This is a genomic window from Hymenobacter pini (assembly GCF_020421205.1).
Lineage (GTDB): Bacteria > Bacteroidota > Bacteroidia > Cytophagales > Hymenobacteraceae > Hymenobacter > Hymenobacter pini.
In genome coordinates this window covers 57,672-113,711 of record NZ_JAIZZH010000006.1, presented here as the reverse complement: position 1 = coordinate 113,711, position 56,040 = coordinate 57,672, and the positions used below count along the sequence as shown (strand labels likewise).

The window sequence follows — 56,040 nt, the reverse complement described above, 5'->3', positions numbered from 1 at the left end:
CCAGCATCTCCTGGGAAAGGCCCTTGCTTTTGCGAATAGTAGTGATGCGGGCCGTAGAAAACATAGGGTAGTGGATAACAGGCGGCTAGGTTCCTCCCAAGATAAGTGCTCCGCCGCACATTCGGCTTTGATCCGGTCATTCATCCATTTACCCATTCAATCATTCACCTCTACCCCCACACCTTGGTGCCCTCGGTGCAGTTGCGGCACATCTCAATCTGGTCGCGGCCTTTGAGCAGGGCGCTGCGGAAATTGCGGTATTTGGTGCCGTGCCAGAGCTGGCGGAAGGTCTGGGTTTGCAAGTCGCCGAGGCGGTACTCCGCGTCCTTATCGAAGCAGCAGGGCACCACCAAGCCGTCCCAGGTAATCACGCACGAGTGCCACATCTTCCAGCAGTGGTTGAGCAGGCGGTTTTTGATGATCCAGGTACCGTCCAGGTTGTTCTCGTAGCGGGAGTAATAGTCGATGGTGGGGATGAGGGGGCTGCCGTTGTGGTAGTCGTAAATCTGGGCGGTTTTAAACCACACGTCATCCACGCCCAGCTCCCGGGCCAGCTGCTTGGCCTCGTCAATCTGGTGCTCGTTGGGGCGCACCACTAAAAACTGGAACACCACCCGGGGCGTCTGGCTTTTCAATTCCCGCCGCCACTTTATCAGGTTTTTGGTGCCCTCCAGCACCTTGTCCAGCTTGCCGCCCACCCGGTACTGCTGGTACACGTCCTGGGTAGTGCCGTCCAGGGAAATAATCAGCCGGTCGAGGCCCGACTCCACGGTGCGCCGGGCGTTTTTGTCGTTGAGGTAGTGGGCGTTGGTGCTGGTGGCCGTGTAAATACCCTTTTGGCTGGCGTACTGCACCAGGTCCAGGAAGTTGGGGTGCAGGTACGGCTCGCCCTGGAAGTAGAAAATCAGGTACCAGAGCCGGGAGGCCACCTCATCAATCGTCTTTTTGAACAGCGCGTCGGGCAGCATGCCAGTGGGCCGCGTGAAGCTACGCAGGCCGCTGGGGCACTCCGGACAGCGCAGGTTGCAGCTGGTAGTGGGCTCGAAGCTCAGGGCCACCGGTAGGCCCCAGTGGCGCGCCTTGCCTGTGAGCTTGCTTAGGGCATAGCCGCCCACCACCTGCGCCCCGTTCCAGAGGCGGCCGGGCGTAGCTTTCGACAGGAAGTTGAGCGCGTCAGTGAGGAGGGAGGCCATGTAGAAGGTAAAGGTACGGCACCATTGGGGCTATAGCAGAAGCAGACAATAGAAACCCGTAAAACCAGATTAATATGTTCGGACTCTGGTTGCAACAAATGAAAAGGCCTTTCGCCGCTTGACGAAAGGCCTTCAACAAATAAAGTTTCAGAATTTTATCTTCCCGGCAGCGTGCTGCTATACGTGTTAGCCTTACCAAACGACTCCTTTATTTCGTCGTAGGCGGCGCGGCTGCTCAGGCGTTTGGGCTTGGTGTTGAGGAAGGTACCGTCCTCAGCCAGCAAGAAGTAGCTGGGCACATCTTGCACGGCGTAAGCACGGGCCACGGCTGAGCGCATGCCGCCAGCGGTGCGCACGTGTACGCCGGGTAGCTTCTTGCTGATAACCAGCTGCTTCCACGCTCCCTCATTCTCATCCAGGGCAATGTTCAGGAACACGATGTTTTTGCCCTCAAATTTTTTGGCCAGCTCCGTTTCGTACGGTAGGTCGCGCAGGGCCAGGCCGCTGGTGGTACGCCAGAAGTTGAGGTACACCAGCTTGCCCGCAAAATCCTTGAGGCTTACGGTATCGCCCTTCGAGGAAACTAACCGGAAGTCGGGCGCGGGCGAGCCAATGGCAAAAGCCTTGTGCGTATCGAAATCCTGCTTCAGCACCGGATAGTACTGATTTTTGCCATCCACGGAGCGGAAATCCTCCAGCATGGCCGCTGATTGTTTCACGTGCCCAAACCGGAATGACTCTTTCAGCACCCGGCCCATTACAATGGGCTTAGCCGGGCCATCTAACTGCTTCTTAGCCAAGTCGTAGCACACCTGGTAAAAGTCGGGGTCTGAACGCTGCTTGCCGCTGGTAAGAGCCAGATAGTGAATGTAATTGAGCAGAAACTCCTGGTACATCTCGCTCTGCACTGCCGAGGCGTTGTTAATCAGGGTTTTATCGTCTAGGAAGCCGTAGTAGCTCGGCGTCATTTTCAGCCGGGTTTCCGTGGCTACCACCTGCTCACGCAAGTCTTGGAACGTAAGCCGGTCGTTAGCGTAGCTGTAGTCTATTTCAGCCTTCACGTAATTGCGGAAAGCCGGGCTGAGGCTTTCCTCGCCGTCCTGCAGAAACTTATTTTCCTCTTTGCGGCGGTAATCCAAAAACGACAGAAAGGGCGCTTCGTACAGCATGATGTTATCAGGAAGCACCTGAAAACCATCATTCTCCACGAATTTATCATCCATCTCAGCCAGGAAAGTATTTGCTTCGGCACCCTTGCCTTTGTAGCGCACGGAGGTAGACAGGTCAGACCCCTTAAAGCGCACGTCCAACTGGTCGCCGGGCTCCAGGAACATGTCGGCCACATCGTCGCCGTACACCAAATCGGCACGGGTGGGGCCGTTTACCGTGAGGGCCAGCCGGAACTCGCCTTTGTTGTCGAGGCGGGCGTAGGTAATCTGCTCCTTCACATCCAGCGGATTCTCGCGCACAGATACCGCTACCGTGTCGGAAGTACGGCCGCTTACCTTGCCGGTAAGGATGACGGTGCCCTGGGCCTGCCCCAGCAGTGGGGCGGCCAGCAATCCGGCCCAGACCAGGGCAGCAGTGAGAGTAGATCTATAGGCCATTGGATGGTTGCGGTTGCGGAGTGAGGAACTGGAGCTGTATATACCTGTTTGCTCGGCTTTTGGCTATCTGAATTCAGGCAATTCGCGGTAAAAGCCAATTCCTAATTCGAAGATACGCGAGAAGTACGTACAAAGTCCAATCCGGAACATTACTTTTTTCGTAACCCAACAACCAATCCCAAAGTTTTGAACACAGCGTATTAGTACGCGGTATTTCAACTACAAAAAACAGGATTAAAGTGGTAACGGCGCGTGAATGGCCAGCTAGCCATTCACGCGCCGTTACCAGCTAATTTACCCGAATAATCCCGCCAGCACCTCATCCAAACGGCCGGAGGGGTGCACCCGGATGCCGTAGCGGGCTAGGTCGAGGCCTTTAGCGTTGAACTGCGAAATGTACATTTCCGCAAAGCCCAGCTTTTCGGCCTCACTCAGACGCTGATCCAGCCGGCTTACTGCCCGGATTTCCCCGCTTAGCCCCACTTCCGCCGCCAGGCACACTTCGTTGCGGATGGGAATATCATTGAGGGAGCTGACCACGGCGGCGCACACAGCCAAATCCAACGCGGGGTCCTCGAGGCGCAGGCCGCCGGCAATGTTCAGAAACACGTCGTGCTGGCCCAGGCGCAGGCCGCTGCGTTTCTCCAGCACGGCCAGCAGCATTTGCAGGCGCTTGCTATCGAAGCCGGTAGCGCTGCGCTGGGGCGTGCCGTAGGTGGAGGGCGTTACGAGAGCCTGCACTTCTACCAGCAGCGGGCGGTTGCCTTCCAGTGTAGCGCCAATGGCCATGCCGCTCAGGGTTTCGGTGCGCTGGCTGAGCAGAATTTCCGAGGGGTTGCTCACCTGCCTCAAGCCCGCGCCCTGCATCTCGTAAATACCCAGCTCCGAAGTAGAGCCGAAGCGGTTTTTGATGGTGCGCAGGATGCGGTAGGTCAGGTGCCGGTCGCCCTCAAACTGCAGCACAGTATCCACCATATGCTCCAGAATTTTGGGGCCGGCAATGGAGCCGTCTTTGGTGATGTGGCCGATAAGCAGCACCGGCACCCCGGTATCCTTGGCGTACTTAAGCAGCTCGGTGGTACACTCGCGCACCTGGCTCACGGAGCCAGCCCCGGCCTCCACCAGCTGGGAGTGCAGCGTTTGGATAGAGTCGACCACCACCACATTGGGCTGGAGCTGATCAATCTGCCGGAAGATGTTCTGGGTATTGGTTTCGGTGAGGATATACAGGCCCGGGTGCTGCCGGCCCAGCCGCTCGGCCCGCATCTTGATTTGCTGCTCACTCTCCTCCCCGCTCACGTACAGAATACGCAACCCGTTGAGCTGCATAGCAATCTGCAGCATCAGCGTGCTTTTGCCAATGCCCGGTTCGCCGCCGATAAGCACCAGGGAGCCGGGTACCAGCCCACCGCCCAGCACCCGGTTCAGCTCCCCGTCGTGGGTGTTCAGGCGGGACTCTTCTTCGTAGAGAATATCGCCTAGGGGCTTGGGCTTGGCGGCCTTGTTGGCGGTGCTGCCTACCGAGGTAGAAGCCTTCCAGGCGTTGGCGGCCGTGGCGGTATCGGGCTTTTCCACCACTTCCTCCACGTACGTGTTCCACTCGCCGCAGCTGGGGCAGCGGCCAATCCATTTCACAGACTGAGCGCCGCAGTTCTGGCAGAAATAAAGGGTTTTGACTTTCGCCATTCCGGTTGTTGAATCAGAGCAAAGGAGAAAACTAAAGAATGCAGCACGCGGCCAAAAAGTTTGGCAAGAAACATCTTTTATGGGCAGTTGGTACTACTCCCAGTGCCGGCCACCCAGCACCCTGCCAAACCCGCTGAGTAACGGCCGATTGGCCGGGACCTGTCCGGCAATTTTTATCTTGGCGCTTCATCCGCTGCGTATGCCTGCTCCCGACTTCACCCGCATTGCCACCTTTGCCGGCCTGCCCCCGGAAACCCTGGACTGGCTGCTCACCCACGGCGAGCAGCGCTGCTACAATCCCGGCGAGGTGGTGTCTAGGCCCGGCGACGAAGCCGAGTACATGATGGCCGTACTGGCAGGCGGCCTGCAGTTTTACGTGGTGCAGAACGGGCAGCGGGAGCCCGCCTTTCGCATCGAAACCGGCCAGGTAAGCGGCGTGCTGCCCTACTCGCGGCTGCGCATTATCCGGGGCGAAAGCGTAGCCGTGGGTGAAACCTGGCTGTACCTACTGCACCGGAGCAAGTTTCCGGAGCTGGAGCAGGTGAGCCCCGAGCTGGTGCAGCGCCTGGTGAGCCTGATGAGCGACCGGGCCCGACAGGAGGCCCGCGCCCAGGAACGCGACGACAAGCTACGGGCCCTGGGTAAGCTCTCGGCCGGGCTGGCCCACGAGCTCAACAACCCCGCCGCCGCCATTATGCGCGCCGCCGAGCGGCTGGCCACCAACCTGCAGGCCCGCCCCGAGCAGCTGCGGGAGCTGGTGCAGCACTGTCCCAGCCCCGAAGCCCTTACCGCCCTCATTGGCCTGACCACGACGCTGACAACGCCCACTTTCACCTCGGCCCTGGCCCGCACGGATGCGGAAGATGAGCTGGCTGAGTTTCTGGAAGAGCAAGGCGTGCCCGACGGCTACCAACTGGCGGCCGGCCTGCTGGATGCGGGCCTGACGCTGGACAGCATAACCCATGCCCTCACCGGCTGGCAACCGGCCGCGCGCCCGGCGGCCTTGGCGTGGCTGGAAGGTCAGCTTACGGCGTTGCACCTGCTGCGCGACGTACAGGAAGCAGGTTCCCGCATTACCACGCTGGTCAGTAACGTGAAGACGTACAGTCACATGGATCGGGGCCACGATTTTGCCCCGCTGGATGTACACACCGGCTTGGAAAGCACCCTGAACATCCTGAGCTACCCATTGCGGGACAAGAACATCCGGCTGGTGCGCGACTACGCCACCGATTTGCCCCGGGTGCTGGGCCAGGTCAGCAGCCTCAACCAGGTGTGGACCAACCTGCTGGATAATGCCATTGATGCCGTGCCGGCTGGCGGCGAAATTACGGTACGTACCCGTCTGGAGGACGAATTTATACGGGTGTTCGTCATCGATAATGGCTCCGGCATTCCGCCCGAGGTGCTGCCGCGTATTCTGGAGCCCTTTTTCACCACCAAGCCCGCCGGCGAAGGCTCGGGACTGGGCCTGGATATTGCGTTGCGCATTGTGGAGCAGCACGGCGGCCGGCTGGAAGTGCAGTCGGAGCCCGGCCACACCGAGTTTGGGGTGTGGCTGCCCGTTATGAAATAAGGGGCGGCAGAGGGGCAGCAGTTACCGGATCCTACCGCTGAACCCTCGCATTCCGTCCCTTCGCACCGCTTACATTTGACCTTGTTACCTCCTTTCTTCTCCATATTGCCTCCTGTAGCATGAAAAAGCCGGTTTTACTCTGCGTCGACGATGACCCCCAGGTACTCAGCGCCATCGACCGGGACTTGCGCCAGGAATTTCGGCGCGACTACCGGGTGGTGCGGGCGGGCTCGGGTACGGAGGCGCTCAGCATTGTGCAGGAACTGCACGAGCGGGAAGAACCGCTGGCGCTGGTGCTAGCCGACCAGCGCATGCCCGACCTGGAAGGGGTGGAGGTGCTTACGCGCACCCGGGAGCTGTTTCCGGATGCCAAGCGGGTGCTGCTCACGGCCTACGCCGATACGGAAGCGGCCATCCGGGCTATCAACTCGGCCCGCCTCGACCATTACCTGATGAAGCCCTGGGACCCGCCCCAGCAACTGCTCTACCCCACCCTGCACGATTTGCTGGCGGCCTGGGATGCGGCCTACAAGCCGCCTTACCGCGGCGTGCGGCTTATTGGGTTTCAATGGTCGCCCCGCTCCCACGAGTTGAAAGACTTTCTAGCCGGCTATATGATTGGCTACCAGTGGCTTGATTTCGAAACCGACGCCGAAGCGCAGGAGCTGCTGGCCAAGAAGAAGCTCACGGCCCACCAGTTGCCCGTGGTCATCTTGGAAGACGGTACTGCCCTGCCCGACCCCACGCCCACGGAAGTAGCCACCCGCATCGGCCTCACGGTGCAGGCCTCGCAGGAGCTGTATGATGTGGTGGTAATTGGGGGTGGGCCGGCCGGGCTGGCGGCCGGGGTGTACGGGGCTTCGGAAGGCCTGAAAACTCTGGTGATTGAGCGCCAAACGCCCGGTGGTCAGGCTGGCACCAGCTCCCGCATCGAGAACTACCTGGGCTTCCCGACGGGCCTGAGCGGCAGCGAACTAGCTCACCGCGCCTGGACCCAGGCCGTACGCCTGGGTGCCGAAATTCTGGCCCCGCAGGAGGTTACTAACATGTGCGTGCAGGATGGCTATAAGGTTCTCACCCTCAGCGACAACAGTGAGGTAAAAACCCGGGCCGTCATCCTGACCACCGGCGTGAGCTACCGCACCCTGGAAGTACCCGGCATGGACCGCCTCAGCGGGGCCGGCGTGTATTACGGGGCCGCCCGCACCGAGGCCCGCTCCTGCCAGCAGCAGGATGTGTACATCGTGGGTGGGGGCAACTCGGCGGGGCAGGCGGCTATGTACCTGGCGGCTTATGCCCGGCGCGTGTACATCCTTATCCGGGGCGAAAGCCTGGCGGCCTCTATGTCGGCGTACCTGATTGAGCAGATTGGCGAAACGGCGAATATTGAGCTGATGCCCTTCACGGAAGTAGCCGAAGTGTGCGGCCAGGACCACCTGGAGGAAGTGGTGCTGAAGCGCCAGGGCCAGCTGGACCGGCGGCCGGCGCGGGCGCTCTTCGTGTTCATCGGGGCCCGGCCCAGCACCGAATGGGTGTGCGATACGATAGTGTGCGACCACAAAGGCTTCGTGCTGACGGGCCGCGACTTGGTGACGGACCCGCGCTACGCTACCTCCTGGAAGCATCCGCGCCGGGAGCCTTACCTGCTGGAAACCTGCGTGCCCGGCGTGTTTGCTGCCGGCGACAGTCGCGCCGGCGCTATGGCCCGGGTAGCCTCGGCCGTGGGGGAGGGTAGCATGGCCATCAAATTCGTGCACCAGTACCTCGACGAATAGGCGCAGCGGCTTTTCACCTAGACAGTAGGCGCAAGAATTTCATCGGAAACGCCTGCTTTTTCCAGCTCGCCAATTCTGAAGACTTTCTGGGCTGACAGGCTGCAAAACGGGCTGTCATTGGAAACCCAACGGGTTACAGGAGTTCTGCACGGGGCTCTTGGGCCTTTTCTTGGCAAACTATCCACCCACCTCCGCAGTATATAGCGCCAGCCCTATCCCGCCGGATAGGGCGGTTGTAGTACTCTGTGCCGAGGCATATGCGCCCATTTTTCCAAACCTTTCCTCTGCGGGCCTTGCTGCCTGTAGCGGCTTCCCTATTGCTCAGCAGCTGCGACCTGCTGGAATTCAGCCCCAACGACCACCGCGCCCCAGAATCGGAACGTAACCTGACGGCCAAGAACCTAGCCCAGCTGGCCCAACGCCCGCTGCCAGCCGGCGACACCTTGCGCTTCGTATTTACCGGCGACTCCCAGCGCTTCTACGATGACGCCGAGGACCTGGTAAAAAGCGTGAATCAGCAGTCGGGTATCCAGTTTATGCTGGTGGCCGGGGACATTTCTGACTTCGGCTTCGCCCGCGAAATGCGCTGGATTAACGACGACTTGCGCAAGCTGAAAGTGCCTTACCTGACGGTAGTGGGCAACCACGACCTGGTAGGCAACGGTCGCAAGGCCTACGAGGCCATTTTCGGGCCGCGCAATTACACCTTCACCTACGGCGACACGAAATTCATCTTCGTGGACACCAACGGCCGCGAGTATAACTTCGACGGGACGGCGCCCGATATGGCCTTTGTGAAGCGGGAACTGGCCGATAACTCAGTGCGCCGCCACATTATTATCAGCCACGTGCCCCCGCAGGATGAGGACTTTGACCCCGCTTTGCCGGAGCAGTACACCAAGGCCCTGCGCGAGGACCCACGGCTGGTATTTGAGCTGAACGGGCACCGCCACGCCTTTAGCATCGGGGAGCCCTTCGGTGATGGGGTGACGTATATCAACTCGTCCTCATTTGAGTCGCGGCAGTATGTGGTACTCACCGTGTGGGGCGACAAAGAATTTCGTTTGAAACGCGTAACCTTCTAAACCCGATGCTACACCGCCTGATTTTGGCTGCCTTGGTGGCAGCCCCGCTGGCCGCGTCGGCTTCCTCTTCTGTTTCCACGCCTGATACTGCCGGCTTTGCCGCTCCGGTGCCCGGCGTACGCACCACCGCCGCCTTGCCGCCACGCAAATGGTACCAGCCCGCACACGTAGTACTACAAACCGGCGGCGGCCTGGGCATGGTAGCCGGGGGCGTGGGCTTCAGCCTGAAAGACTGCCTCGACTTAGATATTCTGGTCGGCTACGTACCCGAGAAATATGCTGGCTCCGCACTATCCCTGGCCTCGGCCAAGATTCTGTATTCTCCCTGGACGCTGTCCGTGGGGCAGCGGTTTTCGGTGAAACCCTTGTCGGTGGGCGGGTACTTCAGTTACACCCATGGTACCATTAACGACGAGGAGCCCGACCAGTACAGTCCCGGTTACTATTGGTTCTCGACGGATACCCGGGTAGGGCCGCTGCTGGGTAGCCGCGTGAGCTACGCGTTGCCTCCTACGGCGGCCGGCCGCAGCCGCAACCTCTCGGCGTACTATGAGCTGGGCACCAACGACTTGTACATCGTGAGTTACGTGCAGAACACCAAAGGCCTCTCACCGGCCGATATTCTGGTGCTGAGTCTGGGCCTGAAACTGGATATCTAACACCACAGCTACAGTATAGGCAGTGCCAGTAGTGGTGCGTATCTATTGGGAATGCCCGATGGATACGCACCACTACTGGCACTACTTATTTTGCCAGGTACGTGGCCCGGGCTTCCCGTAACAGCTTAATCAACTCGGTGCGCTGGCGAAGCAGGGCTTCCAGGCGCTGGGGCTGCTGCCGGAACAGGCGCAACACCCGCAAGCGGCGCAGGCGGCTGCGCAGGTTGCCGGCGTAACTCAGGGCGTAAAACCCACTAATAGGCAGGCTAATAAAGTACAGCAGCGCCCACAGCCAGCTACCGGTAAGATGGTGCACCAGCGCCGTTTGGCCCAGATAAAACGCTGTGAAGGTTATCATACCCACCACCAACATGATAGGAGCCACAAACTCCACATCGTTGGTAGCACGACGAGCTACCAACGATGGTATTTTGTAGGGCAGGTAGTTGTTGATGAGCCCATACAGATACAGCGGCGCCCCCAATACCAGCCGTACCCCCGCCGATACGGCCCGGCTCAGCCGGTTGCCAGCCGGCCCACGGGTTTCCAGGGCATCATCCGTCAGGCGCAGTTGCTGCAGCTCCTGGTGGTAGGCGTGCAGTTTCTCGCGGGCGTCACCGAGGCGGCCGGCATCGTGCTGCTCAAAGTAGCGCACGGCCTTCAGCAAGGTGCGACTGAGTTGAAAATTGTCGTAGAGGGTTTCTTCGTCGTCCTGGATAAGGTGCTGGCCGAAAGTGCGCTCCACCTGCGTTACCAACTCGTCTTCCTCGTCGGTGCGGGTAATTACCAGCCGTTGCTCCATGCAGCGGCGAATTTCCTCGGTCAGAGCATCGGCGGCGGCTTCGGGGTCCTGGCGGTACTGGTCGGCGTATTCGGCCACGGCAATGGGCTCGGCCACATCCACAAACACATCGGAGCGGAACCGACTGGGGTCGAAGTAGTTGATGCCCATGGGCAGGATGCGCAGGCCCAGCCGGAAATCGTGGCGGGCCTCGGCGCCCAGCGCAATACGGGCCGCCCCGGTTTTGAGGGGCCGCAGCCGCCGCTCCTGCACGCTGGTGCCCTCGGGGAAAATCATGATGGTGCCGCCTTTGTCGAAGTAATCATAGCAGCGCCCGAAAATCTTCTCGTTCATAGCTTCCAGCTGGGCCGGCGTCAGCTTTTCGGCTCCGGAGTCCACATCCTGGCGGCGGTAAATAGGAATGGAGTTGCCCGACTCCATGATGGCCCGCAGAATCGGGTTCTGGAAGAAGGTGCTCTTGGCCAGGAAGGCAATGGGCTGGCGGCGGTTTACGGCCGCCACCAAGGGGTCCATGAGCGTGTTGGGGTGGTTGCTGCAGATGAGTAGCGGCCCGGGTTGCTGCAGGCGCTCGGGGTGGCGCACTTCCAGCTGCCGGAAAAAAACGCGCAACGCCACCTGCACCAGGGGCTTCATAACGGTGTAAAAAAGCATACCCGTGGGAAAGGGTGAGAGGAGAGTTGGTTATACTCAACAGTGGCCCCCAAGTTGCGGGAGCGAGTTGGGGTAGCAACCTGCATAATTTTCGGCGGAAGCGTCCAACCACAACCCGCCGAATTCAGACTTTTCAGCCGTGGGTCAGCCCGCCAAAAACCTGCATCTTTGGCCCCAATGGCTCGCCTGTTCTTTTTGCCCCTCCTCTTTTACATCAGCCGGGTAATGTTACCCCCGCCAGCCCAGGCACAAACCACGGCGGCTACCACCACGGCGGCCGAGGCTACGGCCTTGCGCCAGGCCCGGCAACTGGTGTTGGAACGCCGCTACGAAAGCGCCTGGCAGCTGCTGGAGCTAACGGACCCGGCCAATGCGGTGCCGGCCGTGGTGCTGGAAAAAACGGATGTGGCCCTGAACTACTACGCCAATACCGAGGACCTTAGTCGCTTCGCCTTCCGCAACCTTAAACTACTGGACCCCAGTCTCGACAGCATCCGCCAACTGGGTACCGACTCGTTACGCTACCGTTTTCCGGTACGCAAGGTACTGGAACGCCTGCAAACCCGCTTCCCGGATAACTACAAGCTGGCCCGCGCCCTCGGCGACTACTATTTCACCGTGCAGCAATGCGACTGTGCCGAGGCCGAGTTGGGTGAAGACGAGGTGTTCCGGCGTACCATTAAGCAGTACCAGGAAGCCCACGTCCACGGTCAGGGAGACTACCTATCGTATTTCGCGCTGGGCTACGCCTACCAGCGGCTGGGCCAGTTCCAGGAGAGCCTGGCCCCGTTTGAGCGCAGCCTGCAGCTCCGGCCCACGTACGCCACCGCCCACCTCAACCTGGCCTTTGTACTGCTGGAGCTCAAGCAGTTCAACGCTGCCCAGCAGCACGCCCGCCGGGCCGTAGAGCTATTCCCCGACGACGCCCACAAGGAAGATGCCGCCTTCCTGCTCAGCCAGATTGAGGAAAGGATGAAGTGAATGGGAGGATGGCTGAATGGTTGAATGGATGAATTGCGGAACCGTCATTGTGAGCAGCGCGAAGCAGTCTTTCCTTTCAAAATGCTCCAAGCTTTGAAACGCAGAAAGCCCCTGACGTCTGGTTCTCACGTCAGGGGCTTTTGCGTGGGTCAGGGTGTTGAGTCTGGAGAAGGACGGATTGCTTCGGCCTCTGGCCTCACAATGACAGGTCAATCACCTAACCACCCAACCACCTATTTCTGGTTCATCACGCGGTTTTGGCGGTTGATGGACTCCAGGTGCACCGCATCGAAGTACTTCATAATGAAGTCTTCGGTGAGGCCCAGCTTGTGGCCTTTCTGGATACCGCGCTCCAGGATTTCGTTCCAGCGGCTGGCCTGCAGAATGGTGATGTTATTTTCCTTTTTGTAGGTACCGATGTTCTCGGCTACCTGCATACGGCGGCCCAGCAGGTGCAGAATCTCGTCGTCGAGCTGGTTGATTTGCTCGCGCATCTGGGCCAGCTTGTTCAGGAACTCCTGCTGGTCGGTGGTTTCGTGACGCCAGATCAGGCCGTCGAGCAGTTCGGCCAAGCGCTGGGGTGTTACCTGCTGCTTGGCGTCGCTCCAGGCGTTATCGGGGTCGATGTGCGACTCCAGCATCAGCCCGTCAAAGTCCAGGTCGATGCTTTTCTGGGCCACGGCGGCCAAGCCGGTACGGTTGCCGCAGATGTGGCTTGGGTCGCAGATGATGGGCAGCTCGGGCAGGCGGCGCTTCATTTCAATGGGCAGGTGCCACATCGGCGCGTTGCGGAACTCGGTGTTGCCGTAGCTGGCGAAACCCCGGTGAATCAGGCCCAGGTCCTTCACGCCCACTTTCGCTAGGCGCTCCACGGCCCCCAGCCACAATTCCAGGTCGGGGTGCACGGGGTTTTTGATGAGCACCGGAATATCCACGCCCCGCAGCGCATCGGCCAGGGCCTGCACCGAGAAGGGGTTGACGGTGGTGCGCGCCCCAATCCAGAGCACATCCACATCGAAGGCCAGGGCATCTTCCACGTGCTTGGGCGTGGCCACCTCCACGGTGGTAGGCAGGCCGGTGAGCTGCTTGGCCTTCTGCAGCCAGGGCAGGCCCTTGGTGCCGATGCCCTCGAACATGCCCGGCTTGGTGCGGGGCTTCCAGATGCCGGCCCGCAGCATATCCACTTTGCCGGTAGCGGCCAGCTGGGTACAGGTGGCAATGAGCTGCTCCTCGGTTTCGGCGGAGCAGGGCCCGGAAATGATGAGCGGTTTTTTCTTCAGCAACGAGGTGGCAACGGGTTGCTCGGCGGTAAGCGACTGACTCATGGTATGGTTAGGTTGTATGTTTTGCGAGGAGCGGCTGTGTAACAACAGCTTACTTCAGAATTTTCTTGATGAGGTTGGCCTGCTGGATCTGTTGATAAACAGCCGGGTAGTCTTCCTGATTCAACAGCTGGCGCAGGTGCTGAAGCTGGTGAATATGCTCATCCAGCACATCGAGCACGTTTTCCCGGTTCTGGCGGAAGATGGGCACCCACATATCGGGCGAGCTTTTGGCCAGGCGCACCGTTGATTCGAAACCGCCGCTGGCCAGGGCAAAAATCTGCTCGTCTTCCTTTTCCTTTTCCAGCACCGTGAGGGCCAGGGCAAAGGAGGTGATGTGCGAAATGTGCGAAATGTAGGCCGTGTGCAGGTCGTGAGCGGTACCGTCCATGTACACCAGCCGCATGGCCAGCCGCCCGAACACGGCCTCCACCCGGGCCACGGCATCCGGGGCGCTACGGGGCGCGTCGCAGATTACCAGCGTCTTATCCCGGAACAGCCCCGGCAGCGCCGCCGAAGGACCCGAGTACTCGGTGCCGGCCATGGGGTGCACCGCCACGAAGCGGCTCCGCTGGGGGTGATTCTCTACCGCGCCCAGCAGCAGGGCTTTGGTGGAGCCTACGTCGATAACCGTTTGCCGCTCGGTGGCCGCATCCAGCACCTGGGGGAGCACCGTGAGCATGGCATCCATGGGCACGGCCACCACTACCAGGTCGGCGCGGCGCACGGCCTCGGCCAGGTCCTGGGTGGGCTCGTCGATGAGGCCGATGGCCACAGCTTCGCGCAGGTGCTCGGGGCTCCGGTCTACGCCGATGATGTGGTGGGCCAGGGCGGTTTCCTTGAGGCTCAGGGCCAGAGAGCCGCCAATCAGGCCAATTCCGATGATGGTAACTACCATGACGATGAGATTATTTGCCTAACGCCGCCCGCACCCGCGCCAGCGCCTGCTGCAGCACCTCGGTGGGCTGGCACAGACTGATGCGAATGAAGCCGTTGCCGTTGCTGCCGAAGATGCCGCCCGGCGTCAGGAACACCCGGGCTCTTTGCAGAATTTCGTCGCTGAGGGTGTAGCCGTCAGCATACCGGGCCGGCACCTGCGCCCACACGAACAGGCCTACCTGGTTGGCATCGAAGGTGCAGCCCAGTAGGTGCAGCAGCTCGAACACCAACTCCCGCCGGGCCCGGTAGTGGGCGTTCAGCTCCTCGTACCAGCTGTTGTCTAGGTTCAGCGCTTCCACGGCGGCCAGCTGCACCGGCAGGAACATCCCGGAGTCGAGGTTGCTCTTGAAGCGGAGCACTTCCTGCAGCACATCGGCCCGGCCGGCCAGCAGCCCCACGCGCCAGCCCGCCATGTTGTGCGACTTGCTCAGGGAGTTGAGCTCCAGAGCCACTTCCCGCGCCCCCGGCACCGCTAGTAGGCTTTGAGGTTGGGCTTGGTTGAGGATGAAGCTGTAGGGATTATCATGCACCAGCAGAATGTTGTGGGCCTGGGCAAACGCCACCAGCTGCTCGAAGAACTCGGGGCTGGGGGCCGTGCCGGTGGGCATGTGGGGGTAGTTTACCCACATCAGCTTCACCCGGCTCAGGTCGCGCTGGGCCAGGGCCTCTATGTCGGGCAGCCAGTTGTTCTCTGCCTTCAGGTCGTAGTCGATGGGGGTGGCCCCGCTGAGGTGGGCGGCGGCGCGGTAGGCCGGGTAGCCGGGGTTCGGAATCAGCACCTCGTCGCCAGCTTCCAGCAGCGTCATGCTGATGTGAATGATGCCTTCCTTGGAGCCCAGCAGCGGCAGCAGTTCCGTGTCGGGGTTGAGGGCCACGCCGTACTGCCGCTGGTACCAGTCGGCCATGGCCTGGCGTAGCGCGGGCACGCCCTTGTAGCCCTGGTAGGCGTGGGTGTTGGGCTGCTCGGCGGCGCGGGTGAGGGCGGCAATAACCCGGGGGTGCGGGGGCATATCGGGGCTGCCGATGCCGAGGTTAATCACCTGCGCACCGGCTTTGTTCATGCCGTCAATTTCCCGCAGCTTCTGGGAGAAGTAGTATTCCTGAATGTGCTGAAGGCGGCTGGCAACTTGCATGAGGGTAAGCTGATGGTTAGTTGATAGTAGTTGATTGAGGACCTTGTTGTGACAAACAGCCGGTTGTTTAATTAGGCAAGCGTGAGCAGCTTCTTCGCCGGCTCCGAATGCAGGTTTTTGCTGTCATCCAGTCCTTTAGCGTAAGCTCCCAGCAGCTGCAGATTTTCAGTAAGGGGAGCCAGGGCAGCCAGGGTTTCGTCCAGCTGAGCCAGAGCATCAAACTCCAAATCGGCGTGGAAGAAGTAGTGCCAGGTGCGGCCCGGCTGGGGGCACGACTGCAGCTTGCTCAGGTTCACGCCCCGCTCGGCCACGGCCGTCAGGATGCGGGCCAGGCTGCCGGTGGTATGGGGTGCTTCGAAATAGAGCGAGGCCTTGGTAGGCAGCTCGGTCATTGGGGCGTTTTCCGGGAGGGCCACCACCAGAAACCGGGTGTAGTTGTTCTTCTCCGACTGAATATCGGCGGCCAGCACGTTCAGGTCGAACAGCTCGGCGGCCAGGTGCCCGGCCACGGCGGCCACCCCCGTGCGCAGCCCTTCCCGGATGCGCTGGGCACTCAGGGCCGTATCCTCGGTTTCTACCAGCTTCCAGTGCGGAAATTGATTCAGGTAATCCGCGCATTGTAGCAGGGCCATGGGGTGCGAGTGTACCTCCCGGATATCCTCCAGTTGCTGCCCGGGCAGCGCCAGCAGCTGCTGGCCGATGTGCAGGTACACCTCGCCTACCACCCGCAGGCCGGCTTTGCGCAGCAGCGTGTAGTTGGGTAGAATGCTGCCGGCAATGGAGTTTTCGATGGCCATAACGGCGGCGCGGGCCCGGCCCTGGGCCACGGCCTGCACCAGCTCGGTAAAGGTGGCGCAGGGCAGTACCGCCACGTCCGCGCCGAAGTGCTGGCGGGCGGCTATCTGGTGGAAACTTCCGGCGAAACCTTGAATGGCAATCATTTTTTAGAAGTGAGAAGTGAGTAGTTAGACTGAGCAACAAAAAAGGGCCTCCGGTGTGGGGCCCTGGGTTGCAGTGGCGTGAAGCGTGGTGCTTCACAACTGGCAAGCGGGCCCCGGCGGCTTCCGGTAAAAGAAGCCGTAGCTAAAGCCGTAATAGAAGAATGCCTGCGGTGCCATGGGGCGGAAAAATGAGCGTAAAAAAAGCACCTCCCGAGCTGGTCGAGAGGCGCTGAAGAGTTCGGGTTAGGAAGGCTACAGGGAGGCCGCTCGACTACGCGTTGGCGTAGTAGAAATAATAGCTAAAAAAGAAGCGGGCCGTGGGCTGAGCCATGAGTGTCAGGGGGTTTACTGGCAGCAAGGTGGGACCGGCCGGCGGCAATTCCAAATGCAACATGCAAAAAAAGCCCGAACAACTGTTCGTTTGTCTCCGAAATCAGCGGAAAAACGGCAACTTTCAGCTACCGTAGTGTCCGGCCTGCCCGTCTCGGAAACAACACAGATAACTCGTTGATTAATGCGTTTTTATAGCATAGCTACCGTGCTGGGGTTAACCGTTCAGGTGGCCTTGGCCCAAACTCCCGCGGCAACTGCCCTGACCCGCGCGGCCCAGCTCACAAAAGAGAAAAAATACGAATCGGCGTTTGAGGTGCTGGACAAAGCCGACCCCAAAAACCTGCAGCCGGAACTACTGCTGGCCAAGGAAAAGCTAGTGCTGGAGAACTACCTCATCAGCATGAACCACCAGGCATTCGGGCTGCGCGACCTGGCTCCCGGCGAAACCGTGGAGAAGCTGCGCGGCCGGGAAGGTGACTACTCCATGCACATGCTGAATCTGCCGCTGGAGCTCAACCGCCTGCAGCGCAAGTACCCCACCAACTACGCCCTCAGCAAAGGACTCGGCGACTATTGGTACGCCGTGCTTATGTGCGGGTGCGGGGAGCAGGATAAGCCCGAGCAGCAGAAGCAAGACCTGGTGCTGCGCTACTACAACGCGGCTCACGCCCACGGCCTCGGCGACTATACCTCCTACTTCGGCGTGGGCTACGTGCAGCTGCTGCGCGACCAGATTGCGCCCGCCACGGCAGCCTTCGAGAAGTCGGTAGCCCTGAAGGCCGACTACCCGAACTCGCACTATAACCTCTCCTACGCCCTGTGGCTGCAGAAAAAGCCAGCCGAGGGTATTCCGCACGCCAAAGCCGCCTACGACCTGTACGCAGACGAGCCGCGTCGCCGCGCCGATGCCGCCCGCATGCTGGGTATGCTGCAGGAGCAGCAGCAGAAACCGGCCGAAGCCAAAGCCGCCTATCAGCAAAGCCTGGCCCTGAACCCGCAGGATGCGCCCTCTATGCGCGGAATGCTGCGGCTGGCAGTGGCAGCCCACTCACCGGAGGCGCCCACCTGGGCGGCTAAGCTCTACCAGCTCAACCCCGCCGATGACCAGATGTTCAGCGACATTCTGGACGTGTACCAGGAACACAACCAATGGGCGGAGGCTGAAGCCTTTTTCCGGAGCCAGCTGCCCACAGCTCCTAAGGAACCTACCGCGCAAGGCCTGCTGCATTTTTACCTGGGCACCCTGAATATGCAGCTGAAGCAGCCCCAAGCCGCTCGCCCGCACTTTCAAGAAGCCAAGAAGCAGTTGGCAACGGTGGTGAAGCCCGACCACCCAATAATGCAGGTTATTGAGAAAGGCCTGGCCGAGTCGAAGCTGTAACGGAGCAGCTTAGCACTGTTTTTGCCCGGCAGGCTTCCTACGCCTTTCTTCCTATTCCTATGCTGATTTCTACCCTGCTCGTATTGCTAAGCGGCCCGGCTCAGGCTCCCGACACCACTGGTACGGCTCCCGGCTACGGCGGCCACACCTACGCCTGGGGCACACTGGTGCCTCGGCGCGGCCCCGTGGTGCGGGCCTATCTGCCCACCACCGATGCTGGTTTTGAGATGCTGGTGCCCTACTACTCCAGCCTGCCCGCCGCTGCTACCCTCAAACCCAAGATGATAGCGGCCGCCAACGTCCGCTGGGTGCGGGTAGGCGGGCGTTACTCGGCGCTGATGCAGCCCGACAAGAACGAGTTGGGGGAGCTGGCGGCCCTGCGGGTGTCGGGGCCGGTAGAAGTGTACCGGGTGAAGACAGTGCCACTGCCGGTGGCTAGCTTTATGGGCTCGGCCCCGGTGTTGAGCGCGCCGGCCTCGGGTAGCGTAACCACCGGTGCCCGGTGGTACCTGCGCCGCGCCGATGGCACCATCCTGCGCATCGACCCCGAGAAATTTGCTACCCAGGTAGCCGGCTTCCTGGCTTCTGACAAAGAGCTGGCCCAGCGTGTGGCAACCCGGCAGCCCGGCTACGGCCTGGCTGAGCTGGAAACCGTGGTGCGCCAGTACAACCAGCGGGCAGCCAGCCGTTGAGCAAGTTGTCCAACAGAACATCATTCCGAGCGAAGCTGAGGAACCTCGCGTACTGACGTTGCCAAACCAGCCGTCATGCTGAGCTTGTCGAAGCATCTCTACCGCTTCGTTAGATTACCATCACAACATCAGCACGCGAGATTTCTCGGCTGCGCTCTGCATGACGTTTCAATGAGGTGGCTGTAGCGCTACAACAACCCGTGCTCCACAGCCAGCCGGATGAGGGCGGCGGTGTTGTTCACTTCGAATTTTGCGAGAATGTTGCGGCGGTGAGTTTCGACGGTGAGGGCGCTCAGGAACAGCTGGTCGGCAATGGCCTGGCTGGTTAGGCCCTGGGCAATGAGGGGCAGGATTTCCTTTTCGCGGCGGGTGAGCGGTGGTAGTGTGGGCGCGGGCGGCGAGGGTTGCAACAGTAGCTCCTGCACTTCGTCGCTGAAGTACTTGCGGCCCGCGTGCACCCGGCTGATGGCTTCGGCCAGCTCCTCGGGGGAGGCATTTTTGAGGACGTAGCCGGCGGCTCCGTCCTGCATTAGTCGCTGCACCATGCTTTTCTCGTTGAGGGTGGTGAGCACCAGCACCTTTACGCTTGGGTAGGTGCTGGCAAGCTGGCGGCACACGGCGCTGCCGGGCTGGTCGGGCAGGTTTAGGTCCAGCAGCACTACATCGGGCACTTCGGCGGCCACGGCGGCCAGTGCTTCGGCGGCACTGGCGCAGGTGCCCACCACCTGAATGTGGGGCAGAGGCTGCAGCAGAAGCCGCAGGCCTTCCAGCACCATCCGGTGGTCATCAACGAGCAATACACGAATAGCAGCCATACAGGAAAGTAGTCGGAAAGATATCAGGCAGAAAGCGGCGCGGCCCCGGTGGTGGGTACCGGCAGAGTAAGGGTAGCCGTAGTGCCCTGGTCGGTTTCAGATTCAAAGGTAAGCTGCCCGCCCAGCTGTTCAGCCCGGGCCTGCAGGCTGCGCAGGCCCACCCCCGTACTGGCCAGCGTTGGGTCGAAGCCCCGGCCATCATCCTCTATTACCACGTGCAGCAGGGCATCGTGGCGCATGAGCTGTACCAGCACGTGCCGGGCCTGGGCGTGCTTCACCACGTTGTTCAGCAGCTCCTGCGCAATGCGGTACACGCCCGTTTCGAGGGCGGGGGGCAGCCGCTCACTGAGGCCGTGCAGGTGCAGCTCCACCTGCAGCTGGCCGGTGCGGCGCAGGGCATCGCAGAAATCCTGCACGGCCTGGGCCAGCCCCAGCGCCAGCAGAGCCTCGGGCATCAGGTTGCGGGCCACGCGCCGCAGCTCACTAATGGAGCTATCCAGGTGCTCTACCGACTGCCCCAGCAACTCAGTAGCCGGCTCCGGCAGCGGGTGGCGGGTGCGCAGGGTGCCCAGGTACAGCTTCACGGTGGAGAGCATGCCGCCCAGGCCGTCGTGCAGGTCGCGGGCTACGCGGCGGCGCTCTTCCTCCTGGCCCTGCAACACCGATTGGGCAGCGCGTAATTCCTGCTCCTGCTCCAGCTGCCTAATCCGCTGCTGCTGCAGCTCCTGCTGCTGCCGGGCCAGCCGCCGCCGGTGCCGCAGCAGCCCCAGCGCCAGTAGCACGGCCGCGCCCAACACTCCGGCCAATAGCAGGTATAGCGTGTTGAGGCGCTGCTGCTGGCGTAACGCCAACTGTTGGGCCTGTTGTTGCTGCCGGAGCTGTTGCAGCTGTTGGGCCTGCTGCCGGGTACGGTATCGGGTTTCCAGCTGATTTACCTGCTGGCGCACGGTGGCCGCCGCCAGGGAGTCGCGCAGGTGCTGGCTATGGCGGTAGTAGCGCAGGGCCGTTTGGTATTGTCCGGTGCTTTCAGCTATGCGGCCCAGCGCCGTCAGCACGGCGGCCTCCTGGTCGGTATCATGCAAAGGATGAAGCAACTGCAGACTGTTGCGCAGCAGCTCCAGAGCCCGGCCGGTGTTGCCCAGTTGCGCCTCCAACTGCCCCAGGTTGAAGAGCAAGCGGGCTTGGTAAGCAGGGTCGCCTTTGCGGGCGGCATAGGTAGCCGCCCGTTGCAGCGCCGGGTACGCCCGCTCGGGCTGCTGCCGAAACAGGTAATACTGACCCAGTGTGCCGTAATACTCGCCCGCGTACAGGCTGGTGGCGGGCTGCAGTGGGCCAGCCAATTGCAGGAAGGAATACGCGCTGTCGGGCTGCTGTTGCTGGAGGTGCCAGGCGGCCAGCTGCAGGTAAGCGGGCAGCAGCTCGGGCCGGGGGCTGGGGCCGCCGGTTACTACCGCCCGCCGCCAGTAGCGGGTAGCCTGCTCAGGCTGGCGCAGTAGCTGAAAGGTGCGGCCCAGGTTGGCATACACCGTCAGCAGCACGGCCGTTTCGGAAGTATTTTCCAGATAACCCGCCGCCTGCAGATAGTAGCGCGTAGCCGCAGCCAGCTGCCCCTGCTGGTCGGCGGCGCTGCCGAGGTTGTTGGCAATACTGGCCAGCAGCCGCCGTAGCCGTACACTGCCAGGCTGCTGACGCAGCAGCGGCTCGGCTAGTTGCCAGGCCCGCTCTGCGGCCTGCCGGGCCAAGTTGTAACGATGACCAACAAGATGCAGCGCGCTGAGCTGCAGCCAGCTATGGGCCTGACCGTAAGTGTAGCCCAGGCGTTGGCTTTGGCGCAAAGCCTGGGCGGCTGCTTGCCGGGCCTGGGCGGTGTCGGTGGCGGTCAGCGCGGCTGAGAGTCGTAGCGCCGTTTTTACCTGCTCAGTATCGGCGGGGGTAGTACGCAGGGCGCGTTGCAGGCTGTCGATGCCGCGTTGGGCATGGGCCGACTGAGGCAGCAGCAACATGAGCAGCGCCCATACCACTACTACCTGCACCCCCCGAAAACCAGACGACAGCAACAGCATAACGGTTGCAAACATGCTCGGCTTTTTCAGAAAAGCGGGTGGCTCAGAAAAAAATACTGGTTTTCTGGTAGTCCAGATTACCACTTTCTGGTGAAGCCATGAGGGGCCCGTGTAGCCCACCTTTGCAACAGTTCCTCCGCCTTCACTGCCCCACGTTTTTCTGCGCTATGAAAATGCTACTTCTGCTCTTGGTTGTCAGTCTGCAATTGTTGCTGCGCCCGGTGCAATGGCTGACTACAGGCAGCTGGCCGGAGCCGGGCCAAGCCACCACCGATTTGCGGGCCGGCTTGGCGGTAGCCCCCGATGCTACTCTTAAAGGTTGTTACCAAGTGCGGCTACCCACCCGGCACGGGGCCTTACAGGTAAGCGTACTAGACGCGCAAAACCGCCCGATGCAGCCCGCCCAACTAGTAGCCCCCGCCACTGCCTACCTCACCCTCGATGCCCGCCAGTGGCCCGCCGGCCATTATCAAATTCAGCTTCGCTCAGCATCCGGACTCATCAGTACCAGCTTACACGTGCACTAACTCACATCTTGTGTCATTTCTACCCGCTACTTCTATGAAAATGCTTCGTATCCTCCTCGTATTCCTGACTGGCCTGTTGGGCCTGATGAGCTGCCAGCACGACGCCGAGCCCGAGGTGCCGGTCACGCAACTGGAAAAGCACCTCGCCGACGATCCGCAGTACAGCACCTTTTATGCCGGGCTGCGCAAAACCGGGCTCCTGCAGGAGCTCAAGCCTGGCGAATCCTTTACCGTACTGGCTCCTACTAATGATGCCTTTGCCCAACTGAGCACCTCGTACGACGACTTCTCCACGGCTGACCGCATCAATGCCCTCACGGATGCCAGTAAGCTGCAGCTACTGCGCGAGGTATTGCAATACCACCTGCTTCCCAATCAGCAGTTGAGCAGCTTGAGCACGTTTAGCCGGGCCCAGTTTACCACGCTGCTGGCCGCTCCCAGCGCCGCCCGCCGCGAGCTGCAGGTAGCCCGCCACAACGATTTCGTTAGCATCAACGGCATTTTGGGTGGAGTTACGTCCGCCGTTGGCACCCCGCTGGCCGAAGGTACCGTGCACCCATTGCGGCGCGTGCTGCTGCCCGGTACCCAGTCGCTGGCTGCACTTATTCAGGGTTACTCCCAACAGACCGATAGCCAGCACACCCTGTTATGGCAGGCTCTGCAGCGCCCGGCGGCGGCAAGCCTGCTGGCCGAGCTAACCTCTCCCCAAACCGACTACACCTTATTACTGCCCTCCGATGCCGGCCTGCTGGCCCGCTGGCAGAGCCAAAATGCCGCCTGGACCAGCCTGAGCGCCGTGCCCGATGAAGATTTGCTTATCACTCTGCGCCTGCACATCATTCCCCAACACCTAACGTCCAATGTCCTTCTGGGCATGGAGAAATCTCCCACCACCCTATCTTCTGACCTACTCAGGTTCACCGGCAGCCATGATTTGCCGGATACCAGCCTCACACCACGCTACAGCTTCCAAGTGTGCACTATGTTTTACGCCGGGGTAGAGGCCCAGCAAATACCGCTTCTGCAGATTGACCGCCAGGCTTCCAACGGAGTCATGCACCTACTGAACGGAGCTATCAAGTCGTAGTCACCACTTTGCAACTTATTATTTGTGAGTTTATTATGTGAAAATGCAATTAGGTGTTAATCTGTTTGCCGCCGGTGTTCCACGTGCGGCAAACTACGTTTATGGTCCGGGCAAGTTGAGGCTGATGGAAAAGTTGGCACGGTTTTGAAATACTACTCGTCAGCTGGCTGCCCACCCTGCGCACACGCGGCGGCCGGTTCTTCCTTCCAACACCTTTCCTGCCATGAATACGAAGCGACTTTTCGGCCGCCTGGCCGCTGCTACTCTATTGTTTTCGGTTTTTACGTCGGCTGCTGAGGCCCAGGTGGTAACGCACCGCGTACCCAAATACACCGGTCCGGCTCAGGCCCGCTCGGTGCGTTCTACCCCTTCTTACTCTTCCTCCACGGCCACTGACGGAGTGAAATTTGGAGTGCGGGCCGGCGTCAACGTCTCCGACTTCTCGGGGGATGCCGTGAACAGCGTGATGGACCTGGCCGAGTACACCAACGGTGCCGTAACCAAGCAAATGAAGCCCGGTTTCTATGCCGGTCTGTACGTTACGTTGCCCCTGGGCCCGCGCTTTGCTATTGAGCCCGGCATCGGCTACTCTGAGAAGGGTACCATTCTCACGGGCCGTATTCCGCTGGAGCAGTTTGATTTCCTGAATGCTAAAATAACGGCCACCGGCCGCCTGGCTTACTTGGATATTCCGCTGCTGGCCAAGGCGTACCTGACGGATGGTTTCTACATCTACGCGGGTCCACAGGCGTCGGTGCTGCTGTCGGGTAAGGCCCGCGTGCAGGCCGGGGCGCTTGGGTTCAACGCCATCAACACCAACTTCGACATCAAAAATCAGTTCCGCCAGGTTGATTTCGGGGTAGTGGGCGGCCTGGGCTACCAGTTCCAGAATGGCCTGGGCCTGAGCGCCGGCTATGACTACGGTCTGTCGTCGCTGGACAAAAACAACAACTTCAACGCCTACAACCGCGTGATTAAAGCCTCGGTGAACTACTCGTTCTAGAGGGGTTGTTGTTGACCGTCATTCCGAGCAAAGTCGAGGAATGACGGTCTGTTTCTCCCGGAAACGATAAACGGCCCCGCTGCTAGCCAGCGAGGCCGTTTTGCTACACATAGGATGCAGAAGTGGGAGGATATGACACCCAAATCAGGATAATAAAACCGAAGGCGGCCCGGCGGCGTGGGCCGGCGGCAGAGTCTGCAACCCCTGCCGCCCGCCGCCTTGTGAGTGAAGGTGGACCGCCTTCGGTACATGTGAAATCGAAGCCGAAACGCCCGGAACTATCGGCTAGTGTGGGGAGCGGGCGAAGTCAGGAGTACTGAATGCCCTGTTGTAGTTGCATCGTTTTGAAAATCTGACAGTTATTTTTTCAACTATTTATTTTCTATCTCGCTCCGTACGCCTCGGGGCGTAGTCCTTCGGCCAGTTTCACCAGCCGCACCAGCTCGGCCCGGTAGCCGTCGGGGTCGAAGCGGCGGGCCCCGTCGGCCAGGCGGGTGGTAGTTTCGTAGGTAGCCGTGCCGCGGTAATCGCTCTGACGGAGCAGCATGCCAAACTGAGTCACCGCCGCCGCAAAGCGCAGGTTCTCGCTGGCTTCCTGAATGGGCCGGGCGGCGCCGGTGAGCGGTACTTCCAGCTTGCGGCTCGTGAGGCCCTGGGGTTCTTTGTAGCGCAGCTTCACGGTGAGCAGCTCGGCTGAGGCTGGGGCCGGCGTAGCAGGCTGGTTGGTTTGGTACTTGAGCGGGTCCACTGCACCGGGGGCACCCACAGGCACTACCTCGTAGAGGGCCGTAACGGTGTGCCCGGAGCCCAGTTCGCCGGCGTCTTTCCGGTCGTTGTTGAAGTCCTCGGCGGCCAGCAGGCGGTTTTCGTAGCCTACCAAGCGGTACTCGCGCACCCGGCTGGGGTTGAACTCCACCTGCAGCTTCACATCCTTGGCCAGGGTGAACAGGGTGCCGCCGAACTGCTGCACCAGCACCCGCCGGGCCTCGTCGAGGTTGTCGAGGTAGGCGTAGTTGCCATTGCCCTTATCGGCCAGCAGCTCCATCTTCTTGTCCTGGTAATTGCCTTGGCCCACGCCCAGCACCGTCAGAAACACGCCGCTTTCCCGCTCCTGCTCAATGAGGTGCTCCATAGCGTCGTCGCTCTGCTCGCCCACGTTGAAGTCGCCATCAGTGCAGAGTAGCACGCGGTTGTTGCCTTCCTTGTTGAAGTGCTGCCGGGCCACCTGATAGGCCAGGCGCAGGCCCGCGCCCCCGGCCGTGGAGCCGCCCGCCGCCAGGTTGTCAATGGCCTGCAGAATGGTGGCCCGCTCGGTACCGGCCGTGGGGGGCAGTACCGTGCCGGCGGCCCCGGCGTACACCACCAGCGCCACCCGGTCCTGGGGCCGCAGCTGCTTAGTGAGCAGGCGCAGGCTTTGCTGCACCAGTCCCAGCCGGTCCTCACCCTGCATCGAGCCCGACACATCCACCAGAAACACAAGGTTGGCGGGCGGCAGTTTGTCGGTGGCTACCTGGCGGGCCTGCAGGGCTACCTGCACCAGTTGGTGCTCGGGGTTCCAGGGGCACTGGGCCTGCTCGGTGATGATGCGGAAGGGCTCGGGGGCCGTGGCGGCGGGCTGGGGGTAGTCGTACTGGAAGTAGTTGAGCATTTCCTCCACCCGCACGGCATCAGCGGGCGGCAGCTGGCCCTGCTGCAGGAAGCGGCGCACGTTGCTGTAGCTGGCCGCGTCCACGTCAATACTGAAGGTGCTGAGTGGCTCTTTGGCAACTCGCTGAAACCCGCTTTCCTGCACGTGGGCGTAGGTTTCGCCGGCAGCCGGAGCAGGATTGTTCTGATAGTAAGGAGCAGTGGATACCCCCGATAAATAGCCAGCGCTGGAAGGTGCGGCTCTTTCATTCCGACGCTTTCCTCGCACGCTTATACCAGACACTTTCCCTGCCAGCCCCCCCGTCACTACTACTTCGCTCAACGCTCTTTGGTCGGTAGCCAAGGCTACGTTGACAACCGTTTGGCCGGTGAGTTTCACCTCCTGTGTAACATAGCCGACGGAGCTGAAAACAAGCGTGGTAGATCCGGCGGGTAACGTGAGGGTGTAGGCACCATCGGGTTCCGTACTTACGCCCACGCGGGTACCCTTCACCAGTACCGTAACGCCGGGGATTCCTTTGCCCGTGCTTCTGTCGGTTACGCGGCCCGTAACGGTGTTTTTGGTCTGGGCCGGGTCCGCTACCTGGTAGAGGGCGTTGGCTTGTTGCGCCCGAGCGGCCGGGGCTGCCAGCCAAGCGGCTGCCAGCGTGCAATACAGGAGGGTTTTCATCAGCAGAAAGAATAGCGGTGTAAGGATGGGAACCGGCCGGGTTCTACAGGGTAGATGCGGGGCTATTCCGGATTCCACACGGCTCCAAAAAAATATTTTACCCCGCCAGCCCCCGCACAATGAGCAGCCGTACAACGTGCCCGGCCGCAGCCAGCGCCGGCCTGTCCCTACACCTGCTACCAGCCGGTTTCTAATAGCTCCACGTAGGCCAGGGGGCACAGCAGGAGCGTCACCCGTTGCAGGTTAGGCACTAACCACCGTCGGTGAAGCTAGGCCATATCACAGAAGGGTGTAGCGTCCCATCCTCCGGAAAAGAGGATGGGACGCTTTTTTTGCCGCTGATGCCGTAGCTTGCACAAGCCATGCTGTTCCGCCGTTCCAGTCGCCTTACGCCCGCCGCCGAGCTGTCCGATGAGGAATTGCTCCGGCGCTACCGTGCCCAGGGCGACGTGGCCGATGTGGGCGTGCTCTACGAGCGGCACATGAGCGGGGTACTGGCCATTTGCCGGCGCTACCTCCGCAGCGAGGAAGATGCTCAGGATGCCGTGATGCAGCTGTTTGAGCAATTGGTGCCCAAGTTGCGCCAGCACGAGGTGGAAAATTTCCCGCCCTGGCTGCACGCCACCGCCCGCAACCACTGCCTGATGGTGCTGCGCGCCCGGCAGCGGGCGGGCCCGGCCGTGGTGCATTTTTCTGATGAGGCCGGTATGGAATCGGTGGCGGCCCGGCATCTAACGGCCGACGACCCCGCCGAAGCCGAGTTGCACGAGCAGCATCTGCAGCAGTTGGAGCATACCCTCGCCGAATTGCCCCCCGGTCAGCGCCAGTGTCTGGAGCTGTTTTATTTGGAAAAGAAAAGCTACCGCGAAGTAGCGGCCCTCACGGGTTTTGACCTAAACGCCGTAAAAAGTCACCTGCAAAACGGGAAGCGCAACCTGCGCCGCCTGCTACAAGCCTCTGCCTCCGATGCCTCGCCCTAACCTGACCTCCGCACCCTCTGCCACGGCCGGCGCCCACCTGCCGGTGGAGCTGCTGCGCCGGTACGTGGCCGGAGAATTGCCGCCCGCCGAGGAGCACGCCGTGGAGGCCCACACCCTGGATTGTGCCGTGTGCGCCGATATCCTGGAAGGCTTGGAAATGCAGCCCGCCGCCGCCCACGATGCTAGCATGCAGGAGTTGCGCCAACGCCTAAACGCCCGCGTGAGGGAGTTGACTACTGAGGCGGCCCCCGAGCCCAGAGTAATTCCGTTGTGGGCGTGGCGGCCCCTGGCGGCAGCGGCGGTGCTGCTGCTGTTGTTGGGTGTGGTGGGTTGGCTGACTATAAGCCGATTGAATAATGCACCGGAAGTTGCCAGTCGGCCAGTGCCGGAAGCGTCACGCCGAGCGGAGCCTGCTACTGTGCGTCCGGCCGAACCAGTTGCGGCAGTGGACGCCCCGGAAGTGGCTACTGTGACGCCGGCGGCTCCCGCATCACCAATTAGGCGGTCGGTGCTGGCTGCCCGATACCGCCGCCCGGTGGCAGTGCCACGTGGGGTGCCCTCGCAGGACCCTCCGGCGGATTTGGCAGGGCTGGAAGCTGCCGGTAATGGTTCAGTTGCTGCGGCAGATGTAGCAACACCCGCGACGGAACCGGCGGCAGTGTCTATGTCGGCACCAGCGGAAACCGCCGAAAATTACAAGGAAGCTGCCGCTGCTCCGGTTCCGAAGCCCGCGGCGGCCAAAACCAAAATGGCCCGGGTGGCCAGTGCACCGGCTGCGGCTTCAGCGCCTGCTTCCAACCCGCTGCGCACCGTTCAGGGCCGGGTGACGGACACGGCCGGGCAACCGTTGCCGGGTGCCACCGTGACGGTGCCGGGTACTCAGCAAGGCGCAGTAACGGGTTCCGATGGAAGTTTTGCTATAACTGTTCCGGCTGCTACCGAGCAGCTTACAGTCAATTTCATCGGGTATGCTAGCAAAACGCAGCCGCTGCGCCCTTCCGATTCTACTTTAGCTCTGGCCCTCGCGCCCGATACCAAGCAACTCAGCGAGGTAGTGGTAGTGCGCCGCGAAGCGCCGCCCATGTTACCCAGCATTTCGGCCACACCGGCCGGCGGTTATGGTAAGCTGCGCAAGTACCTGACCGACAGCCTCGACTATCCCGAAAAAGCCCTGACGGACCGCCGCGAAGGCACGGTGCGGGTGCAGTTCGTGGTAGGGGCCGACGGCAAGCTGAGCGACTTTAAGGTAGTAAAATCCGTGTCGCCGGAGTGCGATGAGGAAGCATTACGTCTGCTGCGGGAAGGTCCGGCCTGGTTCCCGGCCGTGCAGAACGGCCGCCGCACCGCCCGCAAAGTGGTAGTGAGCGTACCATTCAAAATAGAGCAACGGTAACGGGCAAGTCAAAGGGAAAAAGTAAAAAGTCAAAGCTCTGGTTGACCATTAGAGCTTTGACTTTTTACTTTTTCCCTTTGACTTAACTCAATTACCCGCTGTAGCCACCGCCGCTTTCGGGCGCGGTGGCGCTGCCGCCGGCCTTATCGGGGGTCGGCAGGTCGGGCTGGGTGTTGATTGCTACCTGCTTATAGCTGGGGGCACCGTTGCCGGCTACGGGCACGGCGGGGTGCTCGTTCTCGTTGCTGTGGTGGGCGCTGGCGGGCGCCTGGTGGCTGGTGGGTTGGTGACTGGGGGCCTGCAGGGCGTCCGATTCGTCTTCAAAAGTCTTTTTCATGGCGGATGAAGCTAAAGTAAAGTGCCGGCCGGGCCGGTATGCTGCGTGTACGCAGGCTGCGGACGGGTAGCTGAACTAAGGAGGGGCAGAATTTTGGCGTTTCGATAGGGGGCGGAGCCGGGTTGCGTACTTTTGCCCGGCGGCCCCGGCCAGGGCCTGCCAATCCGTACCCTCATTCCCTTCTCACCCTTCATATCAGCATGACGCAGTTCCGCACCGAGAAAGATACCATGGGCACCGTGCAGGTGCCGGCCGACGCCTACTACGGCGCCCAAACCCAGCGCAGCATCGACAACTTCCAGATTGCCCAGGACATCAACCGGATGCCCAAGGAAATCATCCGCGCCTTCGCCTACCTCAAGAAAGCCGCCGCCCTCACCAACCGCGACGCCGGCGTGCTGCCCGCCGAGAAAGCCGAGCTGATTGGCCGCGTGGCCGATGAAATCCTGGAAGGCAAGCTGGATAAGGAGTTTCCGCTGGTGGTGTGGCAAACGGGCTCGGGCACTCAGAGCAACATGAACGTGAACGAGGTAATTGCCTACCGCGGCCACGTGCTGCAGGGCGGCAGCCTGCAGGATGAGAAGAAGTTTCTGGCCCCCAACGACGACGTGAACAAGAGCCAGAGCTCCAACGATACGTTTCCGACGGCCATGCACATTGCCGCCTACAAGATTCTGATGGAGGTGACGATTCCGGGCATTGAGAAGCTGCGCGACACCCTGAAGCAGAAGTCGGAGCAGTTCATGCACATCGTCAAAATCGGCCGCACCCACCTGATGGACGCCACCCCGCTCACCGTGGGCCAGGAGTTCAGCGGCTACGTGTCGCAGCTCGACCACGGCCTGCGCGCCATCAAGAACACGCTGGCCCACCTCTCGGAGCTGGCCCTGGGCGGCACCGCCGTGGGTACCGGCATCAACACGCCGGCCGGCTACTCCGAAAATGTGGCCAAGTACATTGCCGAGCTGACGGGCCTGCCCTTCGTAACAGCCGAAAACAAGTTTGAGGCCCTGGCCGCTCACGACGCTATTGTAGAAGCCCACGGTGCCCTGAAAACGGTGGCCGCTTCCATGATGAAAATCGGTAACGACATCCGCCTGCTGGCCTCGGGCCCTCGCGCTGGCATCGGTGAGCTTCACATCCCTGACAACGAGCCTGGCTCCAGCATCATGCCCGGCAAGGTGAACCCCACCCAGTGCGAAGCCATGACGATGGTGGCCGCTCAGGTAATGGGCAACGATGTAGCCATCAACATCGGCGGCATGAACGGCCACTTCGAGTTGAACGTGTTCAAGCCGGTGATGATCTACAACTTCCTGCATTCGGCCCGCCTGATTGGCGACGTGTGCGTGTCGTTCAATGATAAGTGCGCCGTGGGCATCGAGCCCCTGGAAGCCAACATCAAGAAGCACGTCGATTCGTCGTTGATGTTGGTAACGGCCCTCAACCCCCACATCGGCTACTACAAAGCCGCCGAAATTGCCCAAACGGCCCACAAAAACGGCTCGACGTTGAAAGAAACCGCCCTGCAGCTCGGCTACCTCACCGAGGAGCAGTTCAACGAGTGGCTGAAGCCCGAGGATATGGTGGGTGAAATAAAGTAAACCGTTACCTCATCCGTTTGCAGTCCCGGTTGCCGCGCGCAAGTGCCGCAGCCGGGACTTGCTATGTCGGCAGGTTTCGAGTCCTTACCACCTTACTTGGTTCTCATGCCTACAGTTCTCATCACCGGCGCCAGCTCTGGCATCGGCAAAGCGGCGGCCCGCCTGTTCGCCCAGCGCGGCTGGAACGTGGCCGCTACCATGCGCACGCCCGGCAAAGAAACCGAGCTGAACCAGCTGCCCAACGTGCGGCTCTACCCGCTCGATGTTACCGATTCGGCAAGTATCGAGGCGGCCGTAGCGGCCGTGCTACGCGACTTTGGCGGGCTGGAGGTCTTGATCAATAATGCGGGTTACGGTGTTGATGGGGTGTTTGAAGCCATGACCGACGACACCATTGCCCGGCAGTTTGATACCAACGTGCTGGGGCTGATGCGCTGCACCAGAGCCGTAATTCCGCACTTCCGCCAGCAGGGCCGCGGCACCATCGTGCAGATTGCCTCGGTGGGCGGGCGGGTCACGTTTCCGCTCTACAGCATCTACCACGCTACCAAGTGGGCTGTGGAAGGCTTCTCCGAAAGCTTGCAGTATGAGCTGGAGCCGCTGGGCATTCAGGTGAAAATCATTGAACCCGGAGCCATCAAGACCGATTTTTATGACCGTAGCCGCGAGTTTGTGATGCGCGACGACCTGCGCCCGGCATATGACAAATTTGTAGCCCAGGTAGAGAAAGTAAGTCAGGAAGCCGGGGCCAAAGCCGTAGGCCCGCAGGCGGTGGCCGAAACAATTTTCCGGGCAGCTACCGATGGCAAAAAGCGTTTGCGCTACCCCATTGCCTACCCGGCCAACGTGCTGCTCCCACTGCGCCGGTTGGTTTCCGATGGGGTATTCCGGAAGGTAGTGAAATCCAGCTACGGCATCTGACCGGAGTGAATATAGCGTCAGCGCCAGCGGGTTTGAAAAGAGTACCCAATGCCACCCTGGTAGTAGAGCTTCCGGGCGTAGGCTGCCCTCGAAACAAGGGGAGGAAAACACTGGCCAGAACACCAAAGATGACTGGAAATTCACCACTTCACCGGCCGGTACCTGTACGGCGCACTACCTAACTCGCTTCCGCCCCACGCGGCCCCCTGGCCACTACACTCAAAACAAGCCGGCCCTCTTGCGTAAAGGAGGCCAGTTTGTGTTTTGTCCCGGCCGCCGCCCCTGAAAAAGCTCCCGGCGCGTCCGAGGCACGGGAATCATCACCGGGAATGGCTTCGGGTGGGCCGGTAGGAACTTCGGCTGCACCGGGTGGTGCTTCAGCTGTACCGGAAGGAGATTTGGGCAGGCCGGGCGGTTCTTGGGGCGGGCCGGAGCGCGCTTTGGCTGCGCCGGACAGGGCTTCGGTAGTAGCGCTGGCTGCCGGGCTCCTGCCAGGCTCAGAAGAACCAAAGCACTGCTGACCAAGCACTAGGTGGTAAAATTCGGCATCTTTACGGCGCACTAATCAACTCCCGCTGCCCGCATGGATTTCTCCCAGGATATTCAGCTCGAAAACAGCCGCGTGCTGCTCCGCCCCCTACAAACCGCCGACTTTGAAGCCCTACGGCCGGTGGCGGCTACCCCGGAACTCTGGACTTACACCCTGACCCGCGGCGACGACCCCATCAGCCTGGCTAAGTACCTGACCGATGCCATGCAGGGCCGGCAGCAGCAGCGCCGCTACCCCTTCCTCATTATCGACAAGGCTACGGGCCGGCCCGCCGGCAGCACCAGTTACTACAACGTGGATGCCGCCGATGCCCGCCTGAGCATTGGCTATACCTGGGTAGGGCAGGAGTTTCAGCGCACGGGCCTGAACCGGGCCGCCAAGCACGCGCTGCTGCGCCACGCCTTCGATGGGTTGGGTTGTGAGCGGGTGGAACTGGAAACCGATTCGCGCAACCTGAAGTCGCAGCAGGCTATGCGGCGCATGGGAGCCACCGAGGAAGGCACGTTGCGCAGCCACCGCTACACCCAGGGCGGCATCCGCCGCGACACGGTACTTTTCAGCATCATCCGGCCCGAGTGGAACCACCTGCGGCAGACGGTATTTCAGCAGTTTGAGGCCCGTGGCTGAGCCGAATCAGCCTACGCCGCGCCGGTTTCCGGCCCTAGTGCGCAAGCGGGCGGCCAGCTTCGGCTACGCTTTCCGGGGCGTGGGGGCGGCCCTGCGCACGGAGGTACATCTATGGTTTCACGCGGCGGCTACGGTGGCGGTAACGGGGCTGGGGCTGTACTGCGGGCTGGCGCGCTGGGAGTGGTGCGCCGTGGCCCTGGCCGTGGGGGCCGTGTGGTGCGCTGAGCTGGTGAATACGGCCATTGAGGCGGTGGTCAACCTGGTGTCGCCGGAGTACCATCCGCTGGCGGGCCGGGCCAAGGATGTGGCGGCCGGGGCGGTGCTGGTGATGGCGCTGGCGGCCTTGGCGGTGGGGCTGCTGGTGTTTGGGCCGCGCCTGTGGGCCGTGCTGATGAAGTAGGCGAGGCTAAACAATGGTGGGGTAACTGCGTAACGCAGGTTTGTGTGCATCTTTGCCGCCCCATTGCGTGTGCGGATGCAGCGGTTTCCCGCCTAACCCGACTTTCTCCCTATGCGTTTTCTCCCGTTTCTGGCCGCTGCTACGGCCGCGCTGCTTTCCACCGCTGCCTGCCAGCGCAACGTGGCCGTTACTACCCCCACCGATGCCCCCCAGACGGGCCTGGCCGGTAGCGTATCCACGCCCGCCCCTACCAGCGTGAACACCATTGAGCCCACCCCCGATAACGCGCCTGCTTTCGACGACAAGAAACGCCCTAAGTGGCTGGAAGACCGGATTCAGCGGCATCTCAACGAGAAAAAGGCGAACCCGCCCGTGCACATCTACAGCTACCAGTACAACGGAGCTACGGTGTACTACGAAACCAGCCCCTGCTGCGACCAGTACACCACCCTCTACGCTGCCGATGGGAAAGTGCTCTGCCACCCCGACGGAGGCCTGACGGGCCGGGGCGACGGCAAATGCGCCGATTTTTCAAAGAACCGTACCGAGGAAAAGCTGGTTTGGCAGGACCCCCGGTAAGCTACCGAGTTAGAAGTGAGTATAGAGACATGAGAAATGAGACTTTGTACCCATTCATTTTTTGCCTTTGCAGAGTCTCCGTTCTCATGTCTCTGTACTCACTTCTTTTACAATGATTAATACCATCGAAAAGCTGGGGGCCTACACCGTGTGGGCTAACGACACCCTGCTGCGTCACCTCGACGGCCTAGTGGCCGAGGGGGCCGCTTTGCCGCACGGCGCGCTACGCATTTTCAGCCACGTGCTCAACGCCCAGGCTATCTGGCTGGGCCGCCTCACCAGCACGCCCAGCCCCGTGAAAGTGTGGCAGGAGCATGATTTGGCCGACCTGCACCACTGGCACGAGCAAACCTCAGAGCGGTTCCACCAGTATGGCGTGGAGGCTACTACCATCAACCAGGCGGAGCTGGAGCGTCTCATTACCTACACCAACTCGGTAGGAGAGGGCTATACCAGCCAGGTTTCGGATATTCTGACGCACGTGCCGGTACATGGTAACTACCACCGCGCCCAGGTGGCCAAGGAGTTGCGCGCTGCCGGCCTCGAGCCCATCAACACCGACTTCATCACCTACTGCCGGGAGCTGTCGGCCAAGGCCGAAATGGCCGACGTGCCCAGCCTCTAAGACGCGTACGGAGCAATTGATAAAACCCTTCCGGTGGCGCTTCGGCCAACCGGAAGGGTTTTTCGTTTGTTACAGCTACTAATCTACTTTCCCACTGTTTCTGAGCATTGCTTGAACATGACTCCTCCCGCGCAGCCCCCCGTTATCAGCCCCGAGCGGCTGGCTCAGGCGTACTCCTACGCCACTTACCGCCAACTCATTGATAAGTTGATGGCGGAGGGCAAAACCACTGGTGAAAACCAGTCGGACGACCTGACGGCATATGCCCGCCTCAACATCCAGCGCATGGAGCGGCTGGACAAGAAAGCCGAGCTTATGCCGGAGTTGCGCGAAGCGCTGGATGGCCTCACGCGCACCTACGAGTGGGTGGTGCTGACGGAAGGTTGGTGCGGTGACGCCGCCCAGATTGTGCCAGTGCTTGAGAAAATAGCCCAGGCCAGCCACGGCCGCCTACGCCCCCGCTACCTGCTGCGCGACGAAAACCTGGACCTGATGGACCGGTACCTCACCAATGGCGGCCGTTCCATTCCCAAGCTCATCATCCTGCACGCCGATACCCTGACGGAGGTTACCAGCTGGGGGCCCCGCCCCACCGAAGCGCAGAGCCTGCTACTGGAGCTGAAAGCCGCCGGCGCAACTCATGAAGAATACGCCGAGAAAATTCACGCTTGGTACGCCAAAGACAAAACCCAGAGCACCCAGCGGGAGTTACTGCAACTTGTGCGCGGGTTAGCCTGAAAAGGTAAACGTCCAACGAAATAGCAACGCTGCTTCGTTGGACGTTTCTTGGCTGCGGTGGAAGGTAGTACACCTGCCGGGCCTAGCTGGGAATTGTTGGAATGATAATAATAATGGGTGTCGGTGTCAGGGTGCCGCGCAATACCGGCTTAAGGCCATACGTACCGTTGCCCCGGCTCACAATGTCGCGCTCCACCGAGAAGTCGACGGTGAGGGTATACATAGTACCAGCTACTAACGGAGTATCATCCAGCTGAATTTTCAGGCCCGATGTGGTACCACTGGGAGTATCCAGGTCCAGCAGAGTGCCATCAGCCAACCGGATTTTGCTGTTAGCACCCAGCACTAACCGTACGCTTTGCAGCGTTCCGCTTGCGGTTGGGGTCAGGCTAATCTTGCCGTTGGTAGCACTCAGTAGGTCGTAGCTACGGGCGCCTGCACCGGCCAGTACCATCTTGTACCCTTGCTGAAACTGCCCCTCGGTCTGCTGCAGGTCAATGAATACGCCACTAATAGCGCTGGCCTTCGTTTTGCTATCAGTTTCCTGGCGTATGCTGCGGGGCTGAATTTCGGAGAGCGTGTCACTGCAGCCGGAAAGCAGGGCCGCACCCAGCAGGAAGGTAGATAAGGAAAGGGTAAATAATTTCATGTGCAAGTAGGGAAAAAGAATGGAAAAGATGGATTTGGCGGTGAAATATAGGGTAAAGTGAAATGAAATCAAAGAACCCGGCTTTCAGGTTATTGTGAATAAGCAATTGATAATGAATGCAAAAGCGCCCTGTTAAGGGTGACTTTATGATAGTGCGTTGCGCTCTGGCTATTTTATATAGCTGCGAGGCAGAATGAGGAGTTAACGGAAGCCGGGGAATGCCATAAACACAAGCCGACGATAGGTTAGCGGGATATATAAAAAACACAAAAAAAAGCTCCGGCTACAAGTAACCGGAGCTTAGAGGATAGGGTGAAAACGGTTAGCGGAGGCGGTCCATGCTGCGCACCAGCTTTTCGTCCTTGCGAATAAAGCGGGAGGCCAACAGGTTCAGCAGCAGGGCCAGCGTGGCAATGTAGAAACCTGCCTCAAACTCACTGGGCATCTTAATGTTGAGCATCTGCTCCCCAATGCCGGAGTAGTAGAAGGCCGCCCCAATGGTGGCCGTAATCAGCAGCATATTCAGCATACCCAGCTTGAGCTGGTTGAAGCGGTTACGGAACTGAGAAATTTCCAGCAGCGCCACTACCGCCGAAGCCGCCGCCAGCGCTGCTACCGGCCAGGGCGAAGCTGGCGGCACCGACATGCCCGCATCGGCGTGCTGGTAGCCCAGGTGCGTGGCCGTGAGCACCACCGTTTGCTTGCTTACAGGGTCGAATTTGCTCCACAGAGGTAGGAACAGCACGCTTACCATGGCCAGGGCCAGCAACAACAGGAATACGCTTTGGATTCTTTGTATCATCTTTGTGTTTTGACAGTTCTACTTAGGAAATGACCGCCCCGCGGGGCCGGCAAAAGTAGCCAACTACGACCGGAATAACGCATTTAACCCGATGCCAACTGCATACATTGTGGACGCCGTCCGCACCCCCATTGGTAAATTTGGCGGCGAGCTGAGCAGCGTCCGTCCCGATGATATGGCCGCCCACGTACTCCGGGAGCTGCTGCGCCGTAACCCTTCCCTGGATAAAGCCTCCATTGAGGATGTCATCATCGGGGCCGCCAACCAGGCCGGCGAGGACAACCGCAACGTGGCCCGCATGGCGGCGCTGCTGGCCGGCCTGCCCATTACGGTGCCCGGCAACACCGTCAACCGCCTCTGCGCCTCCGGCCTGCAAAGCATCATGGATGCTTCCCGGGCCATCCGGGCCGGGGAAGGCGACGTGTACCTGGCCGGCGGGGCCGAAAGCATGACCCGCGCGCCCTTCGTAATGGCCAAGTCGGCCACGGCCTTTGCCCGCGACTTCACCGCCCACGATACCACCCTGGGCTGGCGCTTCGTGAACCCCAAACTCTCCAAGCTGCACCACCCCTACGCCATGGGCGAAACGGCCGAGAATGTGGCCCGCCGCTACGGCATCACCCGCGAAGAGCAGGACCAGTTTGCCTTTGAAAGCCAGCGTAAATACCAGCGGGCCTTCGAGAAAGGCCGCTTCCGCAAGGAAATTGTGCCGGTATTCATTCCGCAGCCCAAAGGCAACACGGCGCTGTTTGACCAAGACGAGCCGCCCCGCCTGTCCAGCCTCGAAAAGCTGGCTACGCTGAAACCGGCTTTCCAGGTAGATGGCACCGTAACGGCCGGCAACTCGGCCGGCATCAACGACGGTGCCGCCGCGCTGCTGCTGGTGAGCGAGGAGGCCCTCACGCGCTATAACCTGAAGCCTATGGCCCGAGTGGTGGCTTCGGCCGTAGCCGGCGTTGACCCCGCGTTTATGGGTATCGGCCCGGTGCCCGCCACCCAGAAAGTGCTGCAGCGCGCCGGCCTCACCCTGCAGGATATGGACCTGATTGAGCTGAACGAGGCCTTCGCCGCCCAGAGCATTGCCTGCATGCGCGACTTGGACCTGGACCCCGCTAAAGTGAACGTGAACGGTGGCTCCATTGCCATTGGCCACCCACTGGGAGCCAGCGGCTCGCGCATCTCGGCCACGCTGCTCCACGAGATGCAGCGCCGCGAAGGAGTGCGCTACGGCCTGGCCACCATGTGCGTGGGCGTCGGCCAGGGTGCCGCCGTGATTTACGAAAAGATGTAAGTTGACAATGTGATGAATGTGAAAAATGGGAAGAATGTGGGATGCTCAACGTCACCCCACCCCATTTTTTACATTCACCGCATTGTCACCCCATTTCCCACATTCACCTAATGGCCGATTCGTTGCTGACTCCTGTACTTGCCCTGCCGGTAGCAGGAGCCCGGCTCCGGCCCTGGCGTTTCTCTGATGCCGCCGCCCTGGCCCGTCATGCCAACGATAAGCGAATCTCCTGCAACCTGCGCGACACCTTCCCGCATCCTTACACGCCCCAGGACGCGGAGTTTTTCCTAAGTCTGGTGGCGGATAGCTCCCGGGACCTGTTTCTGGCTATTGAGGTAGATGGGGAAGCCGTGGGTGGTATTGGGGTGCACTTTAAGTCGGATGTGCGCCGCCGCTCCGCCGAAATCGGGTACTGGCTCACGCCGGCCTGCTGGGGACGGGGCATCGTGACGGAAGCCGTGCGTACGCTCAGTGCCTACGTGCTGGCCAACTTCGATGTGTGCCGGCTCTACGCGGCCATCTTCGCCACCAACCCCGCCTCGGGCCGGGTGCTGGAAAAGGCCGGCTACGAGCTGGAAGCCCGCCTGCGCCGCAGCATTGTGAAAGACGGTCAGCTGCTGGACTCGCTGCTGTACGCGCTGGTGGTATGAGGTTTTGGCAATACCTAGCAGTTGCAAGAAAACTGTATACTACTCTAGTGGTAGTCATGGTAGTAATCATAGCAACAGTGACAGCGGCAGTACTAGTCCACGGGTATTCTGCCGCACCTGATTTTCTGTTTTCTATCCGTGACGGTATAGAGAACAACACGGCTTTGATGAGGCGTCTGGGTGGGAACAGAGGTCAAGAGCTTTCTTATAGTAAATCAGATATGTATGAAGGAGACACCGCTTCTTTTTATGTAAAAGTTATAGGAGCATGTGATAGTAACTATGCTAAAATTAGGGGTGTTTACTTATTGAGGAATAGCAGGTACGAATTTATAGCATGTGACACTCTACTTGTCAACAAGTGCCAATAGGCACAAGAATCTTGACGTTTCAAACGTAATAATGCGCTACTTTCTTCACCTGGCCTACGATGGCACTGCGTTTCATGGTTGGCAGATTCAGCCGGGCGTGATTACCGTGCAGCAGGAGCTGGACCGCTGCCTCTCGCAGGTGCTGCGGCAGCCGGTGTACTGCCTGGGCAGCGGCCGTACCGACTCGGGCGTGCACGCCAGCCACCAGGTAGCGCACTTTGATGCCGACCTGCCCCCGGGCCTCGACGAAGCCACGCTGCTCTACCGTCTCAACCGGGCGCTGCCGGCCGGTATCCGCTGCCAGGTGCTGCACCCGGTGCCACCCGAGGCCCACGCCCGCTTCAGCGCCAAGGCCCGCACCTACGAGTACCACGTGCGCCTCACCCCCGACCCATTTGCTGCCAACTTTAGCCTTTACCTTGACCGGATACCGGATGTAACGGCTATGAACGAGGCCGCGGCTATGTTGCTTGGTACCCACGACTTCACCACGTTTTCCAAAGTGAAAGGGGCCGAGAAGCACTACAACTGCACCTGTTTCGAGGCGGGCTGGCACGCGGAGCCGGGCGGGCTGGTATTCCGCATCCGGGCCAACCGTTTTGTGCGGGGCATGGTGCGGCTGGTGGTGGGCACGCTGCTGAGCGTGGGCCGGGGCAAAATGAGCCCGCAGGAGTTTGGACAGGTATTCCGCAGCCTCAACCGCGTGCACGCCGGCGGAGCAGCCCTAGCCAATGGCCTCTTCCTCTGCCGTGTCGAATACCCAACTGAAATTCTGGGTGATGCAGCGCTGCCCACCGGTTTGCCGTACTTCGCCAGGTAGCGCGCAACGGAGCTGCGCGCTACCTGGCGAAGCGAGTTCCCACGTGGGAGAACCACACACCTGCTACTCGCTTCGCGCACGAGCGAAGCGGAGCTGCGTGCTACTTTTCTCCCATCTGCCGGTTACCTTTTAACCATTCCCACCCAACAACCGAAATGGAGCAAGCAACTACCGCCCCCAAAAGCGGCAATATCTTCGACTGGCAGGTGCTGCGGCGGCTGATGGTGTATGTGCGGCCTTATCAGCGCGTCTTTTACTTTCTGATTTTCCTCACCATTGCCACTGCCGTGCTGGGCACCCTGCGGCCCTTCCTGATTCAGCGGATGGTGGACGTGACCATTGAGCAGGGCGACTGGCAGGGGCTTAACCGCATGTTCGGGCTGCTGCTGGTGCTGCTGGTAGCCCACGCCATTGTCAGCTACCTGCAAACGTACTTCGGGGGCTGGCTGGGCCAGTACATCGTGCGCGACATTCGGGTGGACCTCTACAAGCATATCCTCGACCTGCGCCTCAAGTTCTTCGACAAGACGCCCATCGGCCAGCTCGTAACCCGCAACATCTCCGACGTGGAAACCCTCTCCGACGTATTCAGCGAGGGGCTGGCGGCCATGATTGGCGACATTCTGCAGCTGCTGTTCATCGTGTCGTTCATGTTCTACATTGATTGGCGACTGACGCTCATCAGCCTCTCGGTGATTCCGCCGTTGCTGTTCAGCACCTACGTGTTCAAGGAGAAGGTGAAGAAGTCGTTTCAGGAGGTGCGCACGGCCGTGGCCAACCTCAACTCCTTTGTGCAGGAGCACCTCACGGGCATGAACGTGGTGCAGATTTTCAACAACGAGGAGCGGGAGCTGCGCAAGTTTAAGGCCATCAACCAGGAGCACACCCGCGCCAACATCCGCTCGGTGCTCTACTACAGCATCTACTTCCCGGTGGCCGAGGTGCTGGCCGCCGCCGGCGTGGGCCTGCTGGTGTGGTACGCCGCTCAGGGCCAGATTGAGGGTACCATCTCCAAGGGTGCCCTCATTGCCTTCATCATGTACAACGCCCTGTTCTTCCGGCCCATCCGTCAGATTGCCGACCGGTTCAACACCCTGCAGCTGGGCCTGGTAAGCACCGAACGCCTGCTAAAGCTGCTGGATAGTAAGGAGCTCATTGCCGACAACGGTACCTACGCCCCCGCCGACCTGCGCGGCGACGTAGACTTCGACCATGTGTGGTTTGCCTACAACGACGAGGAATGGGTGCTGCGCGACGTAAACTTCTCGGTGAAGGCCGGCCAGACGTTTGCCTTCGTGGGCGCTACCGGGGCCGGTAAAACCAGCATCATCAACCTGCTCAGCCGCTTTTACGAAATCAACCGGGGTACCATCCGCATCGACGGCCACGACCTGCGCGAGTACGACCTCAAGGACCTGCGCCGCCACATCGGGGTGGTGCTCCAGGACGTGTTTCTGTTCGCCGGGGCTATTCGGGACAACATCACCCTGGGCAAGCAGGATATTACCGACGAGCAGATCTGGGCCGCCGCCGACCTGGTAGGGGCCCGCCGCTTTATCGAGCGCCTGCCCGGCGGCCTCGATTACCAAGTGATGGAGCGCGGAGCCACGCTTTCCGTGGGTCAGCGCCAGCTCATCAGCTTCGTGCGGGCCATGGTGTACCAGCCCCGCATCATCATCCTGGACGAGGCCACCTCTTCGGTGGACAGTGAAACCGAGGAACTGATTCAGCAGGCTATTGAGAAGTTGATGCAGGGCCGCACCAGTCTTGTCATTGCCCACCGCCTGAGTACCATCCAGAAAGCCGACCAGATCATCGTGCTCGACCGGGGTGAAATCAAGGAGGCCGGCACCCACGAGCAACTGCTGCGTCATCAGGGCTTCTACGCCACGCTCTACCAGATGCAGTACAAGGACGTGCTGTCGTAGTTTGTGCCCCACTCGGGATGACATTCTGGTGTTTCTTTGCACCTCCAAACCGGCCTATTCCATCCGGCCTCCTACTTTCCGCAAAGAATGAATAAGATTTTCCTGGCCCTGGCCCTGCTACTCACCATCGGCTTTTCGGTGGCCTACTGGCGGATGGGAGGCTTTACGGCTCCCGTTGTTACCCTCGAAACCACCGCCCAGCCCTATTACGTGGCGGGCCGCTACTACGCCGGCCTAGCTCGCGACGAGGCTTTCGGCGACCTGACCCGGGAGGTGTACAACCTGCGCAAAGCCGGCAAGCTGCGCGGCGACTTCGGCAACATCTTCTACAACAGTCCCGAAAGCTCCCGCGACTCCGTAAGCCAGTTTGTGGGCGTCGTCACGCCCGATACTACTCAGTCCCTACCTGCCGGCTATCAGTACCGCACCTTCGCGGCCGGGCAGCACGTGCTGCACGCCCGCATCAATGCCAGCTATCTGGTCGCCCCCGATAAACTCTACAGCGGCGTGAAAAACACCGCTGAGGCCCAGAAGCTCACCCTCAAGCATGTGTACCTGGAGCGTTTCCCCGAGCAAGGCGAGCCGGAGGTGTTGGCTGTGGTGAAGTAGCTAGTTGCCACAAAGCAAATGCCCGCTTGAACAGGTATTCAAGCGGGCATTTTGTATATCAGTCACGTGGCTGGTTAACGGCTAAGGTAATAGGAAGCTCCCAGGTTCAGGTAGTTAAAGCCGAAGCTTGCACCAAAACTAGATGAGGTACCTGCATTTCCGAAATATCGTGGTTCAGAGGAAGTAGATCTGCCAGTGGTACGACTGTACCCAATACTACCGCAGGACAGTTCTAACCCTATTTTATCAATAGGAAAATACACCATGGTAGGAGTAACGGATATATAGATGTTTTCCTGACGAGACCGTTCGTGTATTGGTTCCGGCGTATTTACGACGGATGTGTATTTCCCTCTACCGTAAGAAGCACTGAGTTGCCCAAAAATGCCGAAAGTAGCTATGGGCATATAGTAGTAGCGGAGATAAGGAGCCACCTGAAGCGAGTTGCTGTGAGAAATCCGAAGATACAGATCGGATACCTGCGCAAGTGAATAAGGGTTCGTGCTTTTGCCTGAGTAATAGCCTATTGATAATCCAATGGCTAGATTATTTGCTATAAACAGGCCTACCTGAGGATCTACGTTAAACTGACGACTCTTTGTCTCTAATTTTTGCTGACTTGGTGGAATAGCCGGATCGTGAGTGGTTGTGGAAGAAGTCGTGCGATTGTAGCCTACGTTACCACCTAATAGTTTAGTACCCTTGGTAATCTGTGCTGCTGCCGACAAGGCTAGCACGCTTAGCCCTGTGGCCAGCAAAAATGAACGATGCATATAGTGGATTAAAAAAGACGATAAAAAAGTACTGGTTAATGGAACTTTTTAAAGCATAAACCGCACCAAGAATAGCAGACAAACAAAAAAGCCCGCCGAACCAAAGTTCAGCGGGCTTTTTTAGGGAGAGAATACCAGAGTCGGGGTGGCAGGATTCGAACCTACGGCCTCTACGTCCCGAACGTAGCGCGCTACCGGGCTGCGCTACACCCCGAAAATTAAATCGGGTATTCTCGGTGGCTTCGTCGAAAAAAGCCTCCGGGTGGGGTTCCCAGAGGCTTTTCGAGCGAAAAACTCATCAGTCGGAGTGGCAGGATTCGAACCTACGACCTCCAGCACCCCATGCTGGCGCGATACCAGGCTACGCTACACCCCGATGAATTGTGGTGCAAATATACGCTGCCCAAGTAATGCGACGCAAGCTGAAAGCGGTTTTTTTGTGGTAAAAACGATGTTGTAAGAGTGGGTAGCGCTGATGGTCACGGGTAGCAGCTTCATAGTCTGCTAGTTGCTGGTGTCAGGCATGGAGCAGCCCGCCACAATAAAAAAACCACTTGGCGCGTTTCTTGCACCGGAATTTTACCGTCAACTCTCTCGTTGACTAACCGATATGGCAGCGGAGTTTTGTATCTTTGATAGCCGTATCGTTCACTTACCATGCCTTAGGAACGCGTATGAAAACTTCTACATTTTTGGGTTGCTTGTTGTTGTTGATGCTGTGTGGAAGCATGGCGCAAGCCCAAACGGCCACCGCCGAAGCCGTGGCAACATCTTCCCTGATTACCGATAAGATGGCGGACCCCACGCCGAACAAGGATGCGTTGAAAGTGCGCGTGGAAACGAACCCGCTCACCAAGCGTCTCACCGTGCGCACCGATGCCAATGGGCCTACCCGAGTAGAGGTAAACGGCACCGATGGTCGCCCGGTGCTCACGCGCGACCTGATTTCGGGTGATGCCGCCGCTGTTCTGGACGTGAGCAACCTGCCGGCCGGTACGTATATTGTGCAGTGCACCGCTGGCGAGCGGCGCGGTATGAAACGGGTTATGCTGGGTCAGTAGCTTTCAGCTTCAAGCGGTTTTTCGATTTTAAAAGCTCCGGGCTGTTAGCTCCGGAGCTTTTTCTTTGCTTGGTAGGCACCACCTGCTAGTTATTCGCGTTATGCATAATCTGTCGTACTGGGAGCAGCAAACCTTCTTGCAAGGGGCTGAAGTAGTAATAATTGGGGGCGGCTTGGTGGGGCTAACGGCTGCCATTTACATTCGGCAGCGGCGGCCTGCGACGCGGGTACTGGTATTGGAGCGTGATGTGCTGCCCAACGGGGCCAGCACCAAAAACGCGGGTTTCGCCTGCTTCGGGAGCGTATCGGAATTGCTGGAGCAGGAGCGACGGGGCGGCACGGCAGCGTTGCTGAAAGTAGTGGAAGCCCGTTGGGAAGGCCTGCGCCGGTTGCGGGAGCTATTGGGCGATGAGGCCATTGGGTACCGCCCCGAAGGTGGTTACGAGTTGTTCCGGCCGGAAGAGGCCCAACTGGCAACCATCTGCCAACAAGCAATGGCCTACTATAATGAACTGTTAGCACCAGTAATTGGCGTTGCTACCATCTTCCGCGACGCTTCTTCCCGAATTCCGTCCCTGGGGCTCGGCAATACCCCCACGATGCTGGAAAATGCGGCGGAGGGCAGCCTCAACACCGGGCAGATGATGCTGGCGCTGCTGCGCCGGGCCTGGGCCGCTGGCGTCACGGTGTTGCACGGCTGCCCGGTACGGGCTGTGGAGGCGGATGCCGGGGGAGTGCAAGTAGAGCTAGATGGGCTGGAGCTAACGGCCGGGCAAGTGCTGGTGGCTACCAACGCCTTCAGCCAGCAGTTGCTGCCGGCGCTGGATGTGGTGCCCGGCCGCGGGCAGGTGCTGGTAACGGAGCCTATTCCCGGCCTGCACCTGCCCGGTACCTTCCATTACGATAAAGGCTATACCTACTTCCGGCAGGTGGGCGAGCGGGTGCTGCTGGGCGGCGGCCGCAACCTCGATTTTCAGGCTGAGGAGACCACCGAGCCCGGCCTCACCCCGCGGGTGCAGCAGTACCTGGAGCAGCTACTGCACAACGTCATCGTGCCCGGCCGCCGCCCCCGCATCGACTACCGGTGGAGCGGGGTAATGGCCTTCGGGCAGGAACTGGAACCGATTATCCAGCAGGTGCAGCCGAACTTGTTCGTGGCGGTGCGCTGCAATGGCATGGGCGTGGCCATGGGTGCCGGCAGCGGCTGGCAAGCCGCGCAACTAATGAGTAATTGATTTCCCGTCACTGCGAGGCGCAGTCGAAGCAATCTGTCCTGCACGGAGCACCAAGCCCCGAATAGCAGAAAGCCCCTGACGTCCGTACTGGTGTCAGGGGCTTTTGAGTAAGTCAGCGGTGTGCGTTGCGAAAAGGAAGGATTGTTTCGTCGTGCCTCCTGGCAACGACGGCTACGCTTCCTCGCTCTGGAGCTGCCGCTCGTACAATGCGCGGTAGAGGCCGTTGGGGTCCTGCATGAGGGCTTCGTGGGTGCCGTGCTGCACAATCTGGCCGTCGTCGAGCACCAGGATTTCATCGGCCAGCTTCACCGAGCTGACCCGGTGGCTGATGATGAGGCTGGTACGGTTGTGCATGATGCGCTGCAGCGCCCCCAGAATGGCGTTTTCGGTGTTGGTATCCACAGCCGAGAGGGCGTCGTCGAGGATGAGGATTTTGGGCTCTTTCACTAGGGCGCGGGCAATGCTCACGCGCTGCTTCTGGCCCCCCGACAGCGTAATGCCCCGCTCGCCCACCTTGGTATCGAAGCCTTCGGGGAAGCGCAGGATGTTTTCGTACACGTTGGCATCCTTGGCGGCCTGCAGCATGCGGGCCTCGTCGGGCTCATCCAGCCCGAAGTTGATGTTGTTGCGAATGGTGTCGGAGAACAGGAATACATCCTGGGGCACGTAGCCAATCTGCCCGCGCAGGGTGCGCAGCGACAGGTCGCGCACGTCCTCGTCGTCCACCCGAATGCTGCCTTCGGTTACGTCGTAGAGGCGGGAGAGCAGGGCCGCCACGGTGCTTTTGCCCGAGCCGGTGTTGCCGATGACGGCCAGCGTCTGGCCCGGCCGGATGCGGAACGACACGTTGCGCAGGGCCTGAATGCCGGTATCGGGGTAAGTGAAGGAAACATGGTCGAACACGATGTCGCCTTTGATGTCCAGCTCCAGGTTCTGGCGCGACACGATGTCCGTTTGCTGGTGCAGGAACTCGTTGATGCGGGCCTGCGAGGCCTCGGCCCGCTGCACCAGGGAGCTGGTCCAGCCCAAGGCCGTAACGGGCCAGGTAAGCAGGTTCACGTAAATCAGGAACTCGGCAATGCTGCCCGTGGTGATGGTGCCCCGGATAACTTCCTGCCCGCCAATCCAGACGGTGATGATGGTGCTCAGGCCAATCAGGAACAGAATCAGCGGAAAAAACAGCGAGTTGACAAAATTCAGGCTCAGGCTTTTCTGCTTGTATTCTTCGGAGGCCACCGCAAACTGCTGGCGCGAGTCTTCCTCCCGCACAAACGACTTAATTACGCGGATGCCCGAAAACGCCTCCTGCACAAACGTGGTCATGCCGGCCAAAGAGCGTTGAATCTCGTCGGATTTCTTCTCGATGAGGTTGTTTACGTAGAAGATGCTCACGCTCAGGATGGGCAGCGGCAGCAGGGTGTACAGCGTCAGCTTCACGTTCACCATGAACATGAGCGGCACGATGAGCAGGAATAGAATGACTAGCTGCATGAAGTACATGAGCGCCGGCCCGATGTACATGCGCACCCGCCCTACGTCCTCCGAAATCCGGGACATCAAATCACCGGTGCTGTGGCGGCGGTAGAAGCTCAGCGGCAGGCTCTGGTAGTGCTGGTAGATTTCGTTTTTCTGGTCGTTTTCCACGTGCCGGCTCATCACAATGAGCGTCTGGCGCATGAAGAACAGGAAGATGCCGCGCAGCAGGGCCATCACCAGAATGAGCACCCCATACAGCAGCACGTTGCGCCCGAACAGCTCATACACCTGGCTTTGGGCCCGGGTGCCGGCGTAGAGGTGGTACAGGTCGATGCCCTCGCCCACCAGATCAAACGCGTAGCGCACAATCTGGGCCGGGAAAATGGCCAGCAGCGTGCTCAGGGCTACAAACAGTACGCCCCCAAGGAAGTGCCACTTATAGCGGAGCAGATATTTATTGGTAGCGGAAAGTGCGTGCACGATGGAAAGAGAGAAAGTGAAAAGACGCAGCCAGCAAGGGTAGGGTTGTCAGGCAAGAGGCCCGTAAGTATTGTTGCGCTTCCGGGGAAAGCAGAACAGCTAAGGGCACTCTTTTACCATATTTTCAACGAGGCCGGATAAAAACTAGCAGGTTGGGTAGTAGAAAGTTAAAAGACTGCTAAACGGTTTCAGTGAGCCAAAAAAGCGGGTGGTAACAACTTAGCAGCCAAACGTCTAAACCATCGGAAAGACAACCTGTGAATGGCCGAAATCCGAAAATCGGCGTATTTTTGCACCCGCATTGCGGAAAGCACTCCGGCCGGAACAAGAGCTGTGGGTTTCATTGAACGACGGGAAAACAGCCACGAGGCGTTGCCATTCGTTTAACGAGGCACCCAGCGGACCCCGCTGCCGAGGCGCTGCCCAAAGGTACAACAACCACCCACCACCCACCTCTTTTTCCACCCCACGCATATGGTAGAGACGAACGTGCTGACCGAAACGTCGGTCTTTGGGCAAATTGCCGAGCACCAGCATGAGCAGGTAGTATTCTGCCACGACCACGAGACGGGTCTGAAGGCCATCATCGGCATTCACAACACGGTACTGGGGCCGGCCCTGGGCGGCACCCGCATGTGGCACTACACCTCCGAGGCCGAAGCCCTGAACGACGTGCTGCGCCTGAGCCGCGGCATGACCTATAAAGCCGCCATTTCGGGCCTGAACCTGGGCGGTGGCAAGGCCGTTATCATCGGCGACGCCAAAACCATGAAGACCGAGGCCCTGCTGCGCAAGTTCGGCCGCTTCGTGCAGAACCTCAACGGCAAGTACATCACGGCCGAGGATGTGAACATGACCACCAAGGACATGGAGTACATCCGCATGGAAACCAAGCACGTATCGGGCTTGCCCGAGAGCATGGGTGGCAGCGGTGACCCGTCGCCGGTAACGGCCTACGGCACCTACATGGGTATGAAAGCCGCCGCTAACAAAGCCTTCGGCTCTGACTCATTGGCCGGCAAGCGCATTGCCGTGCAGGGCGTGGGCCACGTGGGTACCTACCTGATGGAATACCTGCAGAAAGAAGGCGCCCAGCTGGTGCTCTGCGACTACTACGAAGACCGCGCCCTGGAAGCCGCCGCCCGCTTCAACGCCCGCATGGTGGGCCTAGATGAAATCTACGACCAGGACGTGGACATCTACTCGCCCTGCGCCCTGGGGGCCACCCTCAACGACGACACCATTGCCCGCCTGAAAGCCCGGGTAGTAGCCGGCTGCGCCAACAACCAGCTGGCCAACGAAGACGTGCACGGCCCCGAGCTGGTGCGCCGCGGCATCATTTACGCGCCCGACTTCCTCATCAACGCCGGTGGCCTCATCAACGTGTGCTCCGAAGTACAGGGCGGCAACCGCCAGTCGGTGATGACCCAGACGGAGCGTATCTACGACATCACCACCCAGGTGCTCAACAAAGCCGAGCAGGAAGGCAGCCACCCCCAGGCCGCCGCTACCCGCCAGGCCGAGGAGCGCATTGCCGCCATCGGCAAGGTTAAATCAACATATTAAGTTTCTGGTTTCTAGTTGCTGGTTTCTGGTTATCGTGCCAGCACCCAGCAACTAGAAACTAGTAACCAGCAACTAGAAACTCATAGAATGCTCAACCGTCGCACGCTCCGCATCAAGGTCATGCAGGCCCTGTACGCCTATCACCAGGCCGTCGGGTCCGATTTTCTACTCGCCATCGACCAGATTGCGGATGCCTTCGCGCCCGATTTGAACTCGCCCGAGCCCCAGGACCGCAAGCTGTTGCAGGGCCAGCGCAAAATGGCCGAGCTCATTTTCAAAGAGTGGCACAAAACCGGTCAGGACCTGGAGCCGACCGACGACAAGGCCGTGAACGAGGCGGTGCAGGATGCCATTAAGTTTTACCAGAAGGCCGTAGCCAAAGATGCCAGCTACTACGCTGGCCAGATGGTGTACGCCGCCGAGAGCATTCACACGCAGTACATTCACCTGCTCAACATCCCCGAGGTACTGCGGCAGGTGATTGAGGAGGAGCGCGTGCGCGACGCCCGCCGCTACACGGCCGCCAAGGAGCCCCTGCTCGACGCTACCCGCCTGCTGGAAAACCAGGCCATCGAGAAGCTGATGAACAACCTGCAGCTGCAGGACCTGACCATCCGCCGCTCGGCCAAGTGGCACGGCGAAGACGAGCTGGAAGCCCTACGCAACGCCTGGCGCAACGAGATGAAACAGGACGCGGAAATCCTCAGCTACCTGGCTGCCCCCAGCCACACCTACGAGGAAGACCAGGAAATCCTGAAGTACATCTACAAAACCTACGTGTTCAAGGGCGAAAGCCTGCCGGCCTACATCGAGGAAGACGACCTGAACTGGGAGGAAAACCGCCCCGTGGTGAAAAACCTAGTGGTGAAAACCATCAAGATGCTGGACGAGGCGGCCGATGAAAACATGGTGCTGATGTCCCTGTCGGCCAACTGGCAGGAGGACAAGGAGTTTGCTGAAAGCCTCTACCAGCAAACCCTGGCTGACGACGAGAAGTACGAGCAGCTGATTGCCGAATCGGTGCAGAACTGGGACGTGGAGCGCGTGGCCCTCACCGACAAGATTCTGCTGAAGATGGCCCTCTGCGAGATGCACCTGTTCCGGGCCATTCCGGTGAAGGTGACCATCAACGAGTACATCGAAATCAGCAAGATGTACTCCACGCCCAAGAGCAAGCAGTTCGTGAACGGTATTCTGGACAAGCTGGCCCAGGACCTGACGGCCAACGGTGCCATCCGCAAATCGGGCCGCGGGTTGCTGGACAACCAGTAGTATGTTTAGCTATTGGCTATCAGCTTGGCCAGCAGCTAACAGCCAATAGCTAGAGGTGGCCCCATATCTTCCGGCGCTTTTTTACGTAGTATTGGGCACTCCCAATTCTCACGTCATCATCCACCTGTACTCACTTCTAAGCAAGAAATATGAGTAGCAAGACCACTACCGGCATTCTGTGCTTCGCCGGCGGCGCCCTCACCGGGGCCGTAATCGGACTTCTGTACGCGCCCGAGAAAGGCCGTGAAACCCGCAGCTGGCTGAGCTATCAGCTGGAGAAATACCGCGAAACCCTGGCCGACCTCACCGAGAACCTGGTGACCAGCCGTGCCGACCAGGGTCCTAGCTCGGCTAAGAGCGAAGGCCAGCGCGTGATTCAGGACGCCAAGAGCAAGGCCGAACAGCTGCTCGGCGACGTGGACCAGCTCATCAACCAGATTAACTCCCGCAAAACAGTTTAAGTAATGCGACTCTGGTAAGAATGTGCTGATGTGACCTGAAACTTTCGGGGCACGTCAGCACATTTTCATTTTCTTCATTTTCAGCACCCGCCGGTAGGCGGTACCTTTGTGCAAAATTATGGGAGTGGCCTGCCTGGCCTCTCAAACCTCCCATTTTCTGCGAGCTGCTCTCCCCTCCGTCTGCCCGGCTCGCCTTCAGTAGCCCATTAACCCCAACTCAATAGCATGCATCTCATCACGCTCATCCCCGGCGACGGCATCGGCCCCGAAATCACGAAAGCAGTAACCGATATTTTCGCGGCGGCCCAGGTACCGGTGCAGTGGGAAGAACAGAACGCGGGCCAGACGACCTTCGACCAATCGGGCGAGCTAATTCCGCAGGCCCTGCTGACCTCGCTGGAGAAGAACAAAGTAGCCCTGAAAGGCCCCATCACCACGCCGGTAGGGAAGGGCTTCCGCAGCATCAACGTAACGCTGCGCCAGAAGTACGACCTGTACCAGAACGTGCGTCCCAGCAAAACTACGGCCGGCATCAAAACCCGCTACGAGGGCATTGACCTGGTACTGTTCCGCGAGAACACGGAAGGCCTGTACGCCGGCCTCGAAACGTGGGATGAACACCACGGTATCGGCGACTCTATTGCCCGTGTATCGGTAGCTGGGGCCCGCAAAATCTGCCGCGCCGCCTTTGCCTACGCTGCCAAGCACGGCCGCAAAAAGGTGACGCTGGCCCACAAAGCCAACATCCTGAAAGTGCCCGGCAAGATCATGCTGGATGCCGCCCAGGAGGCTGCCCGCGAGTTTCCCCAGATTCAGTACGAAGACAAAATCATCGACAACATGTGCATGCAGCTGGTAGGCAAGCCGGAGCAGTTCGATGTGATTGTGACCACCAACCTGTTCGGCGACATCCTCTCCGACCTGTGCGCCGGTCTGGTAGGCGGTCTGGGTGTGGTAGCGGGTGCCAACATCGGCGACGACATGGCCATTTTTGAGGCCGTGCACGGCTCGGCCCCCGACATTGCCGGCCAGGGCAAAGCCAACCCCACCGCCCTGTTGCGCTCGGCCCTGATGATGCTGCACCACATTGGCGAGCATGAGCAGGCCAACAAAATCGAGAAGGCGCTGGAGCTGACCCTGCAGGACAAAGCCAAGTGCACCGGCGACCTGGGTGGCTCGGCTTCCACCTCGGAGTTTGCCCAAGCCATCATCGACAACCTGGGCAAATAAGGGAGTTGCCAGTTGTGAGTTGCCGGTTGCCAGTGTTGTTTCAGAATACTGGCAACCGGCAACTCACAACTGGCAACTCATTGTTACCTTTAACGCCCTGAAGACCACCGACGGACTTCTTTTCCTGATTCTTATGAAACGTACGCTGTTTTCTGCCGTTCTGCTTTCCGGCGCGCTGCTGATGGGCGCCTGCAACAACAACAAAACCGCTGAGGTAGGCACCGAGGGCATGAATGCCGCCGCCGCCAACGCCAACGAGGCCGCTGCCAACCCCACCGTTGACAACCCCAACGTGACCAACGAAACGGAGGCTCCGAACCCAAATGCCCCGGTGATGAGCTTCGCCGTATCGGAGCATGATTTCGGTGATATTAAGCCCGGCGAAGTGGTAAAGCACACCTTCGAGTTCACCAACACCGGCAAGTCGCCGCTGCTGATTGAGAATGCCACGGCCAGCTGCGGCTGCACCACGCCCAACTGGACGAAAGAGCCCATTCAACCGGGCGGCAAAGGCACCATTGACGTGCAGTTTGACTCGCACGGGAAAATGGGCATGCAAAACAAAGAAGTTGCCATTCAGGCCAACACCCAGCCCAGCATCACCAAAGTGGTGATTAAGGCCAACGTGCTGAGCGACGGCCAGAACGGCCCCACGCGCTAAGCCCGCCGCGCCCTGCGCACTTTTTCAGCCGAAAGTTGAGGCGTGGCCGCATGGGCCGGGCTTCAACTTTCGGTTTTTTATCGGTTTCCCGTTTTTACCTGTATGCTGACAACTCTCCTGCTGCAAGCTGCCCCGGCCAGTGGCGGCTACACCCAAATCATCTTCATTGTGGGGATGGTGATTGTAATGTACTTCTTCATGATCCGGCCGCAGCAGAAGCGGCAGGCGGATGCCAAGAAGCTTCGAGCTGGCTTGGCCAAAGGCTCCAACGTGGTAACCATCGGTGGCCTGCACGGCAAAGTGGTGGACCTGAGCGAAGAAACTGTGACAGTGGAAGTGGATAAAGGCGTGCGCCTGCGCTTCGACCGCTCGGCCATTGCCCGCGAAGTAGCCGGCAAAAACGCCACACCCGCCAGCTAAGCAGGGCTGCTTAGCCTGCCCCCAGGATTAGTACCCCGGAGCGTAGCTCTGGCCCGCGTGAGAGGCTACCCGCCTTTTGCCGCAAGGCCGAAGCCGTGCTTCGGGGTACTCGTTCTTTAACCGCTGGGTTAGTACCTTGCCGGCAACTCATCAAGCTGCTTGTTGCCGTGTCATCTGTTCCTACCCGTTGGCTGCGCTGGTTCGTGGACCCATTTCTTGGGCAGGAGCGGAGCTATTGGCGGGCTGTAACGGCGTGCTTTCTGATTGCCAGTACGTTTTGGCTGCTTAATGCCCTCAACAAAACGTACACCACCCGCATTACTTATCCGCTGGCCTGGCGTTACGATGAAAGCCGGTTTATTCCGGTGCAACCGTTACCCACCGAGGTACCGGTAAATGTAACCGGCCGGGGCTGGAAGCTGCTGCGCCGCCAGCTGCTGCTGGACGTGAAGCCCGCCGAGCTGACGCTAAGCACCCCGGCAACCACGCGCTACCTCACGGCGCGCACCCTGCGGCCCGCTATGCAGCAGGCCATGGAAGGCCTGCAGTTCAACTACCTACTCTCCGATACCCTGTGGGTGGAACTGGACCGGCTGGTGAGCCGCCGGTTGCCCCTGTGCCTGAGCCCGGCCACCAACGGTCTGGCGCTGCCCTACGATGCCAAGTTTGAGCCGGCCCAGATTGTATTTCGGGGACCGGAAAGCAAAATCAGCACCCTCCCCAACCCATACCCGGTACACCTGCCTACGGCTCCGGCGGGCTCCTCTACCGGCGACATCCGGGTGCCCATTGGCGGGCCTGAGCTGGTGCAAACCAACGTGCAGGACGTGCGGGTGCGGCTGCTGCGCCGGCCCATGGTAACGGTGCCCGTGGAGGTGGTGCCCGAGCTGCTGGATGCGCCGCCGGGCCGCGCGTACCGTTTTTCGCCGGCCAGAGTGCGCGTGCGGCTGCAGTTTTTCCCGGAAGACACGGTGGGGTTCCGGCCTCAGCAGGTGCGGGTGCAGCTGCATTTCGGGCAGTTCATCAATCAGGATTCCAGCCTGCGGCCCTTCCTGGCCGAGAAGCCCGCCCAGGCCCGCGGCTACCTGGTGCTTACGCGCGGTGTACGGGTGCACAGCGAGTAAAGAGAGTTGAGTGATGAGTGCTGAATGATGAAATAGGGGTGCTGCGTTGGCGTACCTAGCAACGCTACACCATTCTTTCTACTTTCTTGCCTGGTAAGTGTCTGTATAATAGGCTTATGTCCTGCTTAATAACGCATCATTCATAACTCAACTCTCAACAAAACATGCGGCTGATTGGAATTACGGGCGGAATCGGCTCGGGTAAAAGCGTAGTGTGCCGCCTGTTTCAGGTGCTGGGCGTGCCGGTGTACGATTCGGACGCCCGGGCCAAGTGGGTTATGGCCCACGATGCGCAGCTGCGCGACGAGCTGACGGCCGCCTTCGGCCCCGAAACCTTTACTGCCGAAGGCCAGCTTAACCGCACGTACCTGGCCCGCGTGGCCTTTCCCGACCCGGTCCAGCTGGCCCGCCTCAACGCCCTGGTGCACCCCCACGTGGGCCGCGACTTTGCCCAGTGGGCCGCTGCCCGCCGGGCCGAGGGCCACGCCTACGTGCTCAAGGAAGCCGCCCTGCTCTACGAATCGGGCGCGTACCAGCAGCTCGATGAGGTAATTACCGTGTTTACCCCCCAGGCCCTGCGCCAGGCCCGCGTGCTACGCCGCGACCCGCACCGTACCCCCGATGATGTGCAGAATATCATCGGCAAGCAGATGGGCGAAGAGGAAAAAATGGTCCGCGCCCAGCATGTGGTCCACAACGACGACGAGCACCTGCTCATCCCGCAGGTATTACGGCTAGATGCGGGGTTCCGGGCGTAGCGGTCATTGCGAGGCAGAGCCGAAGCAATCTTTCCTCTTCTGTGCGCGAAACGTTGCTCTATTCAAAAGCCCCAGACGTGCGAAACGGCTGGGGCTTTTGAATAGGTTGGGATGTATTTTTGTGACTCAATATTATTTATTCGGAAGCTGGTAAGAAGTATCTATACAGCCGAATAACAAGGGTTTGTCGGTTATTCGAGGCGTATCACGCTGACAAGGACGGATTGCTTCGGCTCTGCCTCGCAATGGCGTACAAGTGGTGCCTTCACCGAATAATGGGGCTCCGTTCAAAGGGGCGGGTACGGTCAAACTGGTAGCGGTAGGTGACGTGGGTTTTGTAGATGCGCGCCCCGATGGACCGGGTGAGGGCCAGCATGCGGGGGTTGAAGTCGCCAATCCAGTTCATTTCGATGTCGGCGTAGCCCGCCCGCAGAAACTCTTGCCGGGCGTGCACCATCAGGGCACTTTCCACGCCCTTGCCCTGCCAGGCCGGTACCACCCCAAAAATCACCCCGAACAGCTTTTTATCGGTGCGCTGCTCGTACTTGTGCTTCTCCCACAGGAAACGCAGCTTACCCCACAGGTTAAAGTTGCGGCCCACATGTTTGAAAATCTGGTTGAGCTCGGGCAGGCTCACGAAGAAGGCCACGGGCTCCTCGCCGGCGTAGGCAAACCACAGAATCCGCTCGTCCAGCACGGGCTTCATCTGCTTCACCAGGTCGCGGGCCTTATCCAGGCTCATGGGATTTACGCCGCTGTGGTTGGCCCAGGCCAGGTTGTATACGTGGTGAAAGTCGCGGGCCAGCTTCTCAGTATCGCGCTTGTTGGCGTGGCGGAAGCTGAACTCGGGATGCTCCTGGGCGTAGCGCTCCGCCGCCTTATCGAAGGCCGGGTGCAGGGGCGTGGCCACCTCCCGGTAGCAGGTATACTGCTTGAAATAGAGCTGAAATCCGTACGTCTCAAACAGCCGTTGGTAGTAAGGCTGGTGGTAGAACATGCCGTAGTTGGGCTCGGTGAAGCCATCAGTGAGCAGGCCCCAGAACCGGTCCCGCTCGCCGAAGTTGATGGGCCCGTCCATGGCC

The 56,040-nt window shown here is 60.2% G+C and carries 53 protein-coding genes and 2 tRNA genes (2 of these 55 running past the window's edge); 34 read left to right on the top strand and 21 right to left on the bottom strand.

The features are described 5' to 3' along the window. The 4 genes from LF252_RS20165 to radA form a co-directional block, all read right to left on the bottom strand. On the bottom strand, positions 1–64 hold the beginning of the coding sequence (locus tag LF252_RS20165; protein ID WP_226271395.1) for a helix-turn-helix domain-containing protein. The gene continues 548 nt to the left of window position 1, outside the view; the window shows 64 of its 612 coding nt (coding positions 1–64); the start codon lies at positions 62–64; the stop codon falls past the left edge of the window. Positions 65–170: 106 nt separating this feature from the next. Next, positions 171–1,193 (bottom strand): SPASM domain-containing protein, encoded by a 1,023-nt coding sequence (locus LF252_RS20160; RefSeq protein ID WP_226271394.1) that lies wholly within the window; start codon positions 1,191–1,193, stop codon positions 171–173. Between the two features lie 155 nt (positions 1,194–1,348). Next, entirely contained in the window at positions 1,349–2,800 is a 1,452-nt protein-coding gene (locus tag LF252_RS20155; protein WP_226271393.1) for a TlpA family protein disulfide reductase, read from the bottom strand. 294 nt (positions 2,801–3,094) lie between these two features. Continuing rightward, positions 3,095–4,486: a DNA repair protein RadA gene (radA, locus tag LF252_RS20150; protein WP_226271392.1), complete on the bottom strand. Its 1,392-nt coding sequence runs from the start codon at positions 4,484–4,486 to the stop codon at positions 3,095–3,097. A 199-nt stretch (positions 4,487–4,685) separates the two neighbouring features. Here radA and LF252_RS20145 point away from each other — a divergent pair, with 199 nt between their 5' ends. The 4 genes from LF252_RS20145 to LF252_RS20130 all read left to right on the top strand — a co-directional run bounded on the left by LF252_RS20145 (position 4,686) and on the right by LF252_RS20130 (position 9,581). Beyond that, entirely contained in the window at positions 4,686–6,062 is a 1,377-nt protein-coding gene (locus tag LF252_RS20145; protein WP_226271391.1) for a sensor histidine kinase, read from the top strand. A gap of 119 nt (positions 6,063–6,181) precedes the next feature. Next, the gene (locus LF252_RS20140) at positions 6,182–7,837 is read left to right on the top strand and encodes an FAD-dependent oxidoreductase (RefSeq protein WP_226271390.1); all 1,656 of its coding nucleotides are present in this window, start codon (positions 6,182–6,184) and stop codon (positions 7,835–7,837) included. A 257-nt stretch (positions 7,838–8,094) separates the two neighbouring features. Further along, positions 8,095–8,922 carry a metallophosphoesterase family protein gene (locus LF252_RS20135; RefSeq protein WP_226271389.1) on the top strand — a complete coding sequence of 276 codons (828 nt, stop codon included), beginning with the start codon at positions 8,095–8,097 and terminating at the stop codon, positions 8,920–8,922. A gap of 5 nt (positions 8,923–8,927) precedes the next feature. After that, positions 8,928–9,581: a hypothetical protein gene (locus LF252_RS20130; RefSeq protein WP_226271388.1), complete on the top strand. Its 654-nt coding sequence runs from the start codon at positions 8,928–8,930 to the stop codon at positions 9,579–9,581. Between the two features lie 85 nt (positions 9,582–9,666). Here LF252_RS20130 and LF252_RS20125 read toward each other — a convergent pair whose 3' ends face one another. Next, positions 9,667–11,034, bottom strand: a complete 1,368-nt coding sequence (locus LF252_RS20125; RefSeq protein WP_226271387.1) for a lysophospholipid acyltransferase family protein — start codon at positions 11,032–11,034, stop codon at positions 9,667–9,669. 177 nt (positions 11,035–11,211) lie between these two features. Here LF252_RS20125 and LF252_RS20120 point away from each other — a divergent pair, with 177 nt between their 5' ends. Further along, positions 11,212–12,015, top strand: coding sequence for a tetratricopeptide repeat protein (locus LF252_RS20120; protein ID WP_226271386.1), 804 nt, complete (start codon positions 11,212–11,214; stop codon positions 12,013–12,015). Positions 12,016–12,248: 233 nt separating this feature from the next. On the opposite strand, the gene LF252_RS20115 is transcribed toward LF252_RS20120, so the two are convergent. The 5 genes from LF252_RS20115 to LF252_RS22910 form a co-directional block, all read right to left on the bottom strand. Next, positions 12,249–13,340: a chorismate mutase gene (locus tag LF252_RS20115; protein ID WP_226271385.1), complete on the bottom strand. Its 1,092-nt coding sequence runs from the start codon at positions 13,338–13,340 to the stop codon at positions 12,249–12,251. 49 nt (positions 13,341–13,389) lie between these two features. Beyond that, entirely contained in the window at positions 13,390–14,235 is an 846-nt protein-coding gene (locus LF252_RS20110; RefSeq protein WP_226271384.1) for a prephenate dehydrogenase, read from the bottom strand. Between the two features lie 10 nt (positions 14,236–14,245). Continuing rightward, positions 14,246–15,409: a pyridoxal phosphate-dependent aminotransferase gene (locus LF252_RS20105; RefSeq protein WP_226271383.1), complete on the bottom strand. Its 1,164-nt coding sequence runs from the start codon at positions 15,407–15,409 to the stop codon at positions 14,246–14,248. Positions 15,410–15,480: 71 nt separating this feature from the next. Then, on the bottom strand, positions 15,481–16,350 hold the full coding sequence (locus tag LF252_RS20100) for a prephenate dehydratase (protein WP_226271382.1): 870 nt from the start codon (positions 16,348–16,350) through the stop codon (positions 15,481–15,483). 271 nt (positions 16,351–16,621) lie between these two features. After that, positions 16,622–16,744, bottom strand: coding sequence for a hypothetical protein (locus LF252_RS22910; protein ID WP_262905036.1), 123 nt, complete (start codon positions 16,742–16,744; stop codon positions 16,622–16,624). A 120-nt stretch (positions 16,745–16,864) separates the two neighbouring features. Here LF252_RS22910 and LF252_RS20095 point away from each other — a divergent pair, with 120 nt between their 5' ends. Beyond that, positions 16,865–18,064, top strand: coding sequence for a tetratricopeptide repeat protein (locus LF252_RS20095; protein ID WP_226271381.1), 1,200 nt, complete (start codon positions 16,865–16,867; stop codon positions 18,062–18,064). A gap of 59 nt (positions 18,065–18,123) precedes the next feature. Next, complete coding sequence (locus tag LF252_RS20090; RefSeq protein WP_226271380.1) at positions 18,124–18,756, top strand: hypothetical protein; 633 nt, start codon at positions 18,124–18,126, stop codon at positions 18,754–18,756. 188 nt (positions 18,757–18,944) lie between these two features. Here the strand turns inward: LF252_RS20090 and LF252_RS20085 are convergent, their stop codons facing one another. Both LF252_RS20085 and LF252_RS20080 read right to left on the bottom strand, forming a co-directional pair. Beyond that, on the bottom strand, positions 18,945–19,571 hold the full coding sequence (locus LF252_RS20085) for a response regulator (protein ID WP_226271379.1): 627 nt from the start codon (positions 19,569–19,571) through the stop codon (positions 18,945–18,947). 23 nt (positions 19,572–19,594) lie between these two features. Next, the gene (locus tag LF252_RS20080) at positions 19,595–21,649 is read right to left on the bottom strand and encodes a tetratricopeptide repeat-containing sensor histidine kinase (protein ID WP_226271378.1); all 2,055 of its coding nucleotides are present in this window, start codon (positions 21,647–21,649) and stop codon (positions 19,595–19,597) included. Between the two features lie 152 nt (positions 21,650–21,801). Between LF252_RS20080 and LF252_RS20075 the strand changes: the two genes are divergently transcribed. The 3 genes from LF252_RS20075 to LF252_RS20065 all read left to right on the top strand — a co-directional run bounded on the left by LF252_RS20075 (position 21,802) and on the right by LF252_RS20065 (position 24,251). Beyond that, a complete protein-coding gene (locus LF252_RS20075; RefSeq protein ID WP_226271377.1) occupies positions 21,802–22,161 on the top strand; it encodes a hypothetical protein in 360 nt (119 codons plus the stop codon). 34 nt (positions 22,162–22,195) lie between these two features. Then, entirely contained in the window at positions 22,196–23,248 is a 1,053-nt protein-coding gene (locus tag LF252_RS20070) for a fasciclin domain-containing protein (RefSeq protein ID WP_226271376.1), read from the top strand. Positions 23,249–23,471: 223 nt separating this feature from the next. Further along, on the top strand, positions 23,472–24,251 hold the full coding sequence (locus LF252_RS20065; protein ID WP_226271375.1) for a porin family protein: 780 nt from the start codon (positions 23,472–23,474) through the stop codon (positions 24,249–24,251). Positions 24,252–24,633: 382 nt separating this feature from the next. Here the strand turns inward: LF252_RS20065 and LF252_RS20060 are convergent, their stop codons facing one another. Beyond that, a complete protein-coding gene (locus LF252_RS20060; protein ID WP_226271374.1) occupies positions 24,634–26,568 on the bottom strand; it encodes a vWA domain-containing protein in 1,935 nt (644 codons plus the stop codon). A gap of 362 nt (positions 26,569–26,930) precedes the next feature. Between LF252_RS20060 and LF252_RS20055 the strand changes: the two genes are divergently transcribed. Both LF252_RS20055 and LF252_RS20050 read left to right on the top strand, forming a co-directional pair. Further along, the gene (locus LF252_RS20055) at positions 26,931–27,548 is read left to right on the top strand and encodes an RNA polymerase sigma factor (protein WP_226271373.1); all 618 of its coding nucleotides are present in this window, start codon (positions 26,931–26,933) and stop codon (positions 27,546–27,548) included. Further along, the gene (locus LF252_RS20050; protein ID WP_226271372.1) at positions 27,535–28,941 is read left to right on the top strand and encodes a TonB family protein; all 1,407 of its coding nucleotides are present in this window, start codon (positions 27,535–27,537) and stop codon (positions 28,939–28,941) included. Before LF252_RS20055 ends, LF252_RS20050 begins: the two co-directional genes overlap by 14 nt. A 91-nt stretch (positions 28,942–29,032) precedes the next feature. Here the strand turns inward: LF252_RS20050 and LF252_RS20045 are convergent, their stop codons facing one another. Next, the gene (locus LF252_RS20045) at positions 29,033–29,278 is read right to left on the bottom strand and encodes a hypothetical protein (protein WP_226271371.1); all 246 of its coding nucleotides are present in this window, start codon (positions 29,276–29,278) and stop codon (positions 29,033–29,035) included. Between the two features lie 200 nt (positions 29,279–29,478). Here LF252_RS20045 and fumC point away from each other — a divergent pair, with 200 nt between their 5' ends. The 7 genes from fumC to LF252_RS20010 all read left to right on the top strand — a co-directional run bounded on the left by fumC (position 29,479) and on the right by LF252_RS20010 (position 35,322). After that, positions 29,479–30,882, top strand: a complete 1,404-nt coding sequence (fumC, locus tag LF252_RS20040) for a class II fumarate hydratase (RefSeq protein ID WP_226271370.1) — start codon at positions 29,479–29,481, stop codon at positions 30,880–30,882. A gap of 105 nt (positions 30,883–30,987) precedes the next feature. Continuing rightward, positions 30,988–31,803, top strand: a complete 816-nt coding sequence (locus LF252_RS20035) for an SDR family oxidoreductase (RefSeq protein ID WP_226271369.1) — start codon at positions 30,988–30,990, stop codon at positions 31,801–31,803. 583 nt (positions 31,804–32,386) lie between these two features. After that, a complete protein-coding gene (locus tag LF252_RS20030; protein WP_226271368.1) occupies positions 32,387–32,980 on the top strand; it encodes a GNAT family N-acetyltransferase in 594 nt (197 codons plus the stop codon). After that, positions 32,973–33,380, top strand: coding sequence for a diacylglycerol kinase family protein (locus LF252_RS20025; protein WP_226271367.1), 408 nt, complete (start codon positions 32,973–32,975; stop codon positions 33,378–33,380). The genes LF252_RS20030 and LF252_RS20025 overlap by 8 nt, the downstream gene beginning before the upstream one ends. Positions 33,381–33,491: 111 nt before the next feature. Beyond that, positions 33,492–33,959, top strand: a complete 468-nt coding sequence (locus LF252_RS20020; RefSeq protein ID WP_226271366.1) for a DUF6970 domain-containing protein — start codon at positions 33,492–33,494, stop codon at positions 33,957–33,959. A gap of 112 nt (positions 33,960–34,071) precedes the next feature. Next, positions 34,072–34,584, top strand: a complete 513-nt coding sequence (locus LF252_RS20015; RefSeq protein ID WP_226271365.1) for a DinB family protein — start codon at positions 34,072–34,074, stop codon at positions 34,582–34,584. A 117-nt stretch (positions 34,585–34,701) separates the two neighbouring features. After that, complete coding sequence (locus LF252_RS20010) at positions 34,702–35,322, top strand: thioredoxin family protein (protein ID WP_226271364.1); 621 nt, start codon at positions 34,702–34,704, stop codon at positions 35,320–35,322. A gap of 82 nt (positions 35,323–35,404) precedes the next feature. Here the strand turns inward: LF252_RS20010 and LF252_RS20005 are convergent, their stop codons facing one another. Next, complete coding sequence (locus LF252_RS20005; RefSeq protein ID WP_226271363.1) at positions 35,405–35,971, bottom strand: DUF4382 domain-containing protein; 567 nt, start codon at positions 35,969–35,971, stop codon at positions 35,405–35,407. 322 nt (positions 35,972–36,293) lie between these two features. Further along, positions 36,294–36,773, bottom strand: a complete 480-nt coding sequence (locus tag LF252_RS20000) for a DUF4293 domain-containing protein (RefSeq protein ID WP_226271362.1) — start codon at positions 36,771–36,773, stop codon at positions 36,294–36,296. Between the two features lie 91 nt (positions 36,774–36,864). Between LF252_RS20000 and LF252_RS19995 the strand changes: the two genes are divergently transcribed. The 5 genes from LF252_RS19995 to LF252_RS19975 all read left to right on the top strand — a co-directional run bounded on the left by LF252_RS19995 (position 36,865) and on the right by LF252_RS19975 (position 42,442). Continuing rightward, positions 36,865–38,064, top strand: coding sequence for a thiolase family protein (locus tag LF252_RS19995; protein ID WP_226271361.1), 1,200 nt, complete (start codon positions 36,865–36,867; stop codon positions 38,062–38,064). Between the two features lie 110 nt (positions 38,065–38,174). Then, positions 38,175–38,714 (top strand): GNAT family N-acetyltransferase, encoded by a 540-nt coding sequence (locus tag LF252_RS19990; protein ID WP_226271360.1) that lies wholly within the window; start codon positions 38,175–38,177, stop codon positions 38,712–38,714. A gap of 402 nt (positions 38,715–39,116) precedes the next feature. Further along, the gene (gene truA / locus LF252_RS19985) at positions 39,117–39,905 is read left to right on the top strand and encodes a tRNA pseudouridine(38-40) synthase TruA (protein WP_226271359.1); all 789 of its coding nucleotides are present in this window, start codon (positions 39,117–39,119) and stop codon (positions 39,903–39,905) included. Between the two features lie 155 nt (positions 39,906–40,060). After that, positions 40,061–41,833 carry an ABC transporter ATP-binding protein gene (locus LF252_RS19980; RefSeq protein WP_226271358.1) on the top strand — a complete coding sequence of 591 codons (1,773 nt, stop codon included), beginning with the start codon at positions 40,061–40,063 and terminating at the stop codon, positions 41,831–41,833. 87 nt (positions 41,834–41,920) lie between these two features. Beyond that, positions 41,921–42,442, top strand: a complete 522-nt coding sequence (locus LF252_RS19975; RefSeq protein ID WP_226271357.1) for a hypothetical protein — start codon at positions 41,921–41,923, stop codon at positions 42,440–42,442. Positions 42,443–42,516: 74 nt separating this feature from the next. Here LF252_RS19975 and LF252_RS19970 read toward each other — a convergent pair whose 3' ends face one another. From LF252_RS19970 to LF252_RS19960, 3 genes are all read right to left on the bottom strand, one after another. Beyond that, positions 42,517–43,215: a hypothetical protein gene (locus tag LF252_RS19970; RefSeq protein WP_226271356.1), complete on the bottom strand. Its 699-nt coding sequence runs from the start codon at positions 43,213–43,215 to the stop codon at positions 42,517–42,519. A 140-nt stretch (positions 43,216–43,355) separates the two neighbouring features. After that, a tRNA-Pro gene (locus LF252_RS19965) sits at positions 43,356–43,429 on the bottom strand. An 88-nt stretch (positions 43,430–43,517) separates the two neighbouring features. Next, a tRNA-Pro gene (locus LF252_RS19960) sits at positions 43,518–43,591 on the bottom strand. 352 nt (positions 43,592–43,943) lie between these two features. On the opposite strand from LF252_RS19960, the gene LF252_RS19955 reads away from it, so the two are divergent. Both LF252_RS19955 and LF252_RS19950 read left to right on the top strand, forming a co-directional pair. After that, positions 43,944–44,276, top strand: a complete 333-nt coding sequence (locus tag LF252_RS19955) for a T9SS type A sorting domain-containing protein (RefSeq protein ID WP_226271355.1) — start codon at positions 43,944–43,946, stop codon at positions 44,274–44,276. Positions 44,277–44,376: 100 nt separating this feature from the next. After that, positions 44,377–45,510, top strand: coding sequence for an NAD(P)/FAD-dependent oxidoreductase (locus tag LF252_RS19950; RefSeq protein WP_226271354.1), 1,134 nt, complete (start codon positions 44,377–44,379; stop codon positions 45,508–45,510). Between the two features lie 171 nt (positions 45,511–45,681). Here LF252_RS19950 and LF252_RS19945 read toward each other — a convergent pair whose 3' ends face one another. Next, positions 45,682–47,466, bottom strand: coding sequence for an ABC transporter ATP-binding protein (locus tag LF252_RS19945; protein ID WP_226271353.1), 1,785 nt, complete (start codon positions 47,464–47,466; stop codon positions 45,682–45,684). 474 nt (positions 47,467–47,940) lie between these two features. On the opposite strand from LF252_RS19945, the gene LF252_RS19940 reads away from it, so the two are divergent. From LF252_RS19940 to coaE, 8 genes are all read left to right on the top strand, one after another. Next, positions 47,941–49,032 (top strand): Glu/Leu/Phe/Val dehydrogenase dimerization domain-containing protein, encoded by a 1,092-nt coding sequence (locus tag LF252_RS19940; protein ID WP_226271352.1) that lies wholly within the window; start codon positions 47,941–47,943, stop codon positions 49,030–49,032. An 87-nt stretch (positions 49,033–49,119) separates the two neighbouring features. Continuing rightward, the gene (gene nusB, locus LF252_RS19935; RefSeq protein WP_226271351.1) at positions 49,120–50,304 is read left to right on the top strand and encodes a transcription antitermination factor NusB; all 1,185 of its coding nucleotides are present in this window, start codon (positions 49,120–49,122) and stop codon (positions 50,302–50,304) included. 149 nt (positions 50,305–50,453) lie between these two features. Continuing rightward, positions 50,454–50,765 (top strand): YtxH domain-containing protein, encoded by a 312-nt coding sequence (locus LF252_RS19930; protein ID WP_125420744.1) that lies wholly within the window; start codon positions 50,454–50,456, stop codon positions 50,763–50,765. 225 nt (positions 50,766–50,990) lie between these two features. Continuing rightward, positions 50,991–51,995, top strand: coding sequence for an isocitrate/isopropylmalate dehydrogenase family protein (locus tag LF252_RS19925; protein WP_226271350.1), 1,005 nt, complete (start codon positions 50,991–50,993; stop codon positions 51,993–51,995). A 133-nt stretch (positions 51,996–52,128) separates the two neighbouring features. Next, on the top strand, positions 52,129–52,656 hold the full coding sequence (locus tag LF252_RS19920) for a DUF1573 domain-containing protein (RefSeq protein WP_226271349.1): 528 nt from the start codon (positions 52,129–52,131) through the stop codon (positions 52,654–52,656). A gap of 102 nt (positions 52,657–52,758) precedes the next feature. Beyond that, the gene (gene yajC / locus LF252_RS19915) at positions 52,759–53,076 is read left to right on the top strand and encodes a preprotein translocase subunit YajC (RefSeq protein ID WP_226271348.1); all 318 of its coding nucleotides are present in this window, start codon (positions 52,759–52,761) and stop codon (positions 53,074–53,076) included. Between the two features lie 167 nt (positions 53,077–53,243). Then, positions 53,244–54,200: a YbbR-like domain-containing protein gene (locus LF252_RS19910; RefSeq protein ID WP_226271347.1), complete on the top strand. Its 957-nt coding sequence runs from the start codon at positions 53,244–53,246 to the stop codon at positions 54,198–54,200. A 164-nt stretch (positions 54,201–54,364) separates the two neighbouring features. Beyond that, positions 54,365–54,958 carry a dephospho-CoA kinase gene (coaE, locus tag LF252_RS19905; protein WP_226271346.1) on the top strand — a complete coding sequence of 198 codons (594 nt, stop codon included), beginning with the start codon at positions 54,365–54,367 and terminating at the stop codon, positions 54,956–54,958. A 265-nt stretch (positions 54,959–55,223) separates the two neighbouring features. Here the strand turns inward: coaE and LF252_RS19900 are convergent, their stop codons facing one another. Further along, positions 55,224–56,040, bottom strand: partial view of a GNAT family N-acetyltransferase gene (locus tag LF252_RS19900; RefSeq protein ID WP_226271345.1) — the 3' portion only. The gene runs 356 nt beyond the window's last position; only the last 817 of its 1,173 coding nucleotides appear in the window; the start codon falls outside the window, past its right edge; the stop codon is at positions 55,224–55,226.

What these genes read in the sequence shown, in the direction of transcription:
- radA (WP_226271392.1), bottom strand. Translation starts at nt 4,486, where the DNA reads ATGGCGAAAGTCAAAACCCTTTATTTCTGCCAGAACTGCGGCGCTCAG.
- LF252_RS20155 (WP_226271393.1), bottom strand. Translation starts at nt 2,800, where the DNA reads ATGGCCTATAGATCTACTCTCACTGCTGCCCTGGTCTGGGCCGGATTG.
- LF252_RS20005 (WP_226271363.1), bottom strand. Translation starts at nt 35,971, where the DNA reads ATGAAATTATTTACCCTTTCCTTATCTACCTTCCTGCTGGGTGCGGCC.
- LF252_RS20130 (WP_226271388.1), top strand. Translation starts at nt 8,928, where the DNA reads ATGCTACACCGCCTGATTTTGGCTGCCTTGGTGGCAGCCCCGCTGGCC.
- LF252_RS20140 (WP_226271390.1), top strand. Translation starts at nt 6,182, where the DNA reads ATGAAAAAGCCGGTTTTACTCTGCGTCGACGATGACCCCCAGGTACTC.
- LF252_RS20055 (WP_226271373.1), top strand. Translation starts at nt 26,931, where the DNA reads ATGCTGTTCCGCCGTTCCAGTCGCCTTACGCCCGCCGCCGAGCTGTCC.
- LF252_RS20030 (WP_226271368.1), top strand. Translation starts at nt 32,387, where the DNA reads ATGGATTTCTCCCAGGATATTCAGCTCGAAAACAGCCGCGTGCTGCTC.
- LF252_RS20010 (WP_226271364.1), top strand. Translation starts at nt 34,702, where the DNA reads ATGACTCCTCCCGCGCAGCCCCCCGTTATCAGCCCCGAGCGGCTGGCT.
- LF252_RS20145 (WP_226271391.1), top strand. Translation starts at nt 4,686, where the DNA reads ATGCCTGCTCCCGACTTCACCCGCATTGCCACCTTTGCCGGCCTGCCC.
- LF252_RS20045 (WP_226271371.1), bottom strand. Translation starts at nt 29,278, where the DNA reads ATGAAAAAGACTTTTGAAGACGAATCGGACGCCCTGCAGGCCCCCAGT.
- LF252_RS20135 (WP_226271389.1), top strand. Translation starts at nt 8,095, where the DNA reads ATGCGCCCATTTTTCCAAACCTTTCCTCTGCGGGCCTTGCTGCCTGTA.
- LF252_RS20060 (WP_226271374.1), bottom strand. Translation starts at nt 26,568, where the DNA reads ATGAAAACCCTCCTGTATTGCACGCTGGCAGCCGCTTGGCTGGCAGCC.
- LF252_RS19980 (WP_226271358.1), top strand. Translation starts at nt 40,061, where the DNA reads ATGGAGCAAGCAACTACCGCCCCCAAAAGCGGCAATATCTTCGACTGG.
- yajC (WP_226271348.1), top strand. Translation starts at nt 52,759, where the DNA reads ATGCTGACAACTCTCCTGCTGCAAGCTGCCCCGGCCAGTGGCGGCTAC.
- LF252_RS20070 (WP_226271376.1), top strand. Translation starts at nt 22,196, where the DNA reads ATGAAAATGCTTCGTATCCTCCTCGTATTCCTGACTGGCCTGTTGGGC.
- LF252_RS19940 (WP_226271352.1), top strand. Translation starts at nt 47,941, where the DNA reads ATGGTAGAGACGAACGTGCTGACCGAAACGTCGGTCTTTGGGCAAATT.
- LF252_RS20090 (WP_226271380.1), top strand. Translation starts at nt 18,124, where the DNA reads ATGCTGATTTCTACCCTGCTCGTATTGCTAAGCGGCCCGGCTCAGGCT.
- LF252_RS20110 (WP_226271384.1), bottom strand. Translation starts at nt 14,235, where the DNA reads ATGGTAGTTACCATCATCGGAATTGGCCTGATTGGCGGCTCTCTGGCC.
- LF252_RS19930 (WP_125420744.1), top strand. Translation starts at nt 50,454, where the DNA reads ATGAGTAGCAAGACCACTACCGGCATTCTGTGCTTCGCCGGCGGCGCC.
- coaE (WP_226271346.1), top strand. Translation starts at nt 54,365, where the DNA reads ATGCGGCTGATTGGAATTACGGGCGGAATCGGCTCGGGTAAAAGCGTA.
- LF252_RS20105 (WP_226271383.1), bottom strand. Translation starts at nt 15,409, where the DNA reads ATGCAAGTTGCCAGCCGCCTTCAGCACATTCAGGAATACTACTTCTCC.
- LF252_RS20065 (WP_226271375.1), top strand. Translation starts at nt 23,472, where the DNA reads ATGAATACGAAGCGACTTTTCGGCCGCCTGGCCGCTGCTACTCTATTG.
- LF252_RS20085 (WP_226271379.1), bottom strand. Translation starts at nt 19,571, where the DNA reads ATGGCTGCTATTCGTGTATTGCTCGTTGATGACCACCGGATGGTGCTG.
- LF252_RS20000 (WP_226271362.1), bottom strand. Translation starts at nt 36,773, where the DNA reads ATGATACAAAGAATCCAAAGCGTATTCCTGTTGTTGCTGGCCCTGGCC.
- LF252_RS20125 (WP_226271387.1), bottom strand. Translation starts at nt 11,034, where the DNA reads ATGCTTTTTTACACCGTTATGAAGCCCCTGGTGCAGGTGGCGTTGCGC.
- LF252_RS20035 (WP_226271369.1), top strand. Translation starts at nt 30,988, where the DNA reads ATGCCTACAGTTCTCATCACCGGCGCCAGCTCTGGCATCGGCAAAGCG.
- LF252_RS20100 (WP_226271382.1), bottom strand. Translation starts at nt 16,350, where the DNA reads ATGATTGCCATTCAAGGTTTCGCCGGAAGTTTCCACCAGATAGCCGCC.
- LF252_RS20050 (WP_226271372.1), top strand. Translation starts at nt 27,535, where the DNA reads ATGCCTCGCCCTAACCTGACCTCCGCACCCTCTGCCACGGCCGGCGCC.
- fumC (WP_226271370.1), top strand. Translation starts at nt 29,479, where the DNA reads ATGACGCAGTTCCGCACCGAGAAAGATACCATGGGCACCGTGCAGGTG.
- LF252_RS19925 (WP_226271350.1), top strand. Translation starts at nt 50,991, where the DNA reads ATGCATCTCATCACGCTCATCCCCGGCGACGGCATCGGCCCCGAAATC.
- LF252_RS20020 (WP_226271366.1), top strand. Translation starts at nt 33,492, where the DNA reads ATGCGTTTTCTCCCGTTTCTGGCCGCTGCTACGGCCGCGCTGCTTTCC.
- nusB (WP_226271351.1), top strand. Translation starts at nt 49,120, where the DNA reads ATGCTCAACCGTCGCACGCTCCGCATCAAGGTCATGCAGGCCCTGTAC.
- LF252_RS22910 (WP_262905036.1), bottom strand. Translation starts at nt 16,744, where the DNA reads ATGTTGCATTTGGAATTGCCGCCGGCCGGTCCCACCTTGCTGCCAGTA.
- LF252_RS19970 (WP_226271356.1), bottom strand. Translation starts at nt 43,215, where the DNA reads ATGCATCGTTCATTTTTGCTGGCCACAGGGCTAAGCGTGCTAGCCTTG.
- LF252_RS19955 (WP_226271355.1), top strand. Translation starts at nt 43,944, where the DNA reads ATGGCGCAAGCCCAAACGGCCACCGCCGAAGCCGTGGCAACATCTTCC.
- LF252_RS20095 (WP_226271381.1), top strand. Translation starts at nt 16,865, where the DNA reads ATGCGTTTTTATAGCATAGCTACCGTGCTGGGGTTAACCGTTCAGGTG.
- LF252_RS20120 (WP_226271386.1), top strand. Translation starts at nt 11,212, where the DNA reads ATGGCTCGCCTGTTCTTTTTGCCCCTCCTCTTTTACATCAGCCGGGTA.
- LF252_RS20115 (WP_226271385.1), bottom strand. Translation starts at nt 13,340, where the DNA reads ATGAGTCAGTCGCTTACCGCCGAGCAACCCGTTGCCACCTCGTTGCTG.
- truA (WP_226271359.1), top strand. Translation starts at nt 39,117, where the DNA reads ATGCGCTACTTTCTTCACCTGGCCTACGATGGCACTGCGTTTCATGGT.
- LF252_RS19990 (WP_226271360.1), top strand. Translation starts at nt 38,175, where the DNA reads ATGGCCGATTCGTTGCTGACTCCTGTACTTGCCCTGCCGGTAGCAGGA.
- LF252_RS20015 (WP_226271365.1), top strand. Translation starts at nt 34,072, where the DNA reads ATGATTAATACCATCGAAAAGCTGGGGGCCTACACCGTGTGGGCTAAC.
- LF252_RS20160 (WP_226271394.1), bottom strand. Translation starts at nt 1,193, where the DNA reads ATGGCCTCCCTCCTCACTGACGCGCTCAACTTCCTGTCGAAAGCTACG.
- LF252_RS19975 (WP_226271357.1), top strand. Translation starts at nt 41,921, where the DNA reads ATGAATAAGATTTTCCTGGCCCTGGCCCTGCTACTCACCATCGGCTTT.
- LF252_RS19920 (WP_226271349.1), top strand. Translation starts at nt 52,129, where the DNA reads ATGAAACGTACGCTGTTTTCTGCCGTTCTGCTTTCCGGCGCGCTGCTG.
- LF252_RS20080 (WP_226271378.1), bottom strand. Translation starts at nt 21,649, where the DNA reads ATGTTTGCAACCGTTATGCTGTTGCTGTCGTCTGGTTTTCGGGGGGTG.
- LF252_RS20075 (WP_226271377.1), top strand. Translation starts at nt 21,802, where the DNA reads ATGAAAATGCTACTTCTGCTCTTGGTTGTCAGTCTGCAATTGTTGCTG.
- LF252_RS19995 (WP_226271361.1), top strand. Translation starts at nt 36,865, where the DNA reads ATGCCAACTGCATACATTGTGGACGCCGTCCGCACCCCCATTGGTAAA.
- LF252_RS19950 (WP_226271354.1), top strand. Translation starts at nt 44,377, where the DNA reads ATGCATAATCTGTCGTACTGGGAGCAGCAAACCTTCTTGCAAGGGGCT.